The sequence below is a fragment of the Mesorhizobium sp. M2D.F.Ca.ET.226.01.1.1 genome (genome assembly GCF_004022705.2).
Classification (GTDB): Bacteria; Pseudomonadota; Alphaproteobacteria; order Rhizobiales; family Rhizobiaceae; genus Mesorhizobium.
In genome coordinates, this window is sequence record NZ_RZOY02000021.1 from 1 (window position 1) to 57,671 (window position 57,671).

General features: G+C 63.9%; 48 protein-coding genes and 1 pseudogene (1 of these 49 running past the window's edge). 15 read left to right on the forward strand and 34 right to left on the reverse strand.

Annotated features, from left to right (window positions below):
- Positions 1 to 231: 231 nt before the first annotated feature.
- Together mtnA and mtnK are read right to left on the reverse strand one after the other, a co-directional pair.
- Positions 232 to 1,326, reverse strand: coding sequence for an S-methyl-5-thioribose-1-phosphate isomerase (mtnA, locus tag EN869_RS31360; protein WP_127230458.1), 1,095 nt, complete (start codon positions 1,324 to 1,326; stop codon positions 232 to 234).
- Positions 1,323 to 2,591, reverse strand: coding sequence for an S-methyl-5-thioribose kinase (mtnK, locus tag EN869_RS31365; protein WP_127230459.1), 1,269 nt, complete (start codon positions 2,589 to 2,591; stop codon positions 1,323 to 1,325). The genes mtnA and mtnK overlap by 4 nt, the downstream gene beginning before the upstream one ends.
- 138 nt (positions 2,592 to 2,729) lie before the next feature.
- On the opposite strand from mtnK, the gene EN869_RS31370 reads away from it, so the two are divergent.
- The 3 genes from EN869_RS31370 (at position 2,730) to EN869_RS31380 (ending at position 6,395) form a co-directional block, all read left to right on the forward strand.
- Positions 2,730 to 4,241 (forward strand): sugar ABC transporter ATP-binding protein, encoded by a 1,512-nt coding sequence (locus tag EN869_RS31370; RefSeq protein WP_127230460.1) that lies wholly within the window; start codon positions 2,730 to 2,732, stop codon positions 4,239 to 4,241.
- Positions 4,242 to 4,309: 68 nt separating this feature from the next.
- Complete coding sequence (locus EN869_RS31375) at positions 4,310 to 5,302, forward strand: ABC transporter permease (RefSeq protein WP_127230461.1); 993 nt, start codon at positions 4,310 to 4,312, stop codon at positions 5,300 to 5,302.
- 40 nt (positions 5,303 to 5,342) lie between these two features.
- A complete protein-coding gene (locus EN869_RS31380) occupies positions 5,343 to 6,395 on the forward strand; it encodes a substrate-binding domain-containing protein (protein WP_127230462.1) in 1,053 nt (350 codons plus the stop codon).
- Positions 6,396 to 6,524: 129 nt separating this feature from the next.
- Here EN869_RS31380 and EN869_RS31385 read toward each other — a convergent pair whose 3' ends face one another.
- Positions 6,525 to 6,761 carry a DUF1127 domain-containing protein gene (locus tag EN869_RS31385; protein WP_127230463.1) on the reverse strand — a complete coding sequence of 79 codons (237 nt, stop codon included), beginning with the start codon at positions 6,759 to 6,761 and terminating at the stop codon, positions 6,525 to 6,527.
- A 133-nt stretch (positions 6,762 to 6,894) separates the two neighbouring features.
- Between EN869_RS31385 and EN869_RS31390 the strand changes: the two genes are divergently transcribed.
- Positions 6,895 to 8,403 (forward strand): winged helix-turn-helix domain-containing tetratricopeptide repeat protein, encoded by a 1,509-nt coding sequence (locus tag EN869_RS31390; protein ID WP_127230464.1) that lies wholly within the window; start codon positions 6,895 to 6,897, stop codon positions 8,401 to 8,403.
- Positions 8,404 to 8,415: 12 nt separating this feature from the next.
- Here the strand turns inward: EN869_RS31390 and EN869_RS31395 are convergent, their stop codons facing one another.
- The 5 genes and pseudogenes from EN869_RS31395 to EN869_RS31415 all read right to left on the reverse strand — a co-directional run bounded on the left by EN869_RS31395 (position 8,416) and on the right by EN869_RS31415 (position 13,415).
- Positions 8,416 to 9,486, reverse strand: coding sequence for a D-alanine--D-alanine ligase family protein (locus EN869_RS31395; RefSeq protein WP_127230509.1), 1,071 nt, complete (start codon positions 9,484 to 9,486; stop codon positions 8,416 to 8,418).
- A 192-nt stretch (positions 9,487 to 9,678) separates the two neighbouring features.
- Positions 9,679 to 9,949, reverse strand: a pseudogene (locus tag EN869_RS31400) (type II toxin-antitoxin system YafQ family toxin).
- A gap of 1 nt (position 9,950) precedes the next feature.
- Complete coding sequence (locus EN869_RS31405; RefSeq protein ID WP_127230465.1) at positions 9,951 to 10,208, reverse strand: type II toxin-antitoxin system RelB/DinJ family antitoxin; 258 nt, start codon at positions 10,206 to 10,208, stop codon at positions 9,951 to 9,953.
- A gap of 102 nt (positions 10,209 to 10,310) precedes the next feature.
- On the reverse strand, positions 10,311 to 12,365 hold the full coding sequence (locus EN869_RS31410) for a bifunctional aldolase/short-chain dehydrogenase (protein ID WP_127230466.1): 2,055 nt from the start codon (positions 12,363 to 12,365) through the stop codon (positions 10,311 to 10,313).
- A gap of 84 nt (positions 12,366 to 12,449) precedes the next feature.
- The gene (locus EN869_RS31415; protein WP_127230467.1) at positions 12,450 to 13,415 is read right to left on the reverse strand and encodes a sugar-binding transcriptional regulator; all 966 of its coding nucleotides are present in this window, start codon (positions 13,413 to 13,415) and stop codon (positions 12,450 to 12,452) included.
- 203 nt (positions 13,416 to 13,618) lie between these two features.
- Here EN869_RS31415 and EN869_RS31420 point away from each other — a divergent pair, with 203 nt between their 5' ends.
- The 4 genes from EN869_RS31420 (at position 13,619) to EN869_RS31435 (ending at position 20,910) form a co-directional block, all read left to right on the forward strand.
- Entirely contained in the window at positions 13,619 to 15,259 is a 1,641-nt protein-coding gene (locus tag EN869_RS31420) for an acyl-CoA synthetase (RefSeq protein WP_127230468.1), read from the forward strand.
- A 429-nt stretch (positions 15,260 to 15,688) separates the two neighbouring features.
- Entirely contained in the window at positions 15,689 to 16,294 is a 606-nt protein-coding gene (locus tag EN869_RS31425) for a TetR family transcriptional regulator (protein ID WP_127230469.1), read from the forward strand.
- 71 nt (positions 16,295 to 16,365) lie between these two features.
- Positions 16,366 to 17,511, forward strand: coding sequence for an efflux RND transporter periplasmic adaptor subunit (locus tag EN869_RS31430; protein ID WP_245489568.1), 1,146 nt, complete (start codon positions 16,366 to 16,368; stop codon positions 17,509 to 17,511).
- A 246-nt stretch (positions 17,512 to 17,757) separates the two neighbouring features.
- Positions 17,758 to 20,910: an efflux RND transporter permease subunit gene (locus tag EN869_RS31435; protein WP_127230471.1), complete on the forward strand. Its 3,153-nt coding sequence runs from the start codon at positions 17,758 to 17,760 to the stop codon at positions 20,908 to 20,910.
- Between the two features lie 40 nt (positions 20,911 to 20,950).
- On the opposite strand, the gene EN869_RS31440 is transcribed toward EN869_RS31435, so the two are convergent.
- Positions 20,951 to 21,145: a hypothetical protein gene (locus EN869_RS31440; protein WP_127230472.1), complete on the reverse strand. Its 195-nt coding sequence runs from the start codon at positions 21,143 to 21,145 to the stop codon at positions 20,951 to 20,953.
- A gap of 15 nt (positions 21,146 to 21,160) precedes the next feature.
- Between EN869_RS31440 and EN869_RS31445 the strand changes: the two genes are divergently transcribed.
- Positions 21,161 to 22,510, forward strand: a complete 1,350-nt coding sequence (locus EN869_RS31445; RefSeq protein ID WP_127230473.1) for an LLM class flavin-dependent oxidoreductase — start codon at positions 21,161 to 21,163, stop codon at positions 22,508 to 22,510.
- A 60-nt stretch (positions 22,511 to 22,570) separates the two neighbouring features.
- Here EN869_RS31445 and EN869_RS31450 read toward each other — a convergent pair whose 3' ends face one another.
- From EN869_RS31450 to EN869_RS31530, 16 genes are all read right to left on the reverse strand, one after another.
- A complete protein-coding gene (locus EN869_RS31450; RefSeq protein WP_127230474.1) occupies positions 22,571 to 24,280 on the reverse strand; it encodes an APC family permease in 1,710 nt (569 codons plus the stop codon).
- 364 nt (positions 24,281 to 24,644) lie between these two features.
- On the reverse strand, positions 24,645 to 27,014 hold the full coding sequence (locus tag EN869_RS31455; RefSeq protein ID WP_127230475.1) for an aminomethyltransferase family protein: 2,370 nt from the start codon (positions 27,012 to 27,014) through the stop codon (positions 24,645 to 24,647).
- Positions 27,015 to 27,373: 359 nt separating this feature from the next.
- Positions 27,374 to 28,009 carry a sarcosine oxidase subunit gamma family protein gene (locus EN869_RS31465; RefSeq protein WP_245512389.1) on the reverse strand — a complete coding sequence of 212 codons (636 nt, stop codon included), beginning with the start codon at positions 28,007 to 28,009 and terminating at the stop codon, positions 27,374 to 27,376.
- Entirely contained in the window at positions 27,987 to 30,971 is a 2,985-nt protein-coding gene (locus EN869_RS31470) for a sarcosine oxidase subunit alpha (protein WP_127230510.1), read from the reverse strand. The genes EN869_RS31465 and EN869_RS31470 overlap by 23 nt, the downstream gene beginning before the upstream one ends.
- Entirely contained in the window at positions 30,971 to 31,246 is a 276-nt protein-coding gene (locus EN869_RS31475; protein ID WP_127230476.1) for a sarcosine oxidase subunit delta, read from the reverse strand. The genes EN869_RS31470 and EN869_RS31475 overlap by 1 nt, the downstream gene beginning before the upstream one ends.
- 10 nt (positions 31,247 to 31,256) lie before the next feature.
- A complete protein-coding gene (locus EN869_RS31480) occupies positions 31,257 to 32,510 on the reverse strand; it encodes a sarcosine oxidase subunit beta family protein (protein WP_127230477.1) in 1,254 nt (417 codons plus the stop codon).
- Positions 32,511 to 32,548: 38 nt separating this feature from the next.
- Positions 32,549 to 33,856 (reverse strand): type III glutamate--ammonia ligase, encoded by a 1,308-nt coding sequence (glnT, locus tag EN869_RS31485; protein ID WP_095818845.1) that lies wholly within the window; start codon positions 33,854 to 33,856, stop codon positions 32,549 to 32,551.
- Between the two features lie 35 nt (positions 33,857 to 33,891).
- Complete coding sequence (locus tag EN869_RS31490; RefSeq protein WP_040998055.1) at positions 33,892 to 35,220, reverse strand: FMN-binding glutamate synthase family protein; 1,329 nt, start codon at positions 35,218 to 35,220, stop codon at positions 33,892 to 33,894.
- A gap of 6 nt (positions 35,221 to 35,226) precedes the next feature.
- Positions 35,227 to 35,958 carry a GXGXG domain-containing protein gene (locus tag EN869_RS31495; RefSeq protein ID WP_167498743.1) on the reverse strand — a complete coding sequence of 244 codons (732 nt, stop codon included), beginning with the start codon at positions 35,956 to 35,958 and terminating at the stop codon, positions 35,227 to 35,229.
- Positions 35,959 to 35,962: 4 nt separating this feature from the next.
- On the reverse strand, positions 35,963 to 36,859 hold the full coding sequence (locus EN869_RS31500) for a glutamine amidotransferase family protein (protein ID WP_127230478.1): 897 nt from the start codon (positions 36,857 to 36,859) through the stop codon (positions 35,963 to 35,965).
- Between the two features lie 84 nt (positions 36,860 to 36,943).
- On the reverse strand, positions 36,944 to 37,273 hold the full coding sequence (locus tag EN869_RS31505; protein WP_127230479.1) for a hypothetical protein: 330 nt from the start codon (positions 37,271 to 37,273) through the stop codon (positions 36,944 to 36,946).
- Positions 37,270 to 37,959 carry a hypothetical protein gene (locus EN869_RS31510; protein ID WP_127230480.1) on the reverse strand — a complete coding sequence of 230 codons (690 nt, stop codon included), beginning with the start codon at positions 37,957 to 37,959 and terminating at the stop codon, positions 37,270 to 37,272. Before EN869_RS31510 ends, EN869_RS31505 begins: the two co-directional genes overlap by 4 nt.
- A gap of 45 nt (positions 37,960 to 38,004) precedes the next feature.
- Positions 38,005 to 39,411, reverse strand: a complete 1,407-nt coding sequence (locus EN869_RS31515) for an amino acid permease (protein WP_127230481.1) — start codon at positions 39,409 to 39,411, stop codon at positions 38,005 to 38,007.
- A 14-nt stretch (positions 39,412 to 39,425) separates the two neighbouring features.
- Positions 39,426 to 39,587, reverse strand: a complete 162-nt coding sequence (locus EN869_RS31520) for a hypothetical protein (protein WP_127230482.1) — start codon at positions 39,585 to 39,587, stop codon at positions 39,426 to 39,428.
- A gap of 36 nt (positions 39,588 to 39,623) precedes the next feature.
- On the reverse strand, positions 39,624 to 40,001 hold the full coding sequence (locus EN869_RS31525) for a hypothetical protein (RefSeq protein ID WP_095818837.1): 378 nt from the start codon (positions 39,999 to 40,001) through the stop codon (positions 39,624 to 39,626).
- 17 nt (positions 40,002 to 40,018) lie between these two features.
- Positions 40,019 to 40,300: a hypothetical protein gene (locus tag EN869_RS31530; protein ID WP_127230483.1), complete on the reverse strand. Its 282-nt coding sequence runs from the start codon at positions 40,298 to 40,300 to the stop codon at positions 40,019 to 40,021.
- A 296-nt stretch (positions 40,301 to 40,596) separates the two neighbouring features.
- Here EN869_RS31530 and EN869_RS31535 point away from each other — a divergent pair, with 296 nt between their 5' ends.
- The 4 genes from EN869_RS31535 (at position 40,597) to EN869_RS34665 (ending at position 44,440) form a co-directional block, all read left to right on the forward strand.
- Entirely contained in the window at positions 40,597 to 41,730 is a 1,134-nt protein-coding gene (locus tag EN869_RS31535; protein ID WP_127230484.1) for an aminomethyltransferase family protein, read from the forward strand.
- A 101-nt stretch (positions 41,731 to 41,831) separates the two neighbouring features.
- Positions 41,832 to 42,428, forward strand: coding sequence for a dimethylamine monooxygenase subunit DmmA family protein (locus EN869_RS31540; RefSeq protein WP_127230485.1), 597 nt, complete (start codon positions 41,832 to 41,834; stop codon positions 42,426 to 42,428).
- Complete coding sequence (locus EN869_RS31545) at positions 42,425 to 43,390, forward strand: PDR/VanB family oxidoreductase (protein ID WP_127230486.1); 966 nt, start codon at positions 42,425 to 42,427, stop codon at positions 43,388 to 43,390. Before EN869_RS31540 ends, EN869_RS31545 begins: the two co-directional genes overlap by 4 nt.
- 9 nt (positions 43,391 to 43,399) lie before the next feature.
- Positions 43,400 to 44,440: a DUF3445 domain-containing protein gene (locus EN869_RS34665; RefSeq protein WP_135857426.1), complete on the forward strand. Its 1,041-nt coding sequence runs from the start codon at positions 43,400 to 43,402 to the stop codon at positions 44,438 to 44,440.
- 170 nt (positions 44,441 to 44,610) lie between these two features.
- On the opposite strand, the gene EN869_RS31560 is transcribed toward EN869_RS34665, so the two are convergent.
- Positions 44,611 to 45,339, reverse strand: a complete 729-nt coding sequence (locus tag EN869_RS31560) for a helix-turn-helix domain-containing protein (protein WP_042645892.1) — start codon at positions 45,337 to 45,339, stop codon at positions 44,611 to 44,613.
- 259 nt (positions 45,340 to 45,598) lie between these two features.
- Here EN869_RS31560 and EN869_RS31565 point away from each other — a divergent pair, with 259 nt between their 5' ends.
- On the forward strand, positions 45,599 to 46,957 hold the full coding sequence (locus EN869_RS31565; protein WP_127230489.1) for an NAD(P)/FAD-dependent oxidoreductase: 1,359 nt from the start codon (positions 45,599 to 45,601) through the stop codon (positions 46,955 to 46,957).
- 67 nt (positions 46,958 to 47,024) lie between these two features.
- Here EN869_RS31565 and EN869_RS31570 read toward each other — a convergent pair whose 3' ends face one another.
- From EN869_RS31570 to EN869_RS31580, 3 genes are all read right to left on the reverse strand, one after another.
- Entirely contained in the window at positions 47,025 to 47,789 is a 765-nt protein-coding gene (locus EN869_RS31570) for an SDR family oxidoreductase (protein ID WP_127230490.1), read from the reverse strand.
- 91 nt (positions 47,790 to 47,880) lie between these two features.
- Positions 47,881 to 48,678: a DUF427 domain-containing protein gene (locus EN869_RS31575; protein ID WP_348630869.1), complete on the reverse strand. Its 798-nt coding sequence runs from the start codon at positions 48,676 to 48,678 to the stop codon at positions 47,881 to 47,883.
- Positions 48,679 to 48,884: 206 nt separating this feature from the next.
- Positions 48,885 to 50,543, reverse strand: coding sequence for an ABC transporter substrate-binding protein (locus EN869_RS31580; RefSeq protein WP_127230492.1), 1,659 nt, complete (start codon positions 50,541 to 50,543; stop codon positions 48,885 to 48,887).
- A gap of 127 nt (positions 50,544 to 50,670) precedes the next feature.
- Here EN869_RS31580 and EN869_RS31585 point away from each other — a divergent pair, with 127 nt between their 5' ends.
- Positions 50,671 to 51,567 (forward strand): LysR family transcriptional regulator, encoded by an 897-nt coding sequence (locus EN869_RS31585; protein ID WP_127230493.1) that lies wholly within the window; start codon positions 50,671 to 50,673, stop codon positions 51,565 to 51,567.
- 12 nt (positions 51,568 to 51,579) lie between these two features.
- Here the strand turns inward: EN869_RS31585 and EN869_RS31590 are convergent, their stop codons facing one another.
- From EN869_RS31590 to EN869_RS31610, 5 genes are all read right to left on the reverse strand, one after another.
- A complete protein-coding gene (locus EN869_RS31590) occupies positions 51,580 to 52,353 on the reverse strand; it encodes a DUF1194 domain-containing protein (RefSeq protein WP_167506956.1) in 774 nt (257 codons plus the stop codon).
- 190 nt (positions 52,354 to 52,543) lie between these two features.
- On the reverse strand, positions 52,544 to 53,410 hold the full coding sequence (locus tag EN869_RS31595; RefSeq protein WP_127230495.1) for a hypothetical protein: 867 nt from the start codon (positions 53,408 to 53,410) through the stop codon (positions 52,544 to 52,546).
- A gap of 427 nt (positions 53,411 to 53,837) precedes the next feature.
- Positions 53,838 to 55,877 (reverse strand): ABC transporter ATP-binding protein, encoded by a 2,040-nt coding sequence (locus EN869_RS31600; protein WP_127230496.1) that lies wholly within the window; start codon positions 55,875 to 55,877, stop codon positions 53,838 to 53,840.
- A complete protein-coding gene (locus EN869_RS31605) occupies positions 55,870 to 56,760 on the reverse strand; it encodes an ABC transporter permease (protein ID WP_127230497.1) in 891 nt (296 codons plus the stop codon). The genes EN869_RS31600 and EN869_RS31605 overlap by 8 nt, the downstream gene beginning before the upstream one ends.
- On the reverse strand, positions 56,757 to 57,671 hold the 3' portion of the coding sequence (locus EN869_RS31610; protein WP_112095225.1) for an ABC transporter permease. The gene runs 39 nt beyond the window's last position; 915 of the gene's 954 nt are visible here — the last part of the coding sequence; its start codon lies beyond the right edge, outside the window — the gene reads right to left on this strand; its stop codon occupies positions 56,757 to 56,759. The genes EN869_RS31605 and EN869_RS31610 overlap by 4 nt, the downstream gene beginning before the upstream one ends.

Below are 57,671 nucleotides of genomic sequence, written 5' to 3' on the forward strand. Positions count from 1 at the left end.
GCTATGTCGGACTGGCCAAGGCCGCAGCCCAAGTGACGATGGCAGCGATCGCCTTCAACATGCGCCGATGGGCCGCCATCACGCCATAGGTGCGTCCAGCATCCGGCCTAAGGCCGCATCGCCACCCCCAAACTCCACCCCAAGAGCCAAAACAGAGCGAGACCTCACGGCCAAACCGCTCCGCGCGCTAGGTCGCGATGACTGTGCAACAGGCCCCCTCAAGGGGAGAGATCACCCGCGCTCCGGAAACATCGCCTTCAGCCCCTCACGCGACGCCTTTGCCACGCCGCGCTCGGTGATCAGCCCCGTCACCAACCTTGCCGGCGTCACGTCAAAGGCGGGGTTGGCCGCCGGCGTCGCGTCGGGCGACACACGCACCTGCGCGACCTTTCCATCCGCCGTCTTGCCCCAGACCAGTGACACCTCATCGCCCGAGCGCTCCTCGATGGGGATTTCCGCCAGCCCGTCGGCCACCGTCCAGTCGATGGTGGGCGAGGGGAGCGCGACGTAGAAGGGCACCTCGTTGTCGGCGGCGGCGAGCGCTTTCAGATAAGTGCCGATCTTGTTGCAGACATCGCCATTGGCGGTCGTCCGGTCGGTGCCGACGATCACCACGTCGATGTCGCCGTGCTGCATCAGATGGCCGCCGGCATTGTCGACGATCAGTGTATGCGGCACGCCGTGCCCGGCCATCTCCCAGGCGGTCAGCTGGGCGCCCTGGTTGCGCGGCCTGGTCTCGTCGACATAGACATGGACGGGAATGCCGGCCTCGGTCGCCAGATAGATCGGCGCGGTGGCGGTGCCGTAGTCCACCGTCGCCAGCCAGCCGGCATTGCAATGGGTGAGGATGTTGACGGTCTCGCCGGGCTTCTTGCGCGCCGCTATCTCCTTGATGATGGCGAGCCCGTTCTCGCCGATGGCGCGGTTCAGTCCGACATCCTCGTCGGCGATCTCGGCGGCGCGCCGGTAAGCGGCCTCGGCGCGCCCTGCCGGCGCGAGCGGCTTCAGGAAGCGCCGCATCTCGTCCAGTGCCCAGCGCAGATTGATCGCCGTCGGCCGCGTCTTGTGCAACGTCTCCCATACTGCGTCGAGCGCTTCGTCCGACGGATCGTCCATCATCTGAATGGCGACGCCATAGGCCGCGGTGACGCCGATCAGCGGCGCGCCGCGCACCCACATGTCGCGGATCGCGGTGGCGATGCCGGCGACGGTTCCGATCGTCTCGATACGGAACTCATGCGGCAGCCAGCGCTGGTCGATGATCTCGACCGACCGCTTGTCGTCGCTGAGCCAGATGGTGCGGTAGTGGCGTTCGCCGACGTTCAAAGGCTCTTCTCCTGTTCGATCAGCGCGGCCAGTTTGTTGACCTCGTCGATGCTGTGGATCTGGCGCCGGTTGACGGCGATGTGGCGGCCGAAGCGCAAAGCCTTGGCCTCACATGTGGCGCGCAGGTCTTGATCGGCAATGGTTTCGAAATCGGCATTGTGGGCGAGGCCCAGGATGCGCCGGTGCACCTCGATGCCGGCAAAGCCGAGCAGGTCGGTCCAGATGGAGTGCAGCATGTGGTCGAGCGCCTGTTCGGAGCCGAGCAGGTCGCCTTGATCCTCGAACAGGCTCTTCTGGTAGAGCATGCCGGTGCGCTCGGTGCGCCACAGATGCGAAAACTCGGCGCGGAAGGTCGCCCAGGTCTCGGCTGTGACGCCGAGCAAGTAGGCGCGTATCGAGTCGCGGCTGCCGTTTTCCTCATGGCCGCGCTGCGAAAAGAAGGCCATCCAGAAATTGGCGAGCAGCATGCCGACATCGAAGGCGATCGGGCCATAGAAGGCGAACTCCGGATCGATCATCCGCGTCTCTGTGTCGGTGACCATGATCGAGCCCGAATGCAGGTCGCCATGCAGCATGGTCTCGGCATTGGCGGCAAAGAGATGTTTCAGCCGCTGCGCCTCGACCTTGAGGTCGCGATCGGCGCGTAGTTCGGCGACCAGGCCGTCGAGCTGCGGGCTGGTGTGCCGGTTCATCTTGGCATCGAAATAGGGGTCGGAAAACACCAGGTTCTCGGTGATGTCGCAAAGCTCGACATTGTCCGCGAACAGCGCCAGGTCGGCCTTCCGCTCTCTTGCCACCATCGACAGGTCAGAGCCACGGAACAGCGTGCGGGCCATGAACAGGCCGATGTCGCGCGCGATGTTCGGCAATTCGCGGCCGTCGATCAGCGCGCGCCTGAGAATGATGTGCGGCGGCGCCAGATATTCCATGACGATCAGCGCCTGGGTCTCGTCGAAATGGTAGATCGCCGGCACCGAGCCGGGCGCGCGGCGCTCCTGCCTGGTTAGCGCATGATATTCGAAGAACGAGCGCTTCAAGGGCAGCGGCCAGCTGTCGCCGACCAGCCGCACATAGGGCAGCGCCTGTTTCACGACCGCGGCGCCCTGGTCGCCCTCGACGATGAAGACGAGGTTGAGATTGCCGTCGCCGACCTCGCGTACTTTCCAGCGGCTGATGTCCTTGCCGATGCGCTCGGTCAGCGCCACGGTCTCGCCAAGCCGCTTCGGGAGCGTCTCCACCGACAATGCTTCGAACTTTCCGGTCATGTTCTCCCCTCCTGCGCGTGGTTTCCAACGATAGCGGAGCCACGGCGGCGGGGCCAAGCTAGGAAGCGCGCTGGCAAATGTCAATCGTGTTGACAATTGCCGAGAGAGCCCATAGCGTCACGGACCAGGGAGGAAGGAATGGGCCCAGATGCCGTGTTCCGTGTGGAGGGCCTGAGGAAATCCTTCGGCCAGAACGAGGTGCTTGGCGGCATCTCGCTCGAACTGCATTCGGGCGAGGTGACGGTGCTGATGGGCGCCAATGGCGCCGGCAAATCCACCCTGGTCAAGATCGTCAGCGGCGTCTATGCGCGCGGTGCCGGCTCCATGCAGCTCGCCGGCAAGGCGTTCGACCCGCAGACCCCCGCCGAGGCCATCCGCGCCGGCGTCGTCACTGTGCATCAGAACATCAATGATGGCGTGGTCGCCGATCTCGACGTCGCCACCAATCTGACGCTCGACCGGTTGAGCGGCAAGGGCGCATCGATGCTGTTCAGGCCAGCCAATGTCCGCGCCGAAGCCAAGGCTGTCGCCGACCGCATGGGGCTTACCATCGACCTCAGGGCGCGCGTCAGCGATCTATCATTGGCCGACCGGCAGATGGTCGCCATCGCCCGCGCCATGGCGCATGAGCCCAAAGTGCTGATCCTCGACGAGCCGACCTCGTCGCTGTCGAGCACCGAGGCCGACCGGCTGTTTTCACTGATCGACCGGCTGCGCGGTCATGGCGTCGCCATCCTCTATATCTCGCACCGCATGTCCGACATCAGGCGGCTTGCCGACCGCATCGTATCGATGCGCGACGGCGTCATCTCCGGCGCCTTCGATCAAAAACCGCTGGATTACGAGGGCGCCGTCAACGCCATGCTCGGCCGCAAGATCCACCTCGACCGGGTTGTCGCCAGAAGCTCGGCCCGCGCCGTCTTCACGGCAGAAAGCTTGCGGATCGCGCATGGCGCAAAACCGATTTCGATGACGCTCGGCACCGGCGAGGTGGTGGCCATCACCGGCTTGGTCGGCGTCGGCAAGACGGCCTTGGCCGAAACGCTGTTCGGCGTGCGTCGGCCGCTCGCCGGCACCATGCATATGGACGGCAAGCCCTATGCGCCGGGCTCGGCGCGTGAGGCGATCGCCGCCGGCGTGTTCCTCGTCGCCAAGGATCGCGCCGCAAGCGGCATCGTCGGTGGTTTCAACATCGAACGCAACATCAGCCTGCCGTTCCTCAAGCGCATGTCGGGCTTCGGCGTCATGAAGAAGCGCGCCGAGCGCGCCATTGCGCGCCGCCAGATCGACGAGCTCGGCATCGTCTGCCGCTCCGAGAAGGATGAGTTGTCGGCGCTTTCCGGCGGCAACCAGCAGAAGGTGATGGTGGCGCGCTGGATGTCGCAGGCCTCGCGCCTGTTCATCCTCGACGAGCCGTTCCAGGGCGTCGACATTTCGGCCCGCCGCGACATCGCTGCCAAGCTGAGGGCAAGCGCCGACGGCCGCGCCACGCTGATCTTCGTCACCGAGATCGATGAGGCGCTGGAGACCGCGGACCGCATCCTGGTGATGTCGGAACACACGATCGTCGGCGAGCACCGCAACGCCGATATCGACCTCGACCGGCTGCTGGCGGAAGTGGCCGGTGGCCCGCTTCACAGCGCGGCATGAGGGTCGACAAATTGCAGGGGTGGACTGGGAATGCGTTTGAGTTCGAATGCCGCGCGTCGGGGCGCTGAATGATGCGCGACTACGCCATCCGCTACGGCTTCATCGTCCTGCTGGTCGGGCTGATCGCCTATTTCGCAAGCGCGGCCGACGGTTTCGTTTCGCCGCAAAGCGCGGTCTTTATCTTCCAGTCGGTGGCCATCACCGGCGTGCTGGCGCTCGGCGTCACCGCGACGCTGGTCGTCGGCGGCTTCGATCTCTCGATCGGTTCGGTCGCCACCAGCGCCATGATGGCGGCCTCCTACGCCATGGTGGTGTTGGAGCAGAACGCCATCGTTGCCGTCATCGCCTGCCTGGTCATCGGCGTCATCGTCGGCCTGATCAATGGCTGGCTGATCGTCTATATGCGCGTGCCCGATCTGCTGGCGACGCTTGGCATGATGTTCCTGCTGCTCGGCCTGCAGCGCATTCCGACCGAAGGCCGCTCGATCGCCACCGGCATGACCATGCCCGACGGCTCGGTCGCCAACGGCAAGTTCTCCGAGGCGTTCCTGGCGCTCGGTCGCCACCGCATCGACTTCTTCATCCCGAGCCTGATCCCGGTCTCGGTGGTGGTGCTGGTGGTGCTCGCGGTGCTGATCTGGTTCTTCCTCGAATACACCCGCTTCGGCCGCATGATGTATGCCGTGGGCAGCAATGAGAGGGCGGCTGAACTCGCCGGCGCGCCTGTCAAGGCATACAAAATCTGGGCGTATGTAATTTCGGGAGTTTTTGCCTCGATCGGCGGGATTTTGCTCGCCGCCCGGCTTGGACGTGGCGACATCGCCTCGGGTAATAATCTGCTTCTCGATGCTGTAGCGGCGGCGCTCATCGGCTACGCGGTGCTCGGCGCGGCCAAGCCCAACGCCTTCGGCACGGCCGTCGGCGCGGTGTTCGTCGGCGTCCTGCTGCAAGGCCTGACGATGATGAACGCCCCTTACTACACGCAGGATTTCGTCAAGGGCGCGGTGCTTGTCGTCGCCCTTGTCTTCACCTTCGCCCTTTCCGGCAGGGGCAAGAGATAGTTTCGACCGGGGTATTTGAGACAGAACGGAGGAAAACAAAGTGAGCATCACAAGAAGACTTTTGGGGAAGGCGGCACTCGGCCTCGCCGGCGCGGCGCTGCTGATGCAGGGCACGGCATTGGCGGCGGACAAGCCGGCGCCGTTCGACAAGCCTGGCGTCAAGATCGCGCTGGTGCGCTATCTGTCGACCGGTGACTTCTTCCAGGCCTATCTGTCCGGCGTCGAGGCGCAGGCCAAGGCGCTCGGCGTCGACCTGCGCGTGCTCGACAGCCGCCAGGACGCCGCGCTCCAGGCCGACATGGTCGACCAGGCCATCGCGCTCGGCGTGCAGGGCATCATCATCCAGCACGGCCTGACGGAATCGATGAAGGACGCCGCCCAGCGTGCGGTCGACGCCGGCATCAAGGTCGTCGCCTTCGACGTCAATGTCGAGAACCCGAAGATCCCGCAGATCGAGCAGTCGGACAAGGATCTCGCCAAGCTGGCGCTCGAGCAGGCGGTCAAGGACAATGGCGAAAGCTGGAAGGCCGGCTATGTCTATGTCGCCGGCATCGCCCCGCTCGATCGCCGCAACGAAACCTGGGTCGACGTCAAGAAGAAATATTCCGGCATCAGCGAGGTCGCCCAGTTCGGCACGCTCGACAACCCGATCGCCAACTCCGTCGCCAACCAGGCGCGTTCGGTGCTGCAGGCGCATCCCGACATAAAGGTGATGTTCGCGCCCTATGACGAGTTCGCCAAGGGCGTGAAGATCGCCGTCGACGAGGCCGGCCTGAACAAGGGCATCAAGATCTATTCGGCCGACATCTCGACCTCGGACATCTCGGCGATGCGCGAGCCGGACAGCGCCTGGGCCGCGACCGCCGCCACCAACCCGGCCGTCGTCGGCCAGGTCTCGGTGCGCGCCCTGGCGCAATTGCTTGCCGGCGAGGATCCCGGCCACAACGTGATCGTGCCGCCGACGCTGATCACCCAGAAGGAGCTGATCGATAAGGACATCAAGAACATGGAAGACCTGTCGGCCAAGCTGCCGCAGTTCGCCCATGCCAATGTCGCGATGCCCGCCTGGATGCCGAACCCCAACGCCAAGTAAGGTTTGGACCAACGCAAAATAGAAAGAGCGGCCCAAGCGCCGCTCTTTCCAATTCCAAGACGCCTTCCAGGCTACCTTTGTGCAATTCCAGGAAGAGTGCGTAGCGGCTCTCGGTCCGGAAACAAAGACCTAGCGCTGCCAGAAGGGCAGCTTGGCGATCTCTTCCTCGACCTGACGGTTGGTAAGGCCGATATCGTCGATCAGGTGCGGGTTGTCTCTTGCCATCCGCTTGAGATCGAGGCGAAAGCGGGAGAGCTCTCGCTCAGCCGCGATCCTGCTCCGCCAGGCGGTCAGGCTGAAACGGCGACCCCCGCGGGTCGCCGACTGCGCGGTCAAGCATGAGGCGGGCAAAAGGGTATCGTTCATGGCAACCTCCATGCAGTATGGGGCTCGAGGCCGTGGTCTGGAATGAGATTGAATTCTGCCGGATGCCAGCGGCGGCGTAATTAAGCCCTCCCAAATAGTTCTCAAAACTTCCAAATCGGCTATAGATCGCGGCATGCAAGGATCGCGCTTTGCTTTTGGACCCTTCGTGTTTGATCCTGGCGCGGGAACGCTGCTTCGGGGCGATGTTCCCGTTGCCGCCGGCCATCGCGGACTGAAGCTGCTGGAAGCGCTAGTCGCGCGTCCCGGCGAAATCCTTGCCAAGGCCGAACTGATGGATGCGGCCTGGCCGGGCGCCGCCGTGGAGGAAGGCAATCTCACTGTCCAGATCGCACAGCTCAGGAAGCTGCTCGGTCCGGCGACCGGTGGCGGCGAGTGGATCGCCACGGTGCCGCGCGTCGGCTACCGCTTCGCCGGCGCCATCGAAAAACTCGACGGCGCGCAGCAAAAGCCGCTGCCGCTGCCGGACAAACCCTCGATCGCCGTGCTGCCCTTCGTGGCCTTCGGCGGCGATCCCGAGCAGGAGTCCTTCGCGGACGGCCTGACCGAGGACCTGATCACCGACCTCTCCAGGATAGGGGGGCTGTTCGTTATCGCTCGCAACTCGGTTTTTGCCTACAAGGGCAAGGCGATGGATGTGCGCATGATCGCCAAGGACCTTGGCGTGCGCTATCTTCTGGAAGGCAGCGCCCGGCGCGCCGCCGGGCGCGTGCGCATCAACGCGCAGCTGGTCGACGCTGTAACCGGCGAGCATCTTTGGGCGGAACGCTTCGATCGCGGCCTGGAAGACATCTTCGCCGTCCAGGACGCGGTCACGGCCAGGATCGTCGAAGCGCTGCTCGGCCGCCTGCGCGCGCCGCCGGCCCGCAACCGGCCCAGGAATCTGGAAGCCTATGATCTCGTCGTGCGGGCTCGCAGATCGTTTGACGAGTCCCCACAGATGGCGCGCGAAGCGCATCTGATGCTGACGCGCGCGATCTCGCTCGATCCGGACTATGCCGAGGCCTATCGCTGGCTTGCAATGAACCACTGGATGAGCTGGGTGCATTGGGGCGAGCCGTTCGAGCCTGCCCGCAGCATCTCCCTGGAGCTGGCGCGCAAGGCTGTGGCGATCGACCCCAACGACGCCGGCTGCCGCTGGGTGCTTGCCAATTTGCTTGCCTATGAACGCGATTTCGACCGGTCGGACGCGGAATTCGCCAAGGCCATCGAGCTCGATCCGAACGAAGCCGATATCTGGGCGACATTGTCTGACATCGAGGTGCTGGCCGGGCGGTTGGACGAGGGCCTGGAGCACATCCGCAAGGCGTTCCGGCTCAATCCCTTTCCGCCGAGCTGGTATTATCTGACGCTCGGCCAAGCGCAGTATGCGGCTCGTGACTACGAAGCGGCCGTCGAGACGCTGCGCCGCGACGAGACCTACCGCACCAGCTCACGCCGCTTCCTCGCGGCAAGCCTGGCGCAGCTCGGCCGCCTCGACGAGGCGCGCACCGAGGTCGCGCTGTTCCTCGTCGGCAACCCGCACTTCTCCACCCAGCGCTGGGCCGACACAGAGCCGTTCCGCGACGAGGCCATGCTTGAGCATTTTGTCGACGGCTTCCGCAAGGCCGGCCTGCCGGAGTGATTTGGCGTAACCTCACCGCCCGGCGCGCGCCAGCCCATGCGCTACCAGCCGATCGATAACCTCCGGATAGCTGACGCCGCTTGCCGCCATCGCCTTGGCGTACATGCTGATGTTGGTGAAGCCGGGAATGGTGTTGAGCTCGTTGATCAGGAAATTCATGTCCGGCATCAGGAAGAAGTCGACGCGGGCCATGCCGTCGCAGCCGAGCGCTCTGAACGCCTTCGCGGCTGCGCCCCGCATGGCTTCTTCGACTTGCGGCGGCAATTCCGCCGGCACTATGAGCGCAGCGCCATTCTCGTCGATATATTTGGCGTTGTAGTTGTAGAAGCCGTGGCTCTCCGCGGGCACGATCTCGCCTGGACGCGAGACGAAAAGTTCGCCCGCGGGGCTCTCCAGCACGCTGAATTCGATCTCGCGGCCACGAACGAATTCCTCCGCCAGCAGCTTGCGGTCGTGCTGGAAGGCTTCTGACAGCGCGCGGTCGAATTCCTGGCTGGCATTGACCTTCGCGACGCCGACCGACGAGCCCTGCCGCGCCGGCTTGATGAACAGCGGCAGGCCGAGCCGGTCTTCCAGTTCGGCAAGCGAAGGCGCCGCGCCCTCGTCGATGGTCACCGAGCGTGCGACGGGCAGGCCTGCCGCCTTCAGCAGGCGCTTGGCGATGTCCTTATCGAGGGCCGTGGCCGAGCCCAGTATGCCGCAACCGGCGAGCGGCACGCGCGCCACTTCGGCCAACCCCTGCACCGCGCCGTCCTCGCCATGCAGCCCATGCAGCACCGGAAACAGGATATCGACGGCGGGCAGGTCGTGGGGTGCACCGCTGGCGGGGATCGCCAGCATCCGTCCATGCCCGCCCGGCACAAGGCAGAGCTGCGTGCCGGCCGACGGCGTCGCCAGCGCGCCTTTCTCGAATTGACTCAGCAGCCACAGTCCTTCGCGCGTGACGAAGATCGGAACGGCATCGTATTTCGCGGGATCCAGCGCGGCCATGACATTGGCCGCTGATAGCAGCGATACCTCATGCTCGGCGGAGCGCCCGCCGAAGAGCACACCGATACGAAGTCTTTTCGCCGCCATCGACAACTCCACCAATGATCAGGGTTGGAGCTCGCATGCGAAACACCAGGGATCCCCTTCAACCGTAGTAAGCGGAGGATTGGAGTGGGACTTTGACCGGTTGCAGCAGTTTTTCAGCAGAAGCTGCGAAAGGCGCTCCGTCCTGAGAGGAGTCAACGCGAGGAGATCGAGCGGTTCGTCGTTTCGTGAAACGATGAGCTACTCGTTGACGAGATCGGAATGAGAACCGGTTCGTGCAAGCTGCAGTTCGCCATTCGCGACGCGATAGATCAAAAGCCAATCCGGTTCGATGTGAGCGTCGCGATAGCCTTCCAGTCGCCTTTCAGCGGATGGTCCTTGTAGATCGGCGGCAGTTCATGTTCGCCGATCAGGAGACCTAATATCTGACGCAACTTGCCGAGATCCTTGCAAGCTTCTCCATACGCTTCACATCCCGGCGGAATTGCCCGGAGCGAACGGGGATCAACATGTCAGATGTCAAGATCCTTGAACAACTCGTCGGCCGAAGCGAACCGCTTGCCCTTGCCCTTCTCCAATCCGGCCATGGCCTTTCGTGTGGTTGCGTTCGGCACTTTCACCGGAAAGGGAAATTCCTTGTCCGCGGCGACACGGACCAACAGTAGGCGAATGGCGTCGGAAACCGACAACCCCATGGCCGCCAAGGCTTCCGTAGCCTGATCCTTCGTTGCGGCATCGATGCGAGCACGAACTACCGTATCTGATGCCATATGTGACTCCTCTGAAGCCACAATGTAGCTACAGAGGAGCATTCCTGCAAGCAGATACCCTGTCATTTTTACAGGACAAACATCACCTTTACAGGACAAACATCACCGCAACGCCGCCGCGATGTTGCCGCCGTCCACCGTCGTCACGTCGGCGGTCGTGCGTTCGGCCAGCGCCTGGTGCAGGAAGGCTTGCGCCACGTCGTCGGCCGTCACTTCCTGCCCGAGCAGGTTGCCGGACATGTATTCCTTCTCCGAGACGCCGCGCGCGCCGGAACGGCTGGCGATCATGGCGTCGCTGAGAAGCCCGGAGCGAATGCGGTCGGCGTTGACCGCGTTGGACCGGATGCCATGGGCGCCGTAGTCCAGGGCGTATTGCCTGGACAGGAACAGCGTCGCTGCCTTCGGAATCCCGTAGGCGCCGAATTTCGGCCCGGGATTGATCGCCTGCTTGGAGGTGTTGAACAAAAGCACACCGCCGGTGCCCTGTTCCAGCATGATGCGCACCGCATTCTGCGCCGCCGACTGGTGGGCGAAGAAATTGAGCTCGAAGCTCTTGCGCAAAGTTGCGTCGTCGAGCTCGCCGATGCGGCCTTCCCAGGCCGCTCCCGCATTCGAGACCAGGATATCGACGCCGCCATAGACGGCGACCGCCTTGTCGAAGGCGGCGCGCGTCTCGGCAGGCTTGGTGATGTCGGCGCCGACGCCGATCGAGTTGTTGCCGGCAGCCTTGGCCGCGTCGGCGGCCTTGGCCGGATCGAGGTCGACGATCACCGCATGCGCGCCATTGGCCGCGAACAGTTTCGCCGTCGCGGCACCGATGGCGCCGGCGCCGCCGGTGATCAGCACCACCTGGCCGGTCAGCGGCTTCGGCTTGTTCGAGGCAAGCTTGGCCTGCTCCAGCGACCAGTATTCGAGCGGGAAAAGGTCGGCCTTGGAAAGCGGATGGAAATTGCCGACGGCCTCGGCGCCGCGCACCGCCTCGATCCACATCTCGCCGACATCCGACGCGATCTTCGCATCCTTCAGCGTGCGGCCATGGCCGAACATGCCCAGACCCGGCACCAGCGTCAGCCGCGGCATCGGGTCGAGCATGGTGCGCTTGACGTCGTCCAGCGCGTCATTGCTCTCGAAATAGGCGGTGTAGTCCTTGACGAACGCCTCGACATGGCTGCGCACCACGGCCTTGTAATCGCCGAGCTTGTCGGCGTCGGGCGCCGGCAACGCCATCGGTCCCGTCTTGATGCGGATCGACAGGTCGGGCGTCGAGACGCCGCGGCCGGCCAACTCGGCAATCTTGGCCGAATTGATGAAATCGACGATCGCGTCGGAGGTGCGGAAGTCGCTGATCATGCGGTCGAAGCGGCCTTCGCCGCGCGCCACGGCCACGGCGCCGCGCAATGTCGGCGCGATGTCGCTTGACTTGGCGAGCTTCGCCGGCAGCGCCGCCTTGGCCGCCTGCGGCTTGCCGTTCTTCGCGACATAATCCTCGGCCACAGTCACATAGTGGATCATCCGGTCATAGGCTTGCTTCGCGTCGTCTCCGAAGGTGAAGATGCCGTGCTTGTCGAGGATCAGGCCTTCGACTTGTCGGTCGGCGTCGAAGACCTCCGCCGCGACCTTGGCGAGGTCGAAACCCGGCTTGATATAAGGCACGTAACCCATCTTGTCGCCGAACACGGTCTTGATCAGCGGCTTGCTGTCTTCCTGGTCGACGATGGCGAGGATCGCTGTCGAATGCGTATGGTCGACGAATTTGTGCGGCAGAAAGGCGTGCAGCAGCGTTTCGACCGACGGGTTGGGGGAGGCAGGGTCGATCAGGTTGGAGCGCTGCAGCGCCACCATGTCCTCGTCGGAGAGGTTGGTAAGCGTGCGCGCCTTGAGCAGCGGGCCCATCTTCACCGCCGGCAGGCCCTGCGGCTCGATGACGGCCATGTCCCAGCCGCTGCCCTTGACGCAGAGCACGTCCCATTCATCGCCGACCAGATCGGTGGCTTTGGTCTTGCACGAGGTGTTGCCGCCGCCATGCAGCACCAGCCGCGGCTCGCCGCCGAGCAGGCGGGTCGTGTAGACGCGCAACGCAAGATCGCGGCCGACGCCCTTCCTGGCATAGTCGGCAACCATCTTTTCCGCCTCGGCGTCATTCCAAAGGTTCTTCATGTCGTTGCAGTCCAATTCCGTCTTTTTTGTTCATGAACAGAAAGCCGCGACGTCTTGATGACAGAAGCGGCAAGGGTGGTTTTTCTACGAGGCCTTTTTGCTTGCCGCCTCGGCATACTGGAGCAGGCGCCCGGCCATATGCGCGCCGATCACCAGATGCGTGCAGAGCCCGCCGGCGATGGCCGAAAGTAGCGGCTCGAATTTCGTATCCTCCTGCACCACCATCAGTCGCTTCTCGATGGCGCGCAGGGAAGCGAGCTCGGCGGAAATGACGCGCCGGTTGTAGCTGCAGTCGAGCATCTCGCCCCTGGCGTCGATGATCTGTCCGGCGATGACGCCGGCAGCGCCCTGGCTCCGCAGCCCATCCATCTCGGCCGGCGTCAGCGCGCCGCATTTGACCAGATGGCTGTCGGCATCGACGGCGCCGACGGAATAGAGCGCGAGGTCGCAGTCGGCAATGCCGGCAAGCTGGTCGCGGATCACCGGCTCGGCGCGCAGGCTCTCCGCCAACTCTTCCGTCGACAGCACCAGCGGCGCGTAGAAGTTTAGGCCTTTGGCATTCAAGCGCCGCGCGATCTCCATGGTGCACTGGTCTGGCCGATAGGAATAAGGCGCGCCGAGATTGCCGCAGAGCTGCACCACGGTGACGTCCTGCAGGTCGGCGAACGACATGATGTCGGCGATGGTGTAGACGGTACGGCCCCAGGCGACGCCGATGCGGTCGCCCTTCTTCACCAGTTCGAGAAAGACGCTCGCCGCTAGCACCGCGATATCGGTCGAGGGATCGGCGAGATAGGCGTTTTCCGGCGCGATCCAGACCGCGTCGAGCCCGAACGCGTCTTCAACCTTGCGCGCCACGACATCGTCAGTGAAAAGCTGCGTCGAGGTCGAGATGTTGACGATGCCGGTTTCGCGCGCCTTGCGCAGATACATGGCGACCGAAGCGCGGGAAATGTTGAGCTGGCTCGCCACTTCGTCCTGGCGCAGGCCATGGGCATAGTAAAGCCAGGCGGCCTTGTGGATGAGCTGTTCTGCCGGTCTGATCGCCATGCCGCCTCCTCGGCTGACATTAGTCACGGCTCTCGACAAAAGTCAAATTTGGTTGGGCGGAGGGAACTCACCTCCCGACAAGGCGTATCCTGGATCGCCGTTCTACCAAGCCGGCGCAGCATAGCATTTTCAGCCATTCAGGGGGATGGCTTGACGAGAGGCCTAGGGCTAGAAAGTTCGAAAAGAACTTTGGGGAGAACGGGATGGCCAATCCTTACGAACAGGACCTCGACAGGAACGCCGCCAATCATCAGCCACTGACGCCGCTGACCTATCTCGAGCGTGCGGCAAAAACCTATCCCGATCATGTCGCCATCATCCATGGCAACCAGCGCATCAGTTACCGCGAGTTCTGGCGCCGCTCGCTGAAGCTTGCCGCCGCGCTTGCCAAGCGCGGCATCGGCAAGGGCGATACGGTCACGGTGATGCTGTCCAACACGCCGCCGATGCTCGAAGCGCATTTCGGCGTGCCGATGGTGAAGGCGGTGCTGCACTCGCTCAACACCCGCCTCGACGCCGCCGTCATCGCCTTCCAGCTCGACCACGCCGACTCGAAGGTGCTGATCGTCGACCGCGAGTTCTCGGGCGTCGTCAGGCAAGCGCTAGCATCGGCCAAGGCCAAGCCATTGGTCATCGACTATGACGACCCGGACTACGCCGCCGATGCGCCCTATCCGAAGGGCGAGCGCATCGGCACACTCGACTACGAGGACCTTCTTGCCGGCGGTGACGAGGCCTTCGCCTGGTCGATGCCGGATGACGAGTGGGACGCCATCTCGCTCAACTACACCTCGGGCACCACGGGCAATCCGAAGGGCGTCGTCTACCATCATCGCGGCGCAGCACTTATGGCCTACACCAACACCATCCATGCCGGCATGGCCAAGCATGCGGTCTATCTCTGGACGCTGCCGATGTTCCACTGCAATGGCTGGTGTTTCCCCTGGACGCTTGCCGTGCAGGCCGGCACGCATGTCTGCCTGCGCTGGGTGCGGGCAAAGCCGATGTATGACGCCATCGCCGACCATGGCGTCACGCATCTGTGCGGCGCGCCGATCGTCATGTCGGTGCTGATCAACGCGAAGGACGAGGACAAGCGCCAGTTCCCGCAGATGGTCACCTTCAACACCGCCGCGGCACCTCCTCCGGAAGCGGTGCTTGCCGGCATGGCCGACGCCGGCTTCGCTGTCACGCATCTCTACGGCCTGACCGAGACCTACGGCCCGGCGGTCGTCAACGAATGGCATAATGAGTGGGACGGATTGGAGAAAGGCCCGAGGACGGCGAAGAAAGCGCGCCAGGGCGTGCGCTACGCTTCGCTCGAGGGTCTTACGGTAATGGACCCTCAGACGATGGTGGAGACGCCGGCCGACGGCGAGACCATCGGCGAGGTCATGTTCCGCGGCAACATCGTCATGAAGGGCTATCTGAAGAACCGCAAGGCCACCGACGAAGCCTTCGCCGGCGGCTGGTTCCATTCCGGCGATCTCGGAGTTATGCATCCGGACGGCTATATCCAGCTCAAGGACCGCTCCAAGGACATCATCATCTCGGGCGGCGAGAACATCTCGTCCATCGAGGTCGAGGACGCGCTCTACAAGCACCCGTCGGTCGCCTCCTGCGGCGTGGTTGCGCGCGCCGACGACAAATGGGGCGAGGTGCCCGTCGCCTATGTCGAGCTGAAGCCCGGCAAGACAGCGACGGAGGCCGAGATCATTGAGCATTGCCGGGGGTTGCTGGCGCGTTTCAAGGTCCCGAAGGCGGTGGTGTTCGCAGAAATCCCGAAGACGTCGACGGGGAAGATCCAAAAATTCCGGCTGCGCGAGATGGCGAAGGGGGCGTAGTTCGCTGGCTGACCTCGATAAGTTTTGCGAGGCGTCTCGTGATTTCGTTATCCTGGAGCAGTCGCGAAGCGACGTCGCGGAAGCCCCAGGATCCATTCCGTAACCATGCGGCCATCTTCCAACGGTTGAGAATAGCCGTCAGCGACCGTTAGGCTGATATCGGCGTAACTTCTTGATCCGCCTTCGTCTTCGGCTGACCGTTACGGAATGATCCTCGGGTCTGCGCACGTCGCTTCGCTCCTTGCTTCGCCCGTGGATGACGACGTCACTGGCGTCAATGGCTAATCGTCGGCGTAACCTTCGGTGAACCGGCAACTGTCACCATCTGTCACCAATTATACGTGTACGTCGATTCCGCGTTGACTCCAGGCCGCTTTCGTTTTACGACTGACGAAAATTGAAATTCGTCACTCATCAAACGAAAGCGCTATGTCAGAAGCCGCCAACATCGTGGCAGACCCCGCCAGACAGGAGAATGTAACCCGCATTCTCGACTGCGCCGAGCGGCTGTTCCGTCACTACGGCTACGGCAAGACAAACGTTGCCGACATTGCCCGCGAGCTCGGCATGTCGCCGGCCAACATCTACCGCTTCTTTGCCTCCAAGGTCGAAATCCACCAGGCCGTTTGCGGCCGCATGCTCGGCGCCAGCTACAAGATGGCCTACGAGATCATGCATCTGCCGATCAGCGCCGAGGAGCGGCTGCGGCGCTACATCCATGCCCAGTACAAGATGACGCTGGAGGTCATGCTCGACCAGGAGAAGGTGCATGAGATGGTCATCGTCGCGCTGGAGCGCGACTGGGGCGTCATCGACAAGCATGTCAACAGCATCCACGACCTGTTCGCCGAGGTGATCCGCGAGGGCATCGAGGCCGGCGAGTTCAGGCAGCAGGATCCGGAAACTGCCTCGCGCTGCTTCGGCGCCGCCACGATCATTCTCTGCCATCCGCAGATGGTGGCGCAGTGCCTTGCCAAGACCAACCGGGCGATGCCCGACGAACTTATCGACTACGCCATCAGAGCCTTGAAATAGAAGCTGTCCGCCGGGTGCGGTCGACAAATCATCTCCAGTTTGGGAGTGCTAAGGTGTCTTTGTCCAGTTCCATCCTCCGCAAGCTGCCGGCCGCCGGCTTCCCAGCCGTCGCCGTCGTAGCAGCAGTGCTCGGCCTTGCTGGCTGCAGCCAGGAGAAGGCCGAGGTCGTCCAGGAAATCGTCCGGCCGGTGAAGGTCGTCGAGATCGGCGAGGCGCGGACCACACGCCAGCTCGACTATTCCGGTTCGGTGCGCGCCCGCACCGAAATGAATCTCGGCTTCCGTATCGCCGGCAAGGTCACCGAGCGTCTGGTCGACATCGGCCAGCATGTGAATGAGGGCGACGTGCTCGCCCGCGTCGACCCATCCGACTACGAGCTGTCGGTGAAGAGCGCCGCGGCCAGCCTCGATGCCGCCGAGCGCCAGGTGGAGACGGTCGACCTGGCCAGGAAGCGCGCCGAGCAGCTCTATGCCAAGAATTTCGCGCCGAAGTCGCAGCTCGACCAGGCGCGGCTGACCTACGACCAGGCCGTGGCGACGCGCGATGCCGCCCGTTCGGCGCTGGCCCAGGCACAGAACCAGGTCCAATACGCCGATCTCAAGGCCAGCAAGAACGGCATCGTCACCGCGATTTCCGCCGATGTCGGTCAGGTCGTCGCCGCCGGCACGCCGGTGATGACGGTCGCGGTCGACGGCGAGAAGGAAGTGTCGATCGCCGTGCCGGAAATGGATATCGCCGGCTTCAAGCCTGGCAAGGAGGTCAAGGCGAGTTTCTGGTCGGACGAAGGCTTGACCCTTGACGGCAAGGTCCGCGAGGTCGCCGGCAGCGCCGATCCGCAGTCGCGCACCTTTGCGGTCAGGGTTTCGCTGCCGAACGATCCTCGCGTGCTGCTCGGCATGACCGCCAATGTCCAGGCGACCGTCGGCAACAAGACGCAACTTGTGTCGATCCCGCTGACCGCGATGACCGAGAAAGATGGCAAGCAGATCGTCTGGACGGTCGATCGCGGGTCCGACACGGTCCATCCGCGTCCGATCAAGGTCGCCAACTTCACGACCGACGGTGTCGCCGTGGCCGACGGCCTGAAACAGGGCGATGTCGTGGTCGCGGCCGGCACGCAGTTCATGACCGAGAATCTGAAGGTCAAGCTTTCCGGCGACGCCCAGCAATCCGCTTCGGCCGAGAATGACGTCGCGACGACCGGTAGCCTGCACTAACCAGGCGCAACAGACGCCTTTCCCGCACTCGCTGTGTCAAGCCGCGAGCCGGGGAGGGCATGGGTTCCGGGCGGCGGACGCCCGATCGTGAGATGCCGGCATGTTGGCTTCCCCCGCAGCAGTGCCGCGTCCAGCGCGATTTGCGAGTCTCTCTCCGCTTGAGGGTCTCGCCGCCCGGAAACCCGACCGAGAATTCACAGGCAATGCCAGGTGTGCATTGCCGGCCAATTGGACTGGACTTGTGCCATGACCACGACGGACAGCAGCACCGAAAAGCGGCCCTTCAACCTGTCGCGATGGGCGATCGGACATCCGAGCATCGCGCGCTTCCTGTTCGGGCTGATCATCCTTGCCGGCGCGCTCGGCCTGATGCGCATGGGTCAGAAGGAAGACCCGGACTTCACCTTCCGCGTCATGGTGGTGCAGGCGATCTGGCCGGGCGCCTCGATCCAGGACATGGAGGACCAGGTCGTCAACAAGATCGAGCGCAAGCTGCAGGAAACGCCGCATCTCGATTTCGTGCGCTCTTACACGCGCGCCGGCAGCGCGATCATCACGCTTCAGGTGAAGGGTGACACCAATGCCGACCAGGTGAAGGACGCCTTCTATCAGGTGCGCAAGAAGGTCGGCGACATTTCCAGCGACCTGCCGCAGGGCCTGCTCGGCCCGTATTTCAACGATGAGTTCGGCGACACGTTCATCACGCTGCACTCGATCAGCGGCGACGGCTTCACCTATCCGGAGCTGAAGAAATTCGCCATCCAGGCGCGCGACATGCTGTTGACGACGCCGGGCGTGGAGAAGGCCGTCATCATCGGCGACCAGCCCGAGAAGATCTATATCGACGTCTCCTCCAAGGCGCTGGCCGAGCGCGGCCTGACCATTCTCGATCTGCAGAACGCCGTCAAAGGGCAGAACGCCGTCGATCCGGCGGGTAATGTAGACACCGGCCTGCGCTCGGTGCGCATCTCGGTCGAGGGGGACGTCACCAAGGCCGCCGACATCCGCGAGCTGAGGCTCCGTTCCGGCAGCCAGGTGACGCGTCTCGGCGACATCGCCACCGTCTCGTCCGGCCTCGAGGATCCTTACGAACGCAAATACCGCTTCAACGGCCATGAGAGTGTCCAGCTTGGCGTGGTCATGGCCAAAGGTTTCAACGTCAGGGACGTCGGCAAGGACGTCGAGGCGACCTATCAGCGCTTCGAGGCAGGATTGCCTTACGGCGTGTCGGTCGACCAGATCTCCGACCAGCCCCAGGTCGTCAAGGACGCGGTGAGCGAGTTCATGGAGGCGCTCGGCGAAGCGCTGCTCATCGTGCTTGCCGTCTCGCTGCTGTCGATCGGCTGGCGCTCGGGCCTGGTGATCGCCATCGCCATCCCGCTGGTTCTGGCCGCCACCTTCGCCATCATGTACGAGATCGGCATCGACCTGCAGCGCATCTCGCTCGGCGCGCTGATCATCGCGCTCGGACTGTTGGTCGACGACGCCATGATCGTCGTCGAGATGATGGAGCGAAAGCTCGAGGAAGGGCTGGTCAAGATCGAGGCGGCGAGCTTCGCCTATACCTCGACCGCCTTCCCGATGCTCACCGGCACGCTGATCACCACGGCGGGCTTCATCCCGGTCGGCTTCGCGGCGTCCACCGCCGGCGAATATGTGCGCACGCTGTTCTATGTCGTCGGCATCGCGCTGGTCGTGTCGTGGTTCGTAGCGGTCTATTTCACGCCGTGGCTGGGCTACATGATCCTGAAGCAGCGCAAGCACGCCGGCACGCATCACGATGTGTTCGACACCCGCTTCTATCGCCGCCTGCGCGCGACGGTCACCTGGGCCGTGCGTCACCGCATCATCGTGTTGGTGATGACGCTGGTCACCTTCGCCACCAGCCTGTGGGCCTTCCAGTTCATCCCGCAGAACTTCTTCCCGCAATCCTCGCGGCCGGAAATCCTGGTCGATCTCTGGCTGCCGGAAGGCACCTCGATCAAGGAGGTCGAGAACCAGGCCAAGGCGCTGGAAGCCAAGATGATGGACGATCCCGACAAGCGCTTCATCGCCACCTATATCGGCGAAGGTGCGCCGCGCTTCTTCCTGCCGCTCGACCAGCAGCTGCGCAACCCCAACTTCGCCCAGTTGCTGGTTATGGCCAAGGACGAGCCGGCGCGCGAGCGGCTGATCGTCAAGATGCGCAGGATCCTGGCGCAGGATTTCCCCTCGATCCGCGGCAAGGTCGACCGCCTCTTCCTCGGCCCGCCGACCGGTTGGCCGGTGCAGATGCGCATCATGGGTCCGGACCGCAACGAGGTGCGCCGCATCGCCGACGAGGTGAAGGCGAGGTTCCAGGCCAATCCGCTGCTTGGCGCCATCCATGACGACTGGCTGGAACCGGTACCGGCGATGAAGCTGGTGATCGACCAGGACCGTGCCCGTGCCCTTGGCGTCAGCTCGCAGCGTATCCGCCAGATGCTGCAGGCCACAATGTCAGGCGCGCCGCTCGACGATTTCCGCGACGGCGAGGAGACGGTCTCGATCGTCGCCCGCGAGCCAGACGCGACACGCCATATCCTGTCTTCGGTCGACTCGGTCTATATCCCGACCGACTTCGGCGGCTCGGTGCCGCTGTCGCAGGTGGCCAAGGTCGTGCCCGTCATGGAGCAGGGCATCGAATGGCGGCGCGACCGCCTGCCGACGATCAGCGTGCGCGCCACGCTGCCGGACGGCGTCCAGTCGAACGACGTTGTCACCAAGATGTATAACGACATGAAGGACCTGCGCGCCGGCCTGGCGCCCGGCTACAAGGTCGAGATCCAGGGCGGTGCCGAGGATTCGGCCGAAAGCCAGGCTTCGATCGCCGCCAAGGCGCCGATCATGCTTGCCATCATCGTCGTGCTGCTGATGGTCCAGCTGCAGCATTTCGGCAAGTCGATGCTGGTGCTGGCCACCGGTCCGCTCGGCATCATCGGCGCTGCCGCCGCGCTCTTGATCAGCGGCGCGCCGTTCGGCTTCGTCGCCATCCTCGGCGTCATCGCGCTGCTCGGCATCATCATGCGCAATTCGATCATCCTGGTCGACCAGATCGACCAGGACATCGCGGCCGGCATGGATCGATCGGAGGCGATTGTCGGCGCCGCCGTGCGCCGCTTCCGGCCGATCATGCTGACGGCGCTGACCGCCGTGCTGGCGCTGATCCCGATCTCGCGCGCAGTGTTCTGGGGACCGCTCGCCTACGCCATGATGGGCGGCATCCTCGTCGCCACCGTGCTCACCATACTGGTGCTGCCGGCCGGTTACGCCCTGTTCTTCGGCCGTGCGCCGAAGAAGGCCAAGACCGACGAGCAGGCGCCCGAGCCGGAACAGATCGAAGGCATTGAAAGACCGCAACTGGCCCTGGCCGCGGAATAGAGCATGACCCCGAGAAGTGCGTAGCGGTTCTCGGAGAAGGTCATGCCGAAACGATAAGGTGGCAACCTGAATCATCCGCCATCGGCAAAAGCCGGTGGCGGATGATCCGCGTCAGGGGGCACTCGCGCCGGGCGAATATGCTCCGCGCGGAGGTTTCGGCAAAACAGATTTCCTTTTCACGAGCTTGATACAGGCCGATCCTGCGCGGAATATCGGAGCGGCAACGCTCGTCCATCGCTGGATCATCCCTATGTCAGAAAAACGGCAGCTACGACTTGGCGCCTTCATGCGCCCCGTCAGTCTTCACACCGGCGCCTGGCGTTATCCGGGCGCTTATCCCGACGCCAACTTCAACTTTGCGCATCTGAAGCGTTTCGCGCAGACACTCGAGGCGGCAAAGTTCGACGCCTTCTTCATGGCCGACCATCTGGCCGTGCTCAACATGCCGATCGAGGCGCTGCGGCGCAGCCATACGGTGACGTCCTTCGAGCCGTTCACGCTGCTGTCGGCGCTTGCCGCCGTCACCGATCACATCGGCCTGGTCGCGACCGCATCGACGACGTTCGACGCGCCCTATCACATTGCCCGCCGCTTCGCCTCGCTCGACCATATCAGCGGCGGCCGCGCCGGCTGGAACATCGTCACCACGTCCAATCCCGACGCTGCGCTCAACTTCGGCCTCGACGAACATGTCGAGCACGACGAGCGCTATCACCGGGCGCGCGAGTTCTACGATGTCGTGACCGGGCTGTGGGACAGTTTTGCCGACGACGCCTTCATCCGTGATGCCGAAAGCGGGCTCTACTTCGATACATCGAAACTGCATGTGCTCGACCATAAGGGCGAGCACCTGTCGGTGCGCGGCCCGCTCAACATCGCGCGGCCGGTGCAGGGCTGGCCAGTGATCGTCCAGGCCGGCGCGTCCGACGCAGGGCGTCAGCTGGCCGCCGAAACCGCCGAGGTGATCTTCGCGGCGCCGTCCGACCTGGCATCCGGTCAACGCTTCTTTGCCGACGTCAAAGGCCGCGCGGAAAAACTCGGCCGCGCGCGGGACGACATCAAGATCCTGCCCGGCGCTTTCGTCATCGTCGGCGACAGCGTCGAGGAGGCGCGGGCCAAGCGGGCAAAGCTCGACAGCCTCGTCTACTACGAGAGCGGCATCGCCTCGCTGTCGATCGCGCTCGGCCATGATGCGTCGGGCTTCGATCCCGACGCTCCGCTGCCCGACATTCCCGAGACCAATGCCTCGAAGAGCAGCCGCGAGCGCGTCATCGACCTGGCGCGCAGGGAAAACCTCACGGTCCGTCAACTGGCCCAGCGTCTGGGCGGCTATTCCGGTCTGGCCTTTGTCGGCACGCCTAAGACCATTGCCGACGACATGGAAGAGTGGCTGCTCGGCGACGGCTCCGACGGCTTCAACGTCATGTTCCCCTATCTGCCCGCCGGGCTCGACGATTTCGCCGAGAAGGTGGTGCCCGAACTGCAGCGGCGCGGGATATTCAGGCGCGAATATGAAGGATCGACGCTGCGCGAGAGTCTCGGCCTGAAGCGGCCGCCGAACCGGTTCTTCGAAGAAGCGGCGGTTCGCAAAGCGGGCTGACGGGACAGCAAAAGCAAACGGGCGCGCCGAAGCGCGCCCGTTTGCTTTCAGGTTGCCACGTCAGATGACGAACACCCAGTTGGCGATCAGCATCACGATCACACCGGCGGCGAGCGTCAGGTAGGGCAGCATGCCCGCCTTCTTGACCGAGAGGTCGGCCCCGGCCATGCCGAGATCGGCCAGCATGTGCTCCGGGAACTTGCCGCCGTCCTGGATGTAGTGGCGGAAGCAGAACACCGGGATGATCAGCGCCGCGGTGATCAGGCCGGCCCACAGCGCCATCGGGTTCCACACCTTGGCGCCGGCGCCCATGAAGATGGCGTTGACATAGGCGAAGATGGCCCCGATGCCGAGCAGCCAGGACGGCGCACGCCAAGGCCGGTTGATGTGACCGTTGTCGATGCGATGGATCCAGCCGGCGTTGAGGTTGAGGAAGTTGAAGATGATGTAGCCGCAGTTCGACACGGCGAGGATGAAGAAGAAGCTCGTCGCGTCGGCCGAGGCGATCGCCAGAACGGCCAGGTTGAAGCAGAGATCGGTCCACATCGCCCTTGTCGGCGCGCCGTGCTCGTTGACGTGGCTGAGATAGCGCGGCAGCCAGCCGTCGACCGAGCCCTGGTAGAGCGTGCGCGAAGAGCCGGCCATCGCCGTCATGATGCAGAGCACCAGCGCCAGGATCATCAGCATGACCAGCAGGCTGTGGATGATCTTGCCGCCGCCGACCATGCCGGCCAGCGCATCGGCCACGCCCGAGCCGTCGACGATCGGCGTCGCCAGCATGCCGTTGAGGCCGAGCACACCTTGGAAGGTGAAGGGCACCAGGATGAAGAGCAGCATGCAGAGCAGGCCGGAATAAAAGATGGCCTTGAACGTATCGGTGCCGGGGTTCTTGAACTCCGATGTGTAGCAGACCGCGGTCTCGAAGCCGTAGGTCGACCAGGCCGCGATGAACATGCCGCCGAGCGCCAGCGTCCAGCCGGCGATGTTCCATGAGCCTGGATCCGGCGCGTAGGCGGCGGCGAGCGGCACCAGCGGCGAGAAATTCGCCCAGTCGATCTGTCCGGTGAAGATCGGCACGACGCCGACGATCAGCATCGGGATGATGACCAGCAGGCCGATATATTTCTGCACATTGGCCGTGCCGAGGATGCCGCGATGCTGGATGGCGAAGATGACCAGCATCAGCACCGCGCCGATGAAGAAGGTGGCGTTGAGCGTGAACGAGACCGGGCCGAGCGTATGGCCCCACAGCGTCCATGTGCGGATTGCCGGCGTCGCCGCGGCCGTCACCGCCGCGATGGCATCGGCAGGCGCCGTTCCGGCATGGGCAGCGATATAGGCGACAACCTCCGGCGAGGTCTCGGAGAAGACCGGGATCGGCGCCAGCGCGTTGAGGATATAGGCGGCGGCGATGGAACAGCCGAGCGACAGCACCGGCGACCAGGCGAACCAGTTGCACCACACCGACAGCGGCGCGATGAATTTGGAATAGCGCAGCCAGGCGGTTGCGCCGTAGATCGAGGCGCCGCCCGACTTGTTCGGGAACAGGCCAGCAATCTCGGCATAAGTGAAGGATTGCAGGAAGCCCATGATCATGGACACCGTCCAGATCACGAAGGCGAGCTTTCCGGTTGTCCCGGCAATGCCGCCGATCGAGAACAGGACGAGCGCCGGAACGCCGCTTGCCACCCAGAAGGCGCCACGCCAGTCGATATGCCTGAGCAGCTTGCTTTCGGCAGGCTGCTCGAGGGCCGTGCTTATGGTGCTCATATGTTTGTATTCCCCTTTTTGTTGTTCCCCGCCAGCGATGCTTCGGCTCTCGCGAAGCTTGCTCCCCGGCACATGATCGGCATGACCGTCGTGTTTCCACTCAGTCGTATTTTTTTCTTAAGAGTGAAGATTGATCCGACGCGCTTTCGCGTCAAGCGTTTTGTGAATGTCATGCACATCACGCTTGCGAAACATGCTCTCTTCCCCTTCTCCCCTTGTGGGAGAAGGTGTCGCCGAAGGCGACGGATGAGGGGTGTTCCAGCGGAGTGAGGCGTTGGCGTTCCCTGGAACACCCCTCATCCGTCTCGGCGCTGCGCGCCGAGCCACCTCTTCCCAAAAGGGGAGAAGGGAAGGGTTGCCGCTATCAGGAGCGCGGCTTGGTCTTCTGCGGATCGTAATGCGCGAAGGCGACGACTCGCGCCGGCAGCCGCTTGGCGTGGCCGTCGAGCTTGCCGATCTCGACCTCGGTGCCGATGTCGGCGTGGGTGACGTCGAGCCTGGCCAGCGCGATATTCTTGCCGAGCACCGGCGAGCGCATGCCCGAGGTGACCACGCCGATCTGGGCGCGGCCGACATGGACGCAGTCGCCATGGCCGACCGCGACGTTGGCATCGATGTCGAGCCCGACGAGCTTGTGCTGCGGGTGCTCCTTGCGCCGGATCAGCGCGTCGCGACCGATGAAGTCGTCGGCCTTGGTCTTGAGCGGCACGGTGAAGCCGATGCCGGCCTCGAACGGATCGGTCTGGTCGGAGAATTCGTAACCGGCGAAGATCAGCCCGGCTTCGATGCGCACCATGTCGAGCGCCTGCAGGCCCATTGGCTTCAGCCCATGCGGCTGGCCGGCTTCCCAGACGGCGTCGAACACTTTTTCGGCGTCGCGCGGATGGCACCAGATCTCATAGCCGAGCTCGCCTGTATAGCCGGTGCGCGAGACCACGACCGGAACGCCGTTGCCGCCGCCGATGCGCGCGACCGCGAAGCGGAACCATTCGAGCTCGCCGATCGAGGGCTGCACCTGCGAGGTCCAGACGACTTCCTTCAAGATGTCGCGGCTCTTCGGTCCCTGCACGGCGATGTTGTGCATCTGGTCGGTGGAGGAGCGCACCAGCACGTTGAGGCCGAGCTTCTTGGCGGTCTCGCGCAGCCATTCGCCGGACAGATCGTCGCCGCCGACCCAGCGAAAATTGTCCTTGCCGAGTCTCAGCAGCGTGCCGTCGTCGATCATGCCGCCATGCTCGTAGCACATGGCGGTGTAGACCACCTGGCCGACGCCGAGCTTCTTGACGTCGCGGGTCAGCGTGTATTGCAGCAGCGCTTCGGCATCGGGTCCGGTGACCTCGAACTTGCGCAGCGGCGACAGGTCCATGATCACCGCGTCCCGCCGGCAGGCCCAGTATTCGGCGATGGCGCCTTCCTTGGCGAAGGAATTGGCGAGCCAATAGCCCCGGTATTCGACGAAGTCGCGCGTGTGCTTGGCAAAGCTCGAATGAAAGGCTGTCTCGCGGGTCATTTTCGGTTCCGAGTCGGGCTTCATGCGTCTGGCGATCGCTCGCGAGAATTTGTGCTGGCCGGAATAGCTGCGAACATGGATGTCGGTCAGGTCCCAGCCATTGGCGGGCGTGGTGTCGTCCGGGCAGGCCGAGGACACGCAGACGATGTCGGTGAGCGCCCTGAGCAGCACATAGTCGCCCGGGCGCGACCACGGCTCGTCCGACACCATCACGCCATGCGCGTCGATCGACGTATTGAAGAAGAAGTTGATTGCCATCCAGCCGGTGCGGGGCGTCACGCCCTTGTCGGCAAGCGCCTTGTTGAAATTCTCCGAGCAGTTGGTGTGGCCGGGATAGCCGATGTCGTCGTAATATTTCGCGGCGCAGGCGAGTGCGAAGGCATCGTGCCGGCCGCATGTGTCCTGCACCACCTCGACCAGCGGCTCCATGTCCTGGTCGTAATATTTCGAATGCAGGCCGGGCATCGGATAGGCCGAGCCCATCAGCGTGCGTGTCGTCGTCACGTCGAGCGGCAGGTCGCGGCCCTTGTCCAGCTTGCGCGCCGAAAAGCACTGGAAATCGGTGCACTGCCGCCCGTCGACATCGATGATCTGCAGATAGTCGCCGGCCTTGACGAAATAGGCTTCGGCGGTCGCCGAATGCACTCTGAGATCGAGCACCGGATCGGCGAGCGGATCGGCAAGCTGCCCTCTTGTCTTCAGCCGGACCGTGGCGCGGCGCACCAGAACGATCAGCGGCGTAGCCGTGTTGTGGCCGTCGACCAGCATCGGCCCGCCCGGAGCCGCGATCAGCAGCGCGCCGTCGCGCTGCACGGAAAAGCTCTGCTCTGTGCCGGCCGGCGTGGCGCCGCCGAACACGCGCACGGCCTTCGGCTGGTCGAGCTGCACTTTGCGGCGCTCGAGGCTGAGGCGCAGCGCCGCGAGGCTGTCGTCGCCTTCGGCAAGCAGCGCCTTGATGCCGGCCGCGCTGCTATTGGAGCGCTCGCCGAAAATACCGGGATCGGTGACGCCGGATTTGTCCCAGGCCAGCAACTCGCAGGGCTGTCCGCCTTCGACATTGGTCATGCTGACGCTGTCGCCGGCCTCGACGTCGATCAGCACCGCGCCATTGCCCTGCACAGTGTAGCGCTCGAGGCCCGGCGGCAGGCGGATCTCGCCGGGGCGCAGGATCAGGCTGGGTTTGGGCGGCCCGGACAGGACGGCGGGGTAGGGCGACTGGCTCATCTCAAACCCTCCTCCGAGCGAGAAACAAGTTTGCCTAGGGGTAAAATTATTTTCGCAGAGAGAATAGCAGGGTGAGGGCGTTTGGCAAGCAGGTGTCGGTGTCGTCATGGGCCCTGCCGTTCAGATAGGCCTTAATCAACCAGCTCAATCTCCGAACGCTGGCGCTGCCCCTCATCCGCCCTTCGGGCACCTTCTCCCCGTGAACGGGGCGAAGGACGCTGCCGCCTTCGATTTCGCCAATCACCAACGCTGCAGGTCGGAGTGCCGTCGTTGCGGCCAGCCCCTTCTCCCCGTCACGATACGGGGAGAAGATGCCGGCAGGCAGATGAGGGGCAGCGCCGAGTTTCGCCGGTTGGACGCTAAAGATCCTCGGAATGGCCGATGGTCGCGCCATACTCGGCAGCGGAGTCTAGAATGGTATGCCAGAGGCTCTCAGCAAAAGTCGCGAACACCAGGAGATTGAACACAGCCTGGCCATCGCGATCACCACCTCGCCACAGCGTAACGCTCGTATGATCCATCGACGTGGCTGCCGCCGTGCCGACCCCGAACACATCGGGATGCAGGTCGATCGACGACAGCTTGGCGAATATCGCGCGCGCCTTCTCTCCGGATATGCTGATCAGGGCCCGCGCGTGCGATTGGTCTGAAAGCGAAGCCGACCCGGCAAAGCCAGGGGTGAGTGATTCCATCGTGTGCTTGCCGCCTTTCGACAGCACGAAGAATTGATCCGGTCCGGACCAGATCAGCGTCGCATCTGATGCGCTGACAGCCTTCGGCGTTTCCGGCGCGCCAACACCGAAGCGCGCCTTCGCAGCCGCGATCATCTCACCGGCCTGACCACGCCGCGCCATCACCTGCACGAGGTCGAAATTGCGGATCTCGGTCAGCGACACGCCGACGTCGCCTTGCGCGCCATAACGGCCGGCGACCAGCGCGCGGTCGAGCGGGCTGCGGACGTCCCAGGAAAAATCAGCCACGCTGGCGCCCTCCATCCGGATCGTAGAAGACGGAATTGCAGAGTTCGACATCATAGTCCTCGCCGCGCAGCGGATCGTGCGCGCGCACGATCTCGCCGATGCGCTCGCGGCCGCGCTCAACGAGACCGAGCCCGATCCACTGGTCGAGCACCGGCGAGAAGCAGACCGAGGTGACATAGCCCTGATCGTTGCCGGGGCCGGGCGTCTCGCCCTTCGGAATGATATGCGCGCCGGAGCGCAGGCGGCGCGCCTTGTCTGTCGGCTTGATGCCGACGACCACCTGTCGGTCCGGCGCGACCAGCGCCTCGCGGCCGGCCATGACGCGGCCGATGAAATCCTTCTTGGTCGACATCATCTTGCCGAGGCCGAGATCGCCGGCAGTGGTGGTGCCGTTGAGTTCCGGTCCGGCGACATGCCCCTTCTCGATGCGCATCACGCCGAGCGCTTCGGTACCGTAAGGCGTCACGCCGAATGGCTTTCCCGCAATCATCAGATTGCGCGCCATGGCCTCGCCGTAACGCGCCGGCACCGAGATCTCGAACGCCATCTCGCCGGAGAAGGAGATGCGGAACAGTCTCGCCTTCAGGCCGCCGCGCAGCTTGACCTCGCGCGCGCCCATGAACGGAAAGCCTTCGTTCGACAGATCCTCGGCCGGATCGACGATCTCCTTCAAGAGGTCGCGGGTCTTCGGCCCGGCGATGGAGAACTGCGCCCACTGATCCGAAACGGAAGTCAGCTGCACATCAAGCTCAGGGAACAGCACCTGGCGGCAGAATTCCAGATGCTGCATCACCAGCCCGGCCTTCGCCGTGGTGGTGGTGAGGAAATAGTGGTCCTCGGCCAGCCGCGAGGTCGTGCCGTCGTCATAGACGATGCCGTCCTCGCGCAGCATCAACCCGTAGCGCGCCTTGCCGACGGCGAGGCTGGAGAAGGCGTTGATGTAGACGCGGTCGAGGAAGGCGCCGGCGTCGGGCCCGTGCACGTCGATCTTGCCGAGCGTCGAGACATCGCAGAAGCCGACGCCACTGCGCACTGCCTTGACCTCGCGGGTCACCGATTCCAGCCAGTCCTTCTCGCCCGCGCGGGGGTACCACTGCGCCCGCTTCCAAAGACCGGTGTCGACAAACACCGCGCCCTGTTCGGCCGCCCACTGATGCGAGGGCGTCAGCCGTGTCGCATGGAAATTCTCGTCGCGGTGATGGCCGGCGAAGGCGCCGATGGCGACCGGCACATAGGGCGGCCGGTAGATCGTAGTGCCCGTCTCCGGGATCGACTTGCCGGTGACTGCGGCCATGATGGCCAGGCCGGCGACATTCGAGGTCTTGCCCTGGTCGGTCGCCATGCCGAGCGTCGTGTAGCGCTTCAGATGCTCGACCGATTCGAAACCCTCGCGCTGCGCCAGCTCAACATCGGAAGCAGTGACGTCGTGCTGCTGGTCGACGAAGGCCTTGCCTTTGCCGGCGACATGCCAGAGCGGCGTCAGCGAGAAAGCCTCGTCGTCGGCGACAGGCATGGAGCCGATGTTGCCGCTGCGCCCGGCATCGCGTGCTGCGACAGCACCGGCCTCAAACCCTTCGCGCAGGCAGGCGCCAAGCCCGAAGGCGCCGTTGGCCGCGCCCGCGGCGATCATGCCGGGCGGTGCGCCGTCCGGCACGAAGGCGGCGATGTCGTCGCGCCATTTCGGCCGGCCGCGATGGTAGGAGGTGAGGCCAACCGCCGGGTTCCAGCCGCCGGAGACGGCGAGCCCGTCGGCCTCGGCCTCGGCGCGCGCGCCACCGGTCAGCGCGACGGAAATCTTGCGCACGCCATTCTTGCCGCCGTCGACGCCGCTGACGGAGCCATGCAGCACCGGGAAGCCGGCCTTGCTGGCCAGCGAGCGATGCGCCGGCGAAACGTCCGGCCGCGCATCGATTACGGCCGCCACCTGCAGCCCTGCCGCGATCGCCGTTTCGGCCGTGCGCCAGCCATCCTCGTTGTTGGTGAAGAGCGCGATGCGTCTGGCCGGCGCAGCGGCGTAGCGGTTGATATAGCTGCGCATGGCCGATGCCATCATCACGCCCGGCGTGTCGTTGCCGGCAAAGACGATCGGACGTTCGATCGAACCGGCGGCAACCACGCAGCGCTTGGCGACGATGCGCCACAGCCGCTGCCGGACCTGGTGTTCCGGCGGCACCGGCAGGTGGTCGTTGACGCGCTCGATTGCGCCATAGGTGCCGCCGTCATAGACGCCGAACAAAGTCGTGCGCGTCATGATGCGCACATCCGGCATCGCTTCGAGTTCGGCAACCGTGCGTGCAACCCATTCGGCCGCCGGCAATCCGTCGATCGTGCCGCCATCGGCCAGCAGGCGACCGCCGAGGACGAAATCCTCCTCGCACAGAATGACGCGCGCGCCGCTACGGCCAGCGGCAAGGGCAGCCGCCAGACCGGTCGGTCCGGAGCCTGCGATCACCACGTCGCAATGCGCCCAGGCCTTGTCGTAATGGTCGGGATCGGAAACGCCCGCCGCGCGGCCGAGGCCGGCGGCGCGGCGGATCGCCGGTTCGTAGATCGTTTCCCAGAATTTTGCCGGCCACATGAAGGTCTTGTAGTAGAAGCCGGCGACGAAGATCGGCGCGAACAGCTGGTTGACCGACATCACGTCGAAATTGAGCGACGGCCAGCGGTTCTGGCTGGCGGCTTCGAGACCCTCATAAAGTTCGGCAGTGGTGGCTTTGGTATTGGCCTCGCGCCGTGCGCCTGTGCGCAATTCGACCAGCGCGTTCGGCTCTTCTGAACCGGCGGTGAGGATGCCGCGCGGCCGATGGTATTTGAACGAGCGGCCGACCAGCTTGACGCCGTTGGCGACCAGCGCGGAGGCCAGCGTGTCGCCCTGGAAGCCGAGCAGGGTCTTGCCGTCGAAGCGGAAGCTCAGCGACGTTGAGCGATCGATGACACCGCCGTTCGCCAGCCGGTGTGTTTGCGCGCCGGCGACCATCACGCACCAACCTTGGCGGCGCCGACGCCCGCCGCCGGCTCGACGGCCGAAATCTCATGCGTCAGCGTGTTGCGGGTGACCTTCAGCCAGGCCCGGCAGCCGCCGCCGTGGTACCAGTGCTCGCTCATCACGCCGGCGATGTTGTCGCGCAGATAGACGTAATCGTAGACGGCGTCCTCGCCGGCATCGGCCGCGGGGCGCTGCGGCTTGGCATCGCCAAGATAGGTGAACTCGCCGAGTTCGCGTTCGCCGCAGTAGGGACAGATTATGCGCATGGCTGGGTCTTCAATGGAGGTTCGGTTGGGCGCCCTGGCCCTTCTCGTCGATCATGGCGCCGCGCTGGAAGCGGTCGAGGCGGAAAAGCGCGGCTTCCTTGTGCGACTGATCGCGGGCGATGAGATGGGCAAAAACGAAGCCCGAGCCCGGCGTCGCCTTGAAGCCGCCATAGCACCAGCCGGCATTGATGTAGAGGCCGTCGACCGGGCTCTTGTCGATGATCGGCGAGCCGTCCATCGACATGTCCATGATGCCGCCCCACTGACGCAGAAGCCGCACGCGGCCGATCATCGGGATCAGCGCCATGCCACCTTCGCAGACATCTTCCATCACCGGCAGATTGCCGCGCTGGGCGTAGGAATTATAGCCGTCGATGTCGCCGCCGAAGACCAGCCCGCCCTTGTCGGACTGGCTGACGTAGAAATGCCCGGCGCCGAAGGTCATGACGCCGGGAATGAGCGGTTTGATCGCTTCGGAGACGAAGGCCTGCAGCACATGGCTTTCGATCGGCAGGCGAAGCCCCGCCATCGCCGCGACGCGCGAGGAGGAGCCGGCCACGGCCATGCCGACCTTGCCGGCGCCGATCCTGCCGCGCGAGGTCTCGACCCCGGTCACCTTGCCGTTGGCGTCGCGCGTGAAGCCGGTGACCTCACAATTCTGGATGATATCGACGCCGAGCGCGCTCGCCGCATGCGCATAGCCCCAGACCACGGCGTCGTGCCGCGCCGTGCCGCCGCGCCGCTGCAGGAGCCCGCCCTGAACGGGAAAGCGCGCATTGTCGAAGTTGAGGAACGGCAGCATTTTGCGCAGCGCCGCCTGGTCGAGCAGCTCGGCATCGATGCCGTTGATGCGCATCGTGTTGCCGCGCCGGGCGAAGGCGTCGCGCTGCGCGTCGGAGTGATAGAGGTTGAGCACGCCACGCTGGCTGACCATCGCGTTGTAGTTGAGATCGTGCTCCATCGTCTCCCACAGCTTCATCGACAATTCGTAGAAGCCGGTGTTGCCGGGCAGGCCGTAATTGGAGCGGATAATGGTGGTGTTGCGGCCGGCATTGCCGGAGCCGATCCAGCCTTTTTCGACCACCGCGACGTTGCGGATGCCGAACTCGCTGGCGAGGAACCAGGCGGTGGCGAGCCCGTGACCGCCGCCGCCGATGATCACCACATCGTAGCGATCCTTGGGTGCTGCGTCGCGCCAGGTCGGCTGCCAGGTCTTGTGGCCGGAGAGGGCGGCGCGGGCGAGCGAGAAGATCGAATATTTCATTGCGTCATTCCGAGGCCGCTCACCCGCAACGCTGGACGTCAGATGTCCAGCGTGTGGTCGCGCTCCCACTGCGTGAAGTGCGAAGCATAGGAATTCCATTCCTGCTGCTTCAGCTTTAGATATGCCGACGAAAATTCTTCACCCAGCGCCGCCTTGAGCGATTTGTCGTTGTCGAATTCGCGCAGCGCGTCGAGCAGGTTGAGCGGCAGTTTCGGCGCATCCGTCACGGTATGGCCGAACTGGTACATGTCGATGTCGTAGCGCTTGCCGGGGTCGGCCTTGGAGCGGATGCCGTCGAGACCGGCCGCGATGATCACCGCCTGCAGAAGATAGGGGTTGGCGGCGCCATCGGGCAGACGCAGCTCGAAGCGTCCGGGTCCCGGCACGCGCACCATGTGGGTGCGGTTGTTGCCGGTCCAGGTGACGGTATTCGGCGCCCAGGTCGCGCCCGAAATGGTGCGCGGCGCGTTGATGCGCTTGTAGGAATTGACCGTCGGATTGGTGATCGCGGCAAGCGCCGAGGCATGCTTCATGATGCCGCCGAGGAAGTTCCTGCCCTTGGCGGAGAGACCGAGCTCTTCCGAATTGTCGGCAAAGACATTGGTCTTGCCGGTCTCGTCCCACACCGAGATATGGGCATGGCAGCCATTGCCGGTCAGGCCCTGGAAAGGCTTGGGCATGAACGTCGCGCGCAGGCCATGCTTCTCCGCGATCGACTTGACCATGAACTTGAAGAAGGAGTGCTTGTCGGCGGTCGCCAGCGCGTGATCGAAGGTCCAGTTCATCTCGAACTGGCCGTTGGCGTCCTCGTGGTCGTTCTGGTACGGACCCCAGCCCAGCGCCAGCATGTGGTCGCAGATCTCGGCGATGACGTCGTAGCGGCGCATCACCGCCTGCTGGTCGTAGCAGGGTTTCGAGGCTGTGTCGTATTCGTCGGAGATCGCCTTGCCATCGGGCGAGATCAGGAAGAACTCGGCCTCGACGCCGGTCTTGACATGCATGCCGTCGCGGGCGGCTTCATCGATCACCCGCTTCAGCGTGTTGCGCGGCGCCTGGTCGACGAGCTTGTCGTCCATCACGCAGGTGGCCGCCACCCAGGCGACCTCGGGCTTCCAGGGCAATTGGATGACCGAATCCGGATCCGGCACCGCCAGCATGTCCGGATGCGCCGGCGTGAGATCGAGCCAGGTCGCGAAGCCGGCAAAGCCCGCCCCATCTTTCTGCATGTCGGCGATCGCCTGCGCCGGCACCAGCTTGGCGCGTTGCCCGCTGAACAGGTCGGTGTAGGAGATCATGAAATATTTGACGCCGTTTTCCTTGGCGAATGCGGCGAGATCGTTCCCCATTGTAGTTCCTCGCTTATGTGATCCTGGAAGTTGTCTTAGAAGCCGTTCTTCCCCGGTATCCAGTTGGTGCCGGCCAAAGGCACGCCGGCCATGGCGGCGGCTTCGATCGAGAGCGCGACGAGATCCTCGGGCTCGAGATTGTGCAGGCTGTTCTTGCCGCAGGCACGCGCAATCGTCTGCGCTTCCAGCGTCATCACCTTGAGATAATTCGCAAGGCGCCGCCCGGCCGCGATCGGGTCGACCCGCTTCATCAATTCAGGGTCCTGCGTGGTGATGCCGGCCGGGTCGCGGCCCTCGTGCCAGTCGTCATATGCGCCGGCCGTGGTGCCCAGCGCATTGTACTCCGCTTCCCAGCGCGGATCGTTGTCGCCGAGCGCGACCAGAGCGGCCGTGCCGATCGACACCGCGTCGACGCCGAGCGCCAGCGCCTTGGCGACGTCGGCGCCGTTGCGGATGCCGCCGGAGACGATGAGCTGCACCTTGCGGTGCATGCCGAGGTCCTGCAGCGCCTGCACCGCCGGCCTGATGCAGGCAAGCGTCGGCTGGCCGACATTCTCGATGAACACCTCCTGGGTAGCGGCCGTGCCGCCCTGCATACCGTCGACCACAACGACGTCGGCGCCGGCCTTCACCGCGAGCGCGGTGTCATAATAGGGGCGGGCGCCGCCGACCTTGACGTAGATCGGCTTTTCCCAGTCGGTGATCTCGCGCAGCTCGAGGATCTTGATTTCGAGATCGTCGGGTCCTGTCCAGTCGGGGTGGCGCGAGGCCGAGCGCTGGTCGATGCCCTTGGGCAGCGTGCGCATCTCGGCGACGCGGTCGGAGATCTTCTGTCCGAGCAGCATGCCGCCGCCGCCGGGCTTGGCGCCCTGGCCGACCACCACTTCGATGGCGTCGGCGCGGCGCAGGTCACGCGGGTTCATGCCGTAGCGCGACGGCAGATACTGGTAGACCAGCGTCTTCGAATGGCCGCGCTCTTCCTCGGTCATGCCGCCGTCGCCGGTGGTGGTCGAGGTGCCGGAAAGCGTGGCGCCGCGCCCCAGGGCTTCCTTGGCAGGACCGGACAATGAGCCAAAGCTCATGCCGGCGATGGTGATTGGGATCTTCAGCTCGATCGGCTTTTTGGCATGGCGCGAGCCCAGCACCACCGAGGTGTCGCAGCGCTCGCGATAGCCCTCGAGCGGATAGCGCGAGATCGAGGCGCCGAGGAAAAGGAGGTCGTCGAAATGCGGCAGCTTGCGCTTGGCGCCGGCGCCGCGGATGTCATAGATGCCGGTCGCGGCCGCGCGGCGGATTTCGGAAAGCGTGTAGTCGTCGAAGGTCGCTGATTTGCGCGGCGTCGTCGGCGGGTTGCGGTAGGTCATCTTGCCTCAATACGCGTCGGCGTTATCGATGTTGAAATTGTAGAGTTTGCGGGCCGAGCCGTAGCGCTTGAACTCCGACGCCTTGACGCCGGTGACGCCGGCCTTGTCGAGCAGGCCCTGCACCAACTCCAAATGCTCCGCCCGCATCTCCTTGGCGATGCAGTCGGCGCCGAGGCTTTCGACCTTGCCGCGCACGAAGAGCCGCGCCTCGTAGATGGAATCGCCCAGCGCATCGCCGGCGTCGCCGAGAACCACGAGGTTGCCGGACTGCGCCATGAAGGCCGACATGTGGCCGATATTGCCGTGCACGACGATGTCGATGCCCTTCATCGAGATGCCGCAGCGCGACGAAGCATTGCCCTCGATGACCAGCAGCCCGCCGCGGCCGGTGGCGCCGGCATATTGGCTGGCGTCGCCCTTGATGACGATCGAGCCCGACATCATGTTCTCGCCGACGCCAGGACCGGCCGAGCCATGCACGGTGATCGTGGCGCCGTCATTCATGCCGGCGCAGTAGTAGCCGACGCTGCCGCGCACATCGATGGTGACCGGCTGGTCGACGCCGACGGCAACGGAATGGCTGCCCTTCGGGTGGAGCACTTCCCAGGCGGTTTCGTTCGAGCCGGGCGTGAGCTTGTGCAGCGCCTGGTTCAACTCGCGCAGCGAATGCTGCGAGAGGTCGAACACCCTCGCATGGCCCTGATCGCGCTCGGCTTTCGACATTGTGTTTGCCGGCATCGGCTCAATGCTCCCAGAAGTAAACGGTTGCAGGCTCCGGCTCCCAGACCCGCGCATTGTCGATGCCGGGCAGCTTGGTGAGCGCGCGATATTCGGAGCCGAAGGCGACATACTGGTCGGTCTCGGCCATCACGGCCGGTTTGCAGGCGATCGGGTCGCGCACCACGCCGAAGCCGTTCTTGGTGCCGACGACGAAGGTGAAGAAGCCGTCGAGGTCCGAAAGCGTGCCTTCCAGCGCCTCGCCCAGATTCTTGCCATGCGCCATGCGGTTGGAGAGATAGGCGGCGGCCACTTCGGTGTCGTTCTCGGTCTCGAACTTCATGCCGTCGCGCACCAGCTCGCGGCGCACATTGTTGTGGTTGGAGAGCGAGCCATTGTGTACGAGGCACTGGTCGGCGCCGGTCGAGAACGGGTGCGCGCCCATCGTCGTCACCGCCGATTCGGTCGCCATGCGGGTGTGGCCGATGCCGTGTGTGCCGGTCATCGAGCGCACGTCGAAGCGGTCGACGACGGCTTCCGGCAGGCCGACTTCCTTGTAGATCTCCACCGCTTCGCCGGCGCCCATGATGCGGATGTCGGGTCTGAGCGTCTGCAGCGCTTCGCGCGCGACGTCGACCCTGTCCGGTGTGGTCCGGATGACGGCGTGGGTGGACTTGACCGCGACGCTCACAGGTGCGCCGATCGCCTTGGCGAGTTCGGCGTCGAGGCCGCGGAAATCGCGGTCGGGCCTCGGCGACTGCACCGTGATCTTGGCCTCATTGCCCGTTGCGGCGCCATAGATGGCGATGCCGGCGCTGTCCGGGCCGCGGTCGCTGAGCGACACCAGCATCTCCGACAGCATCGCGCCGAGCTTCGGCTCCAGCGTCTTGTCCTTCAAAAAAAGTCCAACGATTCCGCACATGTCAGCCTCCGATGTTTCTGGCTCTCAAATGATGTACCGAATGACTTTGCTTAATTCAATGGTATGAAAGAAATTTTCCTGAGGTTATATGTTCGATGGCGCATCGCCCTCGGCATTGTCGCCGTCCGGACGCGCCTTGTGAACCCAGATCGCATGGCGGATGCGCGCGATCCGGTAGGCGTCGAGGACCGACAGCGCATAGATCAGGAAGCCGCCGGCATGGCGGCCGATGAAGCTGGCGTCGGCCGGCGCCAGCTTGGTCGTCACCCAGCCAAGGATCACCATGAAGAACAGGAACTGCAGGCCGCGCACCGGCAGGCCGAGCATGACATGGCCGCTTGCCGGAAAAACGATCGCCGCGCCGAGCACGAGATACGGATTGGCTGGCGAGGAGGAAGCGGGTCCGTCGGTCATGCCGCCTGCCTTTCGCGCCGATTGATGGCTGCGCGCAGGCCCGACGCCGCCTCGAGCAATCGTTCGATCACAGCGGGATCGATCCCGGCGTCGCCGAACGCGGCCTGCCGGAATACGCCGTAGCGGGCACGCTCGGCCTCGGCCAACAGCCAGACGATGCGCACGCCCTTCGGCGTGATCAGCAATTCCTTGGCGCGATTTTCGGCGAAAATGTCGGTATGCGCGGCGATCAGATCCTGCGGGAAGGCGACGCCCTTGCGGTCCGTGCGCAGCACCGCGTCGGCGGGAAACCCGAGCACCTTCGGAAGCATATGCGGCAGATGATCGAAATTGGAGAATGTCGTTGCCGAATTTGGCCGCATCATCATGTCGAAAATGCCCGGCACCGCGACCGGTTCGGTGATCGAAACGCTAAGCCAGCGCGTCGGCAGCTTTCGCGTCGCCAGCGTGTCGACGATGGTGCGTACTTGGACTCGCTGACCGTTCCAGGTACCGGCCCAGGTGACGACGCCGGCCGTGCCGTCGGAAATGTCGGCGGCATCCGCAACGACGCTGCGAACATTTGCCATATCGGCGGCCAAGGCTACCTTCGCCCTGTTGCGGCTGGCGCGGCCTAGCCAGGCAATATGGGCGACGACCACCAATGCGATCGCCCCGGTAAGCAGTACTGACGCCAGTTCCGACATCTCGACACGCTACGGCCCGCCGTCAAAGGCGGGCCTTCACTCCACTCAATAACCCTGCGGCTTCGGCCATGGCATGGAGAACTGGTCGCCGCGCCGCACGAACTTGTAGCGGTAGAAGTGGAACCAGAGCGAAATCAGGAAATAGAAGACGGTCATCGCGATCAGCTGCGAGCCGAAGCCGAGGAAGATAGCGAAAAACGTCACCATGCACAGGCAGAAGAGCACGATCGCCGGCAGCGGATGGAAGGGGTGCGTGTAGCCGCGGCGTATCGTGCCCAGTGGCCACTTCTTGCGGAACATCATGATGTTGATGCTCATAAAGGTGTATTGCAGCACGCCCGACAGGATCGAGAAGGTGATCGCCTGGTTGAGGTCGGCGATGAAGGCGAAGGCCAGCGCGATCGGCAGCAGGAACAGGATCGAGCGATAGGGCGTGCGATATTTCGGATGCACCGCCGAGAACCAGCTTGGCAAATAGCGGTCGCGGCCGAGCGAGAACCAGGCGCGCGCAGCGTCGTTGATGCAGCCATTGGCCGAGGCGAGCGCCGACAGCAACGTCGCGATGAACAGGAGATTTTCCAAGAGCGGGCTGCCGCTAAGCTTGCCGGCGTCCCACAGCGGATAATAAGTGATGCCGAGATACTCCCACGGCATCATCGAGGCGCAAACATACCAGGTCATGGCGGCGGCGATCAGAAGCGTGATCATGCCGGCCATCGTGCCGTAGGGCAGGGAGCGCGCCGGCGAGCGCACTTCCTCGGCGGCCTGCGTGGTGCCTTCGATGCCGAGATAGTACCAGATGCCGAACTGGAAGGCGGCGATCACGCCGATCCAGCCATAAGGCAGTGCGTTGCCGGGGGTGACCAGCTCGTTGAGCTTGAGCACCGCGCCTTGCGTCCACGGGCTGACGGAAAAGAACAGGATGACGATCGAGACATAGGCGATGGCGGTGATGACGAAGTTGACGTTCAGCGTCATCAGCACGCCGCGATAGTTGAGCCAGGCGAGCACCACGATGGTGGCGGCGATGAAGGAATTATGCGTCAACCCTTCGACGCCGGCTTTGGCGACGATGGTGTCGCCGAGCAGGATCGCGTCGGACACTTCGAGCATGGTGTAGGCAAACACCAGGAACAGCGCGACGTTGAAGGCCATCAGCGGCCCGACGATGTGCTTGGCCTGCGCATACTGGCCGCCTGCGGCGGCGACGGTGGACGTCACCTCCGAATCGATCATGGCGACAGAGGTATAGAGCAGTCCGACGATCCAGCAGACGATCAGCGCGGCGAGCGCGCCGCCCTTGTCGGCGGAGAAGTTCCAGCCGGTGAACTCACCGACCAGCACGATGCCGACGCCGAGCGCCCAGACATGGGCCGGGCCAAGCACTCGAAGCAACGAGACCCTGTCGCCATGGATCGTCGTCGTTTGCGCCGTATCAACAGCAGCCGTCATTGCTCAGTCCCCACTCAGATCCGGTGCTTTTCGGAAACGGCCTCAAGCTCGCCTTCGCGCGAGGAGGTCAGCATGTCCTCGGAATAGGTCGTGTCGACCTTGAACCAGTCGTAGAGCATCCACACCGCAAGCACGGCCGAGATGCCCCAGCAAATATAAGAAAGTCCCATCCACATGATGTTTTCCCCGGACTCTTTGTCGTCGTCGAAGATCTATTTGTCGTCGAACTTCTCGTTGATGACCTCGCGATATTCCTTGTCGGAGGCCCGGAACAGGAAGACGAAATAGGCGATCAGCACGATCGCCATGATGATCAGCGTCGGCCAGTCGATGATGTAGTGGAAGTGGTTCTGGATGACGTCGTGTGCCGTCTCCGGAGTGTAGCCGAGCTTCTCCCAGATCGAGGCCATGGTCGCATTCTGGCCGAGCGCGTCCCAGGTCTTGGCGTCGAGCGGGTCGATCGACTTCGCGGCCCCGGCAAGACCGAGCTTCAGCGGCAGCCAGAGCGCCACGAAAATTGCGACCACCACGACCGCGATGTCGAAGATCTGTCCAGCCTTGCTCTGCTGCGGCGGGGTATAGCGGGCCATGATTTCTCCCCTCAGGATTAACGGTTGCGGGCCGCGTCGGCGTTCTTGATGTCGAGCCCGTAGATGAAGTCCTTGTCTTCCTTGTAGTGGTTGAGCATGGCCAGGATCGCGGCGGTATTGAAGATCAGCACCGCGGCGGCCGCTGTTGCCACCACGAGCTTGATCCCGCTGTCGGGGATGTAGGGCCATGTCATAAGGAGGACGAAGAGGATCGTTACCCACAGGCATACGATCAGGAGCACGGATCCACGCACGTCGGAACGGTACAGCGCTTCGACGCGCTGCTGCAGGTCGGACATCGGTTTTTCCCCTTCTGGCGACGTCCGGCCCTGAAATCGACCGGGCGCCCACTCTTTCTAGAGAGTGAAATTTTTTTCATAAATTCCGACCGATTCCCGGAATTGTCAAGCCGCATTTACGCGTCGTAAACCGTTTGTTCCCAGTCAAGAAATTTGCCTGACAATGAAATTATTTGCTTCAAGGGGATTGCAGCGCCTCGCCGTTTGCGGTCAATATTCACCCAAGCTCCGCCACCAAGCAGGAGCAGGGAACAGCAACCGCTTAAAGCGACCTAAATCGCACGGAGGACGATCGGATGACGGCATCCTGGAGATTCTCGACCCTGGCGGATCGCCATCGCGCGCTCGGCTCGAAACTCGAGGACTGGAGCGGCATGGGCACCGCCTGGACCTACGACAAGGACGCCGATGAGGAATATATCGCGATCCGCACCAAGGCCGGGCTGATGGATGTCTCCGGCCTGAAGAAGGTCCATATCACCGGGCCGCATGCCTCGCACCTCATCGATCTCGCCACCACGCGCGACGTCGAAAAGATCTATCCCGGCAAGTCGGCCTATGCCTGCATGCTGAACGACGCGGGCAAGTTCACCGACGACTGCATCCTCTATCGCATAAGCCCCAACTCCTGGATGGTCGTGCACGGCTCCGGCACCGGCCATGAGGAACTGCAGCGCGCTGCCATGGGGCGTGACGTGTCGCTGCGCTTCGACGACAATCTGCATGATCTGTCGCTGCAGGGGCCGACCGCGGTCGACTATCTCGCCAAGCATGTGCCCGGCATCCGCGACCTCAACTACTTTCACCACATGCACACGCAGCTCTTCGGCTTCCCGGTGATGATCTCGCGCACCGGCTACACCGGCGAGCGCGGCTACGAGATCTTCTGCCGCGGCCAGGATGCCGGCACGATCTGGGACCGCATCCTGGACGAGGGCAAGAGCGCCGGCATCATCCCGTGCCGCTTCACCACGCTCGACATGCTGCGCGTCGAGAGCTACCTGCTCTTCTACCCTTACGACAATTCCCAGAAATATCCGTTCGAGAACGAAGGCCCTGGCGACACGCTGTGGGAGCTCGGCCTCGACTTCACCGTCAGCCCCGGCAAGACCGGCTTCCGCGGCGCCGAGGAGCATTACCGTCTGAAGGGCAAGGAGCGCTTCAAGATCTATGGCGTGCTGCTCGACGGCAAGGAGCCGGCCGACGAGGGTGCGCCGGTCTACCGCGACGGCAAGAAGGTCGGCGTGGTCACCTGCGCCATGTATTCTCCATTGGTCGAGAAATCGATGGGCATCGCCCGTCTCGACGTCGACTGCGCGGTCAAGGACACCAAGCTCGAGATCCGCAACAGGAGCGGTTCGATCAAGGCGACGGCGCAGCCGCTGCCGTTCGACGATCCGAAGAAGACCAAGCGCACCGCCAAGGGTTGAGGCATCATCAGCGGGGAGGGGGTTGTAAGGCACCAGAGCATGATCCCGAAAGTGGGAACCGGTTTTCGGAAAAGATCAAGCTCCAACTGATCAAAGAGAGAATGGCAGCCAAGACGATCATCAGCCGGCCCATTTACGGAACGCTGTCTCCGCAGCCGGGCAAGCACCACCTCTTCATCGCCGATGCCGAAGGCGCGCTGGCGATCACCGACATGGCCGGCAAGGCGCCGCCCGGCTTTTTCGACGGTGCCGAGATCGTCTTCATTCCAGGCCGGGAGGGTAAGCACATCGCTGCCCTGGAAGCCCTGAAGCCCGCGCAGCTCCACCTGCCGCCGTCCTTTGCCAGCCTCGTGCCGCGCCTGCGGCAAACGCTGACCAACGCCCATATGGGTCTGCGGATTTATCTCGCCGGCACCGAGGGCCTGATCGGTCAGGCGATGCAGGTGGCGCTCGAAGCCGGCATCGACCACACCTCGATGCAGACAGAGCATCGCGGCTCACTCGCCCGGCGCATGCAATGCGTGCACTGCAAGGGCATCACCGAGAATGTGACGACGCAGCCGGCGCTCTGCTCGCATTGCGGCCTGCTGCTTCTGGTGCGCGATCACTATTCGCGGCGCCTCGCCGCCTTCCAGGGCGTGTGCATCAACGCCGAGGATCGCTCGGAGAACCCTCCGATGGAGGAGGCTTTCCCATGAGCACAGGCACCACCAAGCTCGACGTCGTCGTCAGCGACGTCGTTCCCGTCAACGACCTGGTCACGCGCTTTCACTTCCGCCGCCGCGACGGCGAGCTGTTGCCGACCTTTTCCGGCGGCGCCCATGTCGTGGTCGAGATGCGCGACGGCGACCGCACCAGACTCAATCCCTATTCGCTGATGGGCTCGCCGCTCGACACGCGCGAATACACGATCTCGGTGCGGCGCGACGATGTCGGTCGCGGCGGCTCGCTGTTCATGCACCGGCAGGTCAAGCCCGGCCTGGAGATGGTGATCAGCTATCCGGTCAATCTTTTCTCGCTCGATCTGAGAGCCAAGAAGCACCTGATGCTGGCCGGCGGCATCGGCATCACGCCGTTCATGGCGCAGACCTCGCAGCTGGCGGGCGCCGGCGGCAATTTCGAATTGCACTACACCTGCCGCACGGCCTCGCTCGGCACCTATGCCGATGTGCTCCAGCAACGCTACGGCAATCGGGTCAAGCTCTATCACGACGACCGCGACGAGCGCATCGATCTCGATCGGCTGCTGTCCTCGCAGCCGCTCGGCACGCATCTCTATGTCTGCGGCCCGGCCGGCATGATCAACTGGGTGCGCGACCGCGCCGCGGCGCTCGGCTGGCCTTCGGAAACCGTGCATTTCGAGCATTTCGCGGCGCCCCAGCCCGGCGCGCCCTTCGACGTGACCTTGGCCGTCAGCGGCAAGACGATCGGCGTCGGCTCCCAGCAGAGCCTGCTCGAAGCGATCGAAGCCGCCGGCGTCGACCCGCCTTATCTCTGCCGCGGCGGCGTCTGCGGCCAATGCGAGACCAATGTGATCTCCTACGACGGCAAGTTCATCCACAGCGATCACTGGCTGAGCGAGGAAGACCACCGTTCCGGCTGCAAAATCATGCCTTGCGTCTCGCGCTTCGAGGGCAAGTCGCTGGTCCTGGAAAGATAGGAGGCGTCAATGGGCATCACCTTTCGCAAGGAAACATTTCGCGACGACTACACCTTCAGGAACAGCCCCGACCACATCCGGCGCTTTCCGTTCCCGTTCAACGAAGACAGCTACATGTATGCGGTCAACATCGAGCCGCATGTCGTCGGGCCGAAGGGCAGCGTGCTGGAAAACCTGATCGATGTCGACGAGCACTATGTCGCCGAGATGCAGGACCGCGCCTTGGTGCTGGCCGAGGATCCGCTGCGCTGCCAATCCCTGCCGCACATGACGCTGGCCGGTTGGGACCTGCTCGAGCTTCTGATGGAGCAGCAGGCGCTCGGCTATCCCGAGCATTTCACGCTGGAGCGAAATGGCGACCGCTGGCGCTGGATCAACCGGCCGCTCGGCATCAACGACACCTTCACCTTCGGCGACACCTCGACGCTCCCCTACGGCCCGATGGAATACATCACCCGCCAGAGCCAGGGCGATTTCTGCATCCTCGACCAGCGCGACGGCAATCTGTGGATGGATGCCGGCATGGTCACCACCCAGGCCGACTGGTCGCTCGATTTCGACATCGGCATGAACTTCTTTGAGTGGCACGCGCCGGTGCCGCTGGCGCACGAGAAGGGCATCTTCACGCGTGCGCTGAAGTTTCTCACCAACATCCAGCAGGGCAAGCCGGCACGGCGCCTCAACTGGACGATGACCATCAATCCGCGGCTCGACACCAGCCCCGAGAATTATCACAAATGGGGTCCGGACCGCGCGACCGTCACGCCCGAGAATGTCGGCGACAAGGTGCATCTGCGCGTCGAGCTGCAGAGCTTCTGGCGGCTGCCGCGCTCCAACGGCATCGTCTTCCCGATCCGCTGCTACCTGATCAAGATGGACGAGCTGGTCACGCAGCCGAAATGGGCGCGCCGCCTGCACCGCGTCATCCGCGACCTCCCGGAAGAGCTCGCAACTTACAAAGGCCTGACGCGCTACCGGCCGACGCTGGTCGAGTGGCTGTCGAAGCTGGATGACGGCAGCCCGACGTCACCGGGGTTTGGGCCGGATTAGACGGACTCCCCCTCATCCGGCCGCTTCGCGGCCACCTTCTCCCCGAGGGGAGAAGAGATCGGCGCCGGCGCCAACCGTCACCTCTCCCCTCGGGGAGAGGTCGGATTGCCCCGAATTGCTCTTTGCAATTCGGCCTTGGCAATCCGGGTGAGAGGGCTGCTGCGGTCCGACTAACCGGCGCTGTTCTGCGGATAGCAAATGATCGACAGATACCGCATCGGCAGCTGCGTCAGCTCTTCCGGGCCGTGCGGCGCGTCGGCGTCGAAGAACAGGCTGTCGCCGGGCTTCATCGGATAGAGGTTGTTGCCGTGCCGGTAAACTACCTCGCCTTCGAGCATGTACAGGAACTCCATGCCCGCATGCTGGAAGGTCGGGAACACGTCCGAATTCTCGGTCAGCGTGATGAGATAGGGCTCGACGACGACGCCGCTGGTGTTGGCGCCGATGTGGCCGAGCAGATTGTACTGATGGCCGGCGCGCGTGCCGCGCCGCTCGACATCGACGCCTTCGCCGGCCTTGACGAAGACGGCGCTGTGCTCTTCCTCGAAGCGGCGGAAGAAGGCGGTGACGGGAACGCCCAGCGCCCGCGACAGCGCCTGCAGCGTCGTCAGCGACGGTGAGGTGATGCCGTTTTCGATTTTCGACAGCATGCCGAGCGAAATGTCGGTGGCCGCGGCGAGATCGGCGACGGTGATGCCGAGCTTCTTGCGGAAGGCGCGGACCTCGTGGCCGATCGCCACTTCCAGCACCTTCTCGCGCGTGTCGCGGATGGCGTGCGGGTTCTGCGTCAGCGGCGTGCGGATCGTGCGCCCGTTGGGGCCAATGCCCTTCGGCGATGGCTTGGTCTTGACCGCCACGGGGCTCCGACCGGGTTTGGGATCGGAAGTCTTTTTCGTCATATCGTCTCCCGTGAGAATCTGCTGATTATTTCACTCTAGGTGAACATATTCGTTGCGGATGCAGGAGCGCAACGGGTGCGCCAAGCCCTTGTGGCGGATTAGTTCCGTTTTCTGCGACACTTGGTCCCCCGAGCTTCGCAGAAAGTTACCTCGGCGCCACGCTGTTTCGGCGCAAGGCCAGTTGACAGCACCGAAGGGCCAATTACTGTTACTCTCAGTGAAATTTGTTTCGCTGGGGAAATCAAAAAGGAGGCCCGCAATGAAATCTCGTGTCGCCGTCATCGGAGCCGGACCGTCGGGCCTGGCCCAGTTGAGGGCCTTCAAGTCGGCCGCCGACAAGGGCGCCGAGATCCCGGAAATCGTGTGCTTCGAGAAACAGAGCGACTGGGGCGGGCTGTGGAACTACACCTGGCGCACCGGTCTCGACGAGCATGGCGATCCGGTGCACGGCTCCATGTACCGCTATCTGTGGTCGAACGGCCCGAAGGAATGCCTCGAATTCGCCGACTACACCTTTGAGGAGCATTTTGGCCGGCCGATCGCTTCCTATCCGCCGCGCGCCGTGCTGTGGGATTACATCAAGGGCCGTGTCGAGAAATCCGGGGTGCGCAAATGGGTGCGCTTCAACGCGCCCGTGCGCATGGTCACCTACTCCGACGAGTCCGGGAAGTTCACCGTCACCGCGCATGACCGCACCAACGACGTCACCTACTCGGAAGAGTTCGACAATGTCGTCGTCGCCTCCGGCCATTTCTCCGTGCCGAACGTGCCGTATTTCGAGGGCTTTTCCACCTTCAACGGCCGCATCCTGCACAGCCACGACTTCCGCGATGCCATGGAATTCAAGGGCAAGGACATCCTGATCATCGGCCGCTCCTATTCGGCCGAGGACATCGGTTCGCAATGCTACAAATACGGCGCCAAATCGATCACCTCCAGCTACCGTTCCAAGCCGATGGGCTTCAAATGGCCGGAGAACTGGAAGGAAGTGCCGCTGCTGCAGAAAGTCGTCGGCAAGACGGCGCATTTCAAGGACGGCACCACCAAGGATGTCGACGCGATCATCCTGTGCACCGGCTACCTGCACTCCTTCCCCTTCCTGACCGATGACTTGAAGCTCAAGACCGCCAATCGCATGTGGCCGCTCGATCTCTATGAGGGCGTCGTCTGGGAGAAGAATCCGAAACTGTTCTACATCGGCATGCAGGACCAGTTCTACACCTTCAACATGTTTGACGCGCAGGCCTGGTATGCCCGCGATGTCATCATGGGCCGCATCAAGCTGCCGTCGGCAGAGGCGATGGCCGAGCACAGCGCGAAGTGGCGCGCCCGCGAGGAGACGCTGGAAGACGCCGAGCAGATGATCTGGTTCCAGGGCGACTACACCAAGGAACTTATGGACCAGACCGACTATCCCGGCTTCGACGTCGAGGCGGTCAACCACACCTTCATGGAGTGGGAGCACCACAAGATGGAAAACATCATGACATTCCGCGACAACGCCTACCGTTCGCTGATGACCGGCACCATGGCGCCGGTCCACCATACGCCCTGGCTGCAGGCGCTGGACGATTCGATGGAGAGCTATCTCGAGGTGAAGGGCGTGGCGGCCGAGTAGGACGGCGCGTCTCCGCTCACATTCGTTAAACCGGCAAGATGGGGTGTCTCACGGACACTCCATCGGTCTACCAGCACACGTAACCGCCATCGACGATCAGGTCGAGGCCGGTGACGAAGCTTGAGGCGCGGCTGGCCAGGAACACGGTTGGCCCGACCATTTCCTCCGGCGCCGCCATACGTCCCATCGGCGTGTCGCGCTTGAAGATCTTTATCTCCTCAGCCACTTCGGGACGCTTGTTCATCGGCGTCAGCGTGTAGCCCGGGCTGATGACGTTGACGCGCAGGCCGCGGTCCGCCCACTCCATGGCGAGACTCTTCGACATGTGGATGACGGCGGCTTTGGAGGAGTTGTAGTGCGCCTGCGTCAGCCCCCGGTTGACGATGGTGCCCGACATCGAGGCGATGTTGATGATCGACCCTCTTTGCCGCGTCAGCATCTTGCGTGCTTCCGCCTGACAGGACAGGAACACGCCGGCGACATTGACATCGTGAACCTTGCGCCACGTCTCCAGCGACAGAGTTTCGGCAGGGTCGGAGCCGGCGATGCCGGCATTGTTGACGGCGACGGTCAGCGCGCCGAGTTCAGCCTCGACACGGTCGATCGCCGACGCGAGGTCGCTCTCGGAGGTAACCGTGCCGGTCAGCGCCAACGCTTTGCGGCCAAGGGCCGTGATCCTGTGGGCGGTCTCTTCCAGCCCGCCCTTTGACGCATGACCGAAACAGGCGACGTCCGCGCCTGCTTCCGCCAGCCCGATCGCGATCGCCTGGCCAATGCCGCTGCCGGCCCCGGTGACCAGCGCGACGTCACCATTCAATTTGAAAAGATCCATTGTAAACCCTCCCTGACTGCCGGAAGGGTATGCGCTGAGTTGTGCCTCGATCAAGCGGCCTGATCTTGGCCGCGCCGGGGCGCGTTGCGGTTCAGAAATATCCGTCCGACGCCGCCGTGGCTTCCTTCGGGATTTCCACGCCGTCGACCAGGATCTTGTCGACCAGCTCGTGATGGAAGCACACCAGCCCCTTGATGCGCTCGGCCTCGTGCACCGGCTCGGGATAGTACCAGACGAGGTTCTCGTGCCGCTTCTTCGGCGTCGTCACGTGGTAGTAGTTGGAGATGCCCTTATATGGGCAGCGCGAGATGTAGCGGCTGGGCGAAAGCATATCGAGCCGCGTGTCCGCGATCGGCAGATAGTGGCGCACCGGATGTCCGGTCTCGAACAGGAAGACGCCGCGCCGTGAATCGGCCACCTGCTCGCCGTCGAGGATCACCTGCACGCGCCGCGACGAAGGGAGGCAGTCGACGCGGCGGAACGGGTCACGGGCGTGCACGAAGATCTCTTCGTCCTCTTCATACCAGTGCGTCATCTTCGGCCAGTAGAAGGAGATGTAGTCCTGGATCGGCGGGCAGCCCTTGACCGGATCGAGGTAACGCCAGGCGCCGTCCTCGATCAGCGTGATGCCCGTGTTGAGTGAATAATGCGTGGCGACACCCTTGAACGGATCCTCCGTCGTCGTGCGGCTCGGCAACAGGAACTCCTCGCGCACGTCGCTCATCGGGAAGTAATAGACCGGCAGGTGGTCGCTCTCCTGGAACACCAGCGCCTTGGTGGTGTCGGCCACGATCATCGGCCCGACCTGCACCCTGATCCGCTTGGGCGAGGGCATGGTGAAGGCGACATAGCCCGGCTCAAACTCGTACTGGACGATGTTGTCGAGGATCGGGAAATGCGGCCCGCGGCCGCGCAGATGGGGCTTGCGAATGGTCGTCGTCCTCTTCTCGTCGTTTGCCACTAGAGCATGATGCCGAAAAGTGTGAAGCGGTTTTCGGACGGCATCATGCTCTATCTCTTTGAGTGGAGAGCCGGACGATTTCGGGTCGGCCCGACCTGAAATCGTCCGGCTCGGGTTCTTGCGCGCGGCGACGGTCATGATGCCACCGATACGCGATCGAGCAGCAGGCCGGCGGCGATCGGCGGCACGCCGCTGACAGTCTTGCGCACCGGCACCAAAAGGTCAGGGAAATAGCTGAAGATCACCGGCGTCTCGTCGAGCAGCAGCTTCTGGATGTCGGATGCGGTCTTGCGCTGGGAGTCGAGGTCGAGCGCCTTGAGATATCCGGTGACCAGCCCGTCATAGGCGGCGTTCTTGAAATGCGCCGCGTTCCACGGGCCGTCGCTGACCAGCGGGCTCTTCAGGAACACATTCGGCACGCTGCGATGCGCGTAGTCGGTGATGCCGAGCGGGCTGTCCAGCCAATCCGACTGGCCGAACACCGCCTTGCCGTAATATTTGTCCTGGTCCTCGATGTTGAGCGCAATGCGCGCGCCGATTTCCTTGGCGAAGTTCTGGAACAGCTGCGCATAGCCCGGGATGTCGGAATAGCGCAGCGTCGTCAGCGTCATGTCGAAGCCGCTGGCAAGGCCGGCCGCCTCCATCAGCTGCTTGGCCTTGGCGATATCTTGCGTGCGCTGTGCCAGCGACTTGTCGGTGACCGGGAAGGCCGGCGCGAACGGGCTGTCATTGCCGGTCGCCGCCATGCCGCGGCAGAGACCGCCGACCAGTTGCGAACGGTCGATGCACAAGGCCAGCGCCTGGCGCACGCGCTTGTCGGTGAAGGGCGCCATGTCGCAACGCATATGGAGCTGGCGATGCGCGGTCGAGGCGACGCGCAGCACTTGGATGTCGGGGTTGCCCAGCACCACCTGGCTGACGTCGAGCGGGATGGCGTCGAGCACGTCGACCTCACCCGCCTGCAGCGCGAGAATGCGCGGCTGCACATCGCCGTAGAACTTGAACTCGAGCCGGTCGGGCAGGGCCTTGTCGCCCCAGTAGTCGGGATTGCGCACGAAGCTGGCGCCGACCTTCGGCGTATAGCTTTCGAGCCGGAACGGACCGGTGCCTTCGAACGTCTTCTCGTAGTCGCCCTTGTAGCTCGCCGGCAGGATGACGGCGTTGTAATTGTCGATCGATACAGAATAGGGGAAGCTGCCGTTCGGCGCGTCGAGATGGAACTCGACGGTGTGGGCGTCGACCTTGCGGGTGCCGCCTTTCGACAACAGGCCCTTGAACACCGACAGCGCGTTGGACGCGCCGCTTGGATCGGCGAGGCGGTCGAAGGTCGCCACGACGTCGTCGGCCTTGAAGTCCTCGCCGTTGTGAAATTTCACGCCCTTGCGCAGCTTGAAGGTCCACACGCTGCCGTCGGCATTGGGCGACCAGCTCTCGGCCAGCACTGGCTTCAGCGTCAGGTCCGGCTGTGTCACGCACAGGAACTCAGCCACCTGGAAGACCAACTGGTAGCTGCCGCTGTCATAGTAAGTGACCGGATCGATGGCGCCGCCGGGCACGGCTATGCCGGCGCGCACAGTGCCGCCGGGCTTGCCTTCGGCGCGCGCTTGCGGAGTGCCGAGGCCGATCGCCGAAGCGATGCCGCCGAGGAAGGGCAGCGACAGGCCGAGCACGCTGGCATGGCGCAGGAATTCGCGCCGGCCGATCTTGCCGGCAAGCAATTCGTCGATAGCGGAATTTTCGATTGCGCTGAGCGTTTTGCGAGCGGCGTCGATCGTCCTGAAATGCTTCGGCATGGCTGCATTCCTCGCGTCTTGTGGAGATACCGGCATTTAGGTCATTGTTGACCGCCGCCGGAAAGCGATATTTTTTGATTGCAGTCATCGGAAATTTCGATGGCGACATATTTAAAGGCGGGAAGCCATGGACACCGAGAATCTGCGCAGTTTCCTCGAGGTTGCGGCGCATGGCAGCTTCACCGTCGCAGCCCATCGGCTGAACCTCGCTCAGTCCACCGTCAGTGCCCGCATCAGAGGTCTTGAAGAGCAATTGGGCCGCAAGCTGTTCGTCCGCGACAGCGACGGTGTCACGCTCACGCCGGCCGGCCGCCAGTTCCTGCCGCATGCCTCGACGATCACCCGCACCTGGGAGCAATCGCGCCAGGACATCGCCGTTCCCGATGGCTATGAGTCGCTGCTCAGGCTAACCGCGCCCGCCTATCTCTGGGACAGCATCACCTCGCCCTGGATCGACTGGATGCGGGCGAGGCGGCCGAATGTGGCGCTGCGGCTGGAAGGCAGTTTCCCGGATCTGGCGATCGACCAGATCGCCGAAGGCCTGCTCGACATCTGCATCCTCTATCTGCCCAAGCCGCATCCGGGCATCGTCTATCAGACGTTAGCCGTCGACCAGGTGGTTCTTGTCCAGCATGCCGAGCAGCCCGGATCATGGACCGACAACTACATCCTGATGGACTGGGGGCTGGAATTCCGCATCGAGCACGACCGCGCCTTTGCCGGCGTCGTGAAGCCCGCCATCTCGGCCGGGCTGGTGTTCATCGGCCTGCAGCACGTCCTCTCGCGAAAGGCGGCCGCCTATCTGCCGCTCAGCGCGGTAAGCGCGCATATCGAGCGCGGCGAGTTGAAGCGCGTCGAAGGCACGCCGGTGTTCCAGCGCCCGATCTATCTTGCCTATCCCTCGAACCCCGCGTCGTCCGATGCTCTCGACGTTGCCCTGACGGGGTTGCGTACGCTCGCCGGGAACCTGTCCGGCGACCAGGCTTTCGCGGAGAGCGACCGCGCCTTCAGCATGGGACTGTAGGCAGTGGATTGCTTACCGGTACGGACCCTCTCCATTGGTCAAACAATCGAAGTCGGCAAGGCGCGGCGGCGCATAGGATGCAAGCTCTGGTCGTGGGGGGATGCTCGCGATCTCTCGAACCAACTTTCTGCGGATCGCGACCGCAAAAAGAGTGAGATCGTCAACCCCAATCACGAATGCATCGGGTCCGCCGATGACGCAGTGTTCATAGTAGGAATTGAGATAGCCCTCGCTAAATCTCTCAAAGCTGTCGGAAGTCCCATGCGGTAGCGACACCGGCAGACCGTTGATTGTGATGCCCGAGGCTATCACCTCGTCTCTCACCGTGGCGACCGGCGGCCCGGCGTTGTTTGGGCCATCCCCGGAGACATCGATCACCCGGCGCTCGCCAACGGCCCAGTTGCGGGCAAACAAATCCTCCGCTGCCTGGAGGCCGCGCGAAATCGATGTTCCTGCTTCCCTGACGATCGGCCGGGCTGCAAGGGCGTCGGCGAACCGTTTTGCATCATCATGGCTGCCGATGATCGTCCACGGCAGGACCACGCGTTGGTACTTCGGCCCGGCCCATTCGACATACGCGACGGCAATCCTGCCGCGTGCTCCCGATGCTATGGCTCGCGTGACATCGGCATGCCGGAATGCGCTGACATAGCCGTCGCGTTGAATCCGTTGCTCGGCCTGGCTCATCGATGGCGAGACGTCGACAGCCAGGATGAGTTCGAGATCGACGGCGCGCCTTTCATGCCCAGCACCCACCGAGGTTGGGCTGAAGACGCCGAGGAGCAAAGCCAGTATCTTTAGGTATAGTCTCGGCGGCGGCCGTGTCGCCTCCGGTTTATGCCAAACATTTGAAAGGCACCGCGTCCCCATCTGGCACCGCCTCGGCGCATTCCGCGCTCCTTGGCTGGATTTCTATGGAGCGATGCTGGGACTACACGCGGTGTTTCGCTTCACCCGATTGGGGGATGGCGCCGCCTCAGTGCGAAGAAGGCGTGCGCAAGCGCAACAAGAGTGCCGTAAGTTCCGCCTGGCGGCGTGTTCCAGTTTTCGCAAAGATGGCCCGGAGCTGCGTGCGAGCGGTTTCGCGGCCGACGGCCAATGCAGCGCTTGCCGCGCCGATCCCTTTGCCGGTCGCCAGACGAGAGGCGAGCCGCGCTTCGGCAGCTGTCAGTTGGAAAGTCTGGCTGAGCAGTTGTTCGGTTGGCGCCAGCTCGGCCGCCAGGTCGGTGAAATAGAGCAGCACATCGCCGCCATTGAAGAGGTCATGCGCGAATGAAGTCATTGGTATGAACTCTGCGAGAAGCCAGGGTGATCCGTTGCGGGTGATCACGACTGGCTCAGCCCGAAGCGATCCACCCGACGAACTCGTCACCGCAGCCCGCGTCAGCCCCTGCAGACGGGCATCGCTCCACCGATCGATCGCGTGGATGCGACCGTGACGGATCACGAGGCCGCAGCCGAACAGAGCATCCGCATGCTTGTTGACGCGCGTGACATAGCCACGGCAGTCCAGCAGCGCGGCGGCGCAATCAACGTGGTCCAGTGTGGCAAGGCTCGATCCGAGCGAAACATCCCAAACCTTCTCCGCCACGCTTATGATCCGGCTCAGGTCCGGCGCCACGCTCAGGAAACGATCGGCTTCGCTGGGGTAAAAGCGCCCCCTCCGGGCATCGCGATAGAGCGGCACGCACCAACTGCGGTTCTTCACCACGACACGGATGGAGGCCCACCATTCGCGATTTCCGGGGCGAGCGATCTCATTGTAATAGGGCAGGACCCTTCGTTCTTCCGGGGTTGTGATTTCGTCCTCGACGGTGAAACTGACCGGTGGCTTCGCGAGCAACTGCGGCCTGTCGAGAAGGGGATTGGGTCCGTTTCCGATCCTCTCATGCCAGAGAGCCGTAAACTCGGCGTGTTCCGTAGAGTCCGGTCCCCGCACGGTCTTGTGACGTTGATCGCACCCAAACGGGTGCGCTTGGTCGCGGGTGCGTAGACAGCAACTCGTCGCGCCCAGCGAATCCGCGAGCGTTTGAAGCGCTCCCGGCCACCGGTCAAATTCGAAAGCGGCGTCGTAGCAAGCTTCTATCGCAGACGCGATTGCTCCCCCGGCAGCCATTCAATCCGACCTTCGTCTGGATGGATCACCACACCCTCCAGATTACCACACATCGGTGAAATCAAGAATGGCCGGTCAGCAGGCGTGACGCGACGAGCGTCGCAGATGCAAGCCACCCCTGACCCGAAAGGGATATCCATTCGCCCACCGGTCGCTATGCCGGTTCCGCTGCGGTGATCTTGGGTGCCTGCAGCCGCGCCAGTTCCGCGTAGGGAATGTGGCAACCGATCGTGTGGCCGGGCTGGGCCTCGGTGAGTTGCGGCTCCTGCGTTTCGCAGATGGCGCCGATCTTGCGCGGGCATCTGGTGTGGAAGACGCAGCCCGTTGGCGGGTTGGCCGCGCTCGGGATTTCTCCGTCGAGTCGGATGCGCGAGCTCTCCGTCCGGTCGAGCTTTGGAACCGCCGACAGAAGGGCTTCGGTGTAGGGATGATGCGGGCCGGAGAACACCGCTTCCGACGGCCCGAACTCCATGATGCGGCCGAGATAAAGCACGGCGATCTTGTCGGAGAGATAGCGCACCACGCCGAGGTCGTGCGAGATGAAGATGTAGCTGACATCCTGCCTCGACTGCAGGTCGGCCAGAAGGTTGAGGATCGCCGCCTGCACCGACACGTCGAGCGCCGAGGTCGGCTCGTCGCAGACGACGATGCGCGGATCGCCGGCAAAAGCGCGCGCGATCGCCACGCGCTGCTTCAGCCCGCCCGAGAGCTGGCGCGGCTTGACCGCGAGATGGCGGTCGGTGAGCCGCACCGAACGGACAAGCTCTTCCAGCCGCGTGTCCAGCGTCTTGCCGCTGAGTCCGCCCAGCCGCTTCAGGGCGCGGGACAGGATATGCCGGATCGAATGCGAGCGGTTGAGCGCGGAGTCCGGGTTCTGGAAGACGATCTGCACCGCCTTGACCTGGTCTTCCGTGCGGCTGGCAAGCCGTGGCGCCAGCTTCTTGCCTTCAAGCTCGATCGAGCCGCCGTCATCCGGCGCGACGAGGCCAAGCAGCAGCCTGGCGAAGGTCGTCTTGCCGCTGCCGGATTCGCCGACGAGGCCGAGTGTCTCGCCCGGCCTCAAGCTGACCGAGACATCCTTGACCGCGCGCAGGGGATGGCCATGGCTGGCGTAGGTCTTGTTCAGCCCTTCGACCTGAAGCACGGGCGGCGCATGCTTCGGCGGGGCAGCGGGAACGTCGGCGGGTGTCGTACGCGGCAGCGCCTGCGCATTGTCGTGGTAGTGGCAGCGCGACAGGCGGCCATCACCGAGATCGTAGAGCGGCGGCGGCTCGGTGCGGCAGCGCTCGGTCGCCAAGGCGCAACGGTCGGCGAAGGCGCAGCCGACGATATTGGCGCCGATCCCGGGCAGGAAGCCGGGGATGGTGTCGAGCCGGCCCTGGTCCTTGCGCTGGCCGCCGCGCGGCAGGCAGCGCAGCAGCGCCACCGTGTAAGGATGGCGCGGATCGTTGAAGACGTCCTTGGTCCAGCCTTCCTCCACCAGCATGCCGGCATAGAGCACGCCAACGCGGTCGCACATGTTGGAGACGACGGCGAGGTTGTGGCTGATGAACAGGATCGAGGCCGAGAGCTCGCGCCGCAATTGGCCGATCAGGTCGAGCACCTCGGCTTCCACGGTGGCGTCGAGCCCGGTCGTCGGCTCGTCGAGGATCAGCATCGAAGGGTCGTTGGCAAGCGCCATGGCGATCGCCACACGCTGCTGCATGCCTCCGGAAAGCTGGTGCGGATAGCGCTGCATGACGCTGACCGGATCCGAGATGCGCACCCGGTTGAGCATCGCGGTCGCCTTGTCGGTCGCCGCCTGTCCGGTGATGCCGGAGAGCTCGAAGATCTCGGTCAGCTGGCGGCCGATGCGCAGCGACGGGTTCAGCGCCTTGCCGGGATCCTGATAGACCATCGACACGCTGTCCGCGCGGGCACGCCGCAACGCCTCGCTATCGAGCTTCATCACATCCTTGCCGTCGAGCGCGATGGAGCCGCCCGTGATCGAGCCGTTGCGCGGCAGGTAGCGCACCACCGAAAGCGCCACGGTGGATTTGCCGCAGCCGGATTCGCCGACCAGCCCATAGGCTTCGCCGGCCTTGATGGTCAGGTTGACGTTGCGCAGCACCGCGCGGTTGCGGCGGCCAACCCGATAGGCGACCGAAAGGTCCTTCAGTTCGAGCGAGTTGGCGGCGTGGCTTGGCTCAGTCATTGAACGCTCCATGCACGCCGTCGGCCACCAGGTTGACGCCGATCACCAGCGAGGCGATGGCCAAAGCGTCGAACAGCACCGTCCACCAGAAGCCGCCGCCGATCATGCCGTAATTGGAAGAGATCGAGAGGCCCCAGTCGGGCGAGGGCGGCTGGATGCCGAAGCCCATGAAGGAGAGCGTGGCGACGGCGAAGATGGCGTAGCCAAGCCGCACCGTCGTCTCGACCAGGATCGGCGGGATGACGTTTGGCAGGATCTCGACGAACATAGTATGCAGCGCGCCTTCATGGCGCAGCTTTGCTGCGGCTACATAATCGAGCTCGCGTTCGGCCAGCACCGCCGAGCGCACCGTGCGCGCGATGATCGGCGCGAAGCTCAGGCCGATGACGACGATGACGGTGATCTTCGAGGTGCCGAGCGCGACGATGGCGAGCAGCGCGATGATCACCACCGGGATCGCCATGAAGGCTTCGAGCACGCGGCTGACGATGTCGTCTACGATGCCACGGAAATAACCGATGACGAGGCCGAGCGCGGTGCCGGCGATGGTCGCCAGAATGGTGGCCAAAGGTGCCACTGTCAGGATGTCGCGCGACCCTACGATGACGCGCGAGAACACGTCGCGGCCGAGCTGGTCGGTGCCGAACCAGTGATCGGCCGCCGGCGGCGTCAGCGCGTTGATGATGTCGCTTGCCAGCGGGTCGTAGGGAACGAAGTTCTGGCCGAACAGCGCGCAGACGACCCAGAACAAGAGGATGAAAAGCCCGGTCAGGAAGGTGCCGGATCTGGAGAGCGAATGCAGCACCTCGCCCCAGGGGCTGCGCCGTGCGCTGTCGGGCGCGGCGGGCGCCGGCAGGCTGGCTGGCGTGTCTGTTGCGCTCATTGCTCTGCTCCCAGCCGGATACGCGGATTGAGCACGGAATAGAGGAAATCGGCCACCAAGGTCGCCACCGCATAGACGATGCCGATGGTCAGGATGCCGGCTTCGAGCATCGGGAAATCCTTGCCTCGCGCCGCGGTGAAGATCAGTGAGCCGATGCCCTGGTAACGAAACAGCGTCTCGATCACGACCAGGCCGCCGATTAGGTAGCCGGTCTGGGTGGCGATCACGGTGATGGTCGGCAACAGCGCATTGCGCAGCACGTGGCGCCAGATCACCGTGCGCCAGGGAAGGCCCTTCAGCACCGCGGTGCGCGTGTAGTCGGAATCGAGCGCCTCGATCATGCCGGACCGCGCCATGCGCGCGATATAGCCGAACAGCACCAAAAACAGCGGCAGCGAGGGCAGGATCAGGTAATAGAGCTGGGTGAAGAAGCCAGCGCCTTTCGGCCAGGCGGCGGCGATCGGCAGCCAGCGCAGCCAGACCCCGAAGATCAGGATCAGGATGATGCCTGTGACGAACTCCGGCAGCACCGTGACCGACAGGCCGCCGAGGCTGATGATGCGGTCGAGCGGCCGGTTGAAGTTGAGCGCGGCGATCACGCCGCCAAGGATGCCGATCGGCACCACCAGCACGAAGGCGACCAGCGCCAGCTTCATCGAATTGCCCAAGGCATCGACGACGAACGGCGCCACCGGCGCGCGGAACACATAGGACGTGCCCATGTCGCCATGCAGGAAGTTCCAGATCCAGCTTCCATATTGGACGAGCAGCGGCCGGTCGACACCAAGCGAATGGTTGAGCGCATCGACCGCGCGCTGGTCGGCGAACGGCCCGAGAATGGCCCGCCCGACATTGCCCGGCAGCACCTGGCCGCCAAGGAACACCATCACGCTGAGCAGGAACAGCGTGAT

What these genes read in the sequence shown, in the direction of transcription:
- EN869_RS31445 (WP_127230473.1), top strand. Translation starts at nt 21,161, where the DNA reads ATGTCAGAAAAACGGCAGCTACGACTTGGCGCCTTCATGCGCCCCGTC.
- EN869_RS31585 (WP_127230493.1), top strand. Translation starts at nt 50,671, where the DNA reads ATGGACACCGAGAATCTGCGCAGTTTCCTCGAGGTTGCGGCGCATGGC.
- EN869_RS31530 (WP_127230483.1), bottom strand. Translation starts at nt 40,300, where the DNA reads ATGTCCGACCTGCAGCAGCGCGTCGAAGCGCTGTACCGTTCCGACGTG.
- EN869_RS31390 (WP_127230464.1), top strand. Translation starts at nt 6,895, where the DNA reads ATGCAAGGATCGCGCTTTGCTTTTGGACCCTTCGTGTTTGATCCTGGC.
- EN869_RS31470 (WP_127230510.1), bottom strand. Translation starts at nt 30,971, where the DNA reads ATGGTCGCCGGCGCGCAAACACACCGGCTGGCGAACGGCGGTGTCATC.
- EN869_RS31535 (WP_127230484.1), top strand. Translation starts at nt 40,597, where the DNA reads ATGACGGCATCCTGGAGATTCTCGACCCTGGCGGATCGCCATCGCGCG.
- EN869_RS31600 (WP_127230496.1), bottom strand. Translation starts at nt 55,877, where the DNA reads ATGACTGAGCCAAGCCACGCCGCCAACTCGCTCGAACTGAAGGACCTT.
- EN869_RS31370 (WP_127230460.1), top strand. Translation starts at nt 2,730, where the DNA reads ATGGGCCCAGATGCCGTGTTCCGTGTGGAGGGCCTGAGGAAATCCTTC.
- EN869_RS31605 (WP_127230497.1), bottom strand. Translation starts at nt 56,760, where the DNA reads ATGAGCGCAACAGACACGCCAGCCAGCCTGCCGGCGCCCGCCGCGCCC.
- EN869_RS31570 (WP_127230490.1), bottom strand. Translation starts at nt 47,789, where the DNA reads ATGGATCTTTTCAAATTGAATGGTGACGTCGCGCTGGTCACCGGGGCC.
- EN869_RS31455 (WP_127230475.1), bottom strand. Translation starts at nt 27,014, where the DNA reads ATGAGCCAGTCGCCCTACCCCGCCGTCCTGTCCGGGCCGCCCAAACCC.
- EN869_RS31425 (WP_127230469.1), top strand. Translation starts at nt 15,689, where the DNA reads ATGTCAGAAGCCGCCAACATCGTGGCAGACCCCGCCAGACAGGAGAAT.
- EN869_RS31435 (WP_127230471.1), top strand. Translation starts at nt 17,758, where the DNA reads ATGACCACGACGGACAGCAGCACCGAAAAGCGGCCCTTCAACCTGTCG.
- EN869_RS31505 (WP_127230479.1), bottom strand. Translation starts at nt 37,273, where the DNA reads ATGACCGACGGACCCGCTTCCTCCTCGCCAGCCAATCCGTATCTCGTG.
- EN869_RS31525 (WP_095818837.1), bottom strand. Translation starts at nt 40,001, where the DNA reads ATGGCCCGCTATACCCCGCCGCAGCAGAGCAAGGCTGGACAGATCTTC.
- EN869_RS34665 (WP_135857426.1), top strand. Translation starts at nt 43,400, where the DNA reads ATGGGCATCACCTTTCGCAAGGAAACATTTCGCGACGACTACACCTTC.
- EN869_RS31480 (WP_127230477.1), bottom strand. Translation starts at nt 32,510, where the DNA reads ATGAAATATTCGATCTTCTCGCTCGCCCGCGCCGCCCTCTCCGGCCAC.
- EN869_RS31495 (WP_167498743.1), bottom strand. Translation starts at nt 35,958, where the DNA reads ATGCCGGCAAACACAATGTCGAAAGCCGAGCGCGATCAGGGCCATGCG.
- EN869_RS31475 (WP_127230476.1), bottom strand. Translation starts at nt 31,246, where the DNA reads ATGCGCATAATCTGTCCCTACTGCGGCGAACGCGAACTCGGCGAGTTC.
- EN869_RS31415 (WP_127230467.1), bottom strand. Translation starts at nt 13,415, where the DNA reads ATGGCGATCAGACCGGCAGAACAGCTCATCCACAAGGCCGCCTGGCTT.
- EN869_RS31515 (WP_127230481.1), bottom strand. Translation starts at nt 39,411, where the DNA reads ATGACGGCTGCTGTTGATACGGCGCAAACGACGACGATCCATGGCGAC.
- EN869_RS31540 (WP_127230485.1), top strand. Translation starts at nt 41,832, where the DNA reads ATGGCAGCCAAGACGATCATCAGCCGGCCCATTTACGGAACGCTGTCT.
- EN869_RS31385 (WP_127230463.1), bottom strand. Translation starts at nt 6,761, where the DNA reads ATGAACGATACCCTTTTGCCCGCCTCATGCTTGACCGCGCAGTCGGCG.
- EN869_RS31420 (WP_127230468.1), top strand. Translation starts at nt 13,619, where the DNA reads ATGGCCAATCCTTACGAACAGGACCTCGACAGGAACGCCGCCAATCAT.
- EN869_RS31410 (WP_127230466.1), bottom strand. Translation starts at nt 12,365, where the DNA reads ATGAAGAACCTTTGGAATGACGCCGAGGCGGAAAAGATGGTTGCCGAC.
- EN869_RS31500 (WP_127230478.1), bottom strand. Translation starts at nt 36,859, where the DNA reads ATGTGCGGAATCGTTGGACTTTTTTTGAAGGACAAGACGCTGGAGCCG.
- EN869_RS31465 (WP_245512389.1), bottom strand. Translation starts at nt 28,009, where the DNA reads ATGGAGGGCGCCAGCGTGGCTGATTTTTCCTGGGACGTCCGCAGCCCG.
- EN869_RS31520 (WP_127230482.1), bottom strand. Translation starts at nt 39,587, where the DNA reads ATGTGGATGGGACTTTCTTATATTTGCTGGGGCATCTCGGCCGTGCTT.
- EN869_RS31510 (WP_127230480.1), bottom strand. Translation starts at nt 37,959, where the DNA reads ATGTCGGAACTGGCGTCAGTACTGCTTACCGGGGCGATCGCATTGGTG.
- EN869_RS31440 (WP_127230472.1), bottom strand. Translation starts at nt 21,145, where the DNA reads ATGGACGAGCGTTGCCGCTCCGATATTCCGCGCAGGATCGGCCTGTAT.
- EN869_RS31450 (WP_127230474.1), bottom strand. Translation starts at nt 24,280, where the DNA reads ATGAGCACCATAAGCACGGCCCTCGAGCAGCCTGCCGAAAGCAAGCTG.
- glnT (WP_095818845.1), bottom strand. Translation starts at nt 33,856, where the DNA reads ATGGGGAACGATCTCGCCGCATTCGCCAAGGAAAACGGCGTCAAATAT.
- EN869_RS31560 (WP_042645892.1), bottom strand. Translation starts at nt 45,339, where the DNA reads ATGACGAAAAAGACTTCCGATCCCAAACCCGGTCGGAGCCCCGTGGCG.
- EN869_RS31580 (WP_127230492.1), bottom strand. Translation starts at nt 50,543, where the DNA reads ATGCCGAAGCATTTCAGGACGATCGACGCCGCTCGCAAAACGCTCAGC.
- EN869_RS31490 (WP_040998055.1), bottom strand. Translation starts at nt 35,220, where the DNA reads ATGACCTACCGCAACCCGCCGACGACGCCGCGCAAATCAGCGACCTTC.
- EN869_RS31545 (WP_127230486.1), top strand. Translation starts at nt 42,425, where the DNA reads ATGAGCACAGGCACCACCAAGCTCGACGTCGTCGTCAGCGACGTCGTT.
- EN869_RS31405 (WP_127230465.1), bottom strand. Translation starts at nt 10,208, where the DNA reads ATGGCATCAGATACGGTAGTTCGTGCTCGCATCGATGCCGCAACGAAG.
- mtnK (WP_127230459.1), bottom strand. Translation starts at nt 2,591, where the DNA reads ATGACCGGAAAGTTCGAAGCATTGTCGGTGGAGACGCTCCCGAAGCGG.
- EN869_RS31375 (WP_127230461.1), top strand. Translation starts at nt 4,310, where the DNA reads ATGATGCGCGACTACGCCATCCGCTACGGCTTCATCGTCCTGCTGGTC.
- EN869_RS31565 (WP_127230489.1), top strand. Translation starts at nt 45,599, where the DNA reads ATGAAATCTCGTGTCGCCGTCATCGGAGCCGGACCGTCGGGCCTGGCC.